The sequence below is a fragment of the Streptomyces sp. NPDC127106 genome (genome assembly GCF_042677605.1).
Classification (GTDB): Bacteria; Actinomycetota; Actinomycetes; order Streptomycetales; family Streptomycetaceae; genus Streptomyces.
In genome coordinates this window covers 29,237-78,256 of sequence record NZ_JBHXTC010000036.1, presented here as the reverse complement: position 1 = coordinate 78,256, position 49,020 = coordinate 29,237, and the positions used below count along the sequence as shown (strand labels likewise).

39 protein-coding genes and 1 pseudogene are annotated in these 49,020 nt (G+C 73.9%); 16 read left to right on the top strand and 24 right to left on the bottom strand.

What is annotated here, in order from left to right:
- Positions 1–154: 154 nt before the first annotated feature.
- The 6 genes from ACFVGY_RS26120 to ACFVGY_RS26095 all read right to left on the bottom strand — a co-directional run bounded on the left by ACFVGY_RS26120 (position 155) and on the right by ACFVGY_RS26095 (position 8,903).
- The gene (locus ACFVGY_RS26120) at positions 155–3,118 is read right to left on the bottom strand and encodes a M14 family zinc carboxypeptidase (RefSeq protein ID WP_385681312.1); all 2,964 of its coding nucleotides are present in this window, start codon (positions 3,116–3,118) and stop codon (positions 155–157) included.
- Positions 3,119–3,346: 228 nt separating this feature from the next.
- Complete coding sequence (gene whiA, locus ACFVGY_RS26115) at positions 3,347–4,336, bottom strand: DNA-binding protein WhiA (protein WP_114057080.1); 990 nt, start codon at positions 4,334–4,336, stop codon at positions 3,347–3,349.
- Positions 4,327–5,397, bottom strand: coding sequence for a uridine diphosphate-N-acetylglucosamine-binding protein YvcK (yvcK, locus tag ACFVGY_RS26110; protein ID WP_385681310.1), 1,071 nt, complete (start codon positions 5,395–5,397; stop codon positions 4,327–4,329). The genes whiA and yvcK overlap by 10 nt, the downstream gene beginning before the upstream one ends.
- Positions 5,394–6,341, bottom strand: coding sequence for an RNase adapter RapZ (gene rapZ, locus ACFVGY_RS26105; RefSeq protein WP_385428251.1), 948 nt, complete (start codon positions 6,339–6,341; stop codon positions 5,394–5,396). The genes yvcK and rapZ overlap by 4 nt, the downstream gene beginning before the upstream one ends.
- Positions 6,338–8,389 (bottom strand): excinuclease ABC subunit UvrC, encoded by a 2,052-nt coding sequence (gene uvrC / locus ACFVGY_RS26100; RefSeq protein WP_385681308.1) that lies wholly within the window; start codon positions 8,387–8,389, stop codon positions 6,338–6,340. The genes rapZ and uvrC overlap by 4 nt, the downstream gene beginning before the upstream one ends.
- 82 nt (positions 8,390–8,471) lie before the next feature.
- Entirely contained in the window at positions 8,472–8,903 is a 432-nt protein-coding gene (locus tag ACFVGY_RS26095; RefSeq protein WP_385681306.1) for a Rieske (2Fe-2S) protein, read from the bottom strand.
- A gap of 71 nt (positions 8,904–8,974) precedes the next feature.
- Between ACFVGY_RS26095 and ACFVGY_RS26090 the strand changes: the two genes are divergently transcribed.
- Positions 8,975–9,859, top strand: a complete 885-nt coding sequence (locus ACFVGY_RS26090) for a carbohydrate kinase (RefSeq protein WP_385681304.1) — start codon at positions 8,975–8,977, stop codon at positions 9,857–9,859.
- Positions 9,860–9,960: 101 nt separating this feature from the next.
- On the opposite strand, the gene uvrA is transcribed toward ACFVGY_RS26090, so the two are convergent.
- Positions 9,961–12,921: an excinuclease ABC subunit UvrA gene (gene uvrA / locus ACFVGY_RS26085; RefSeq protein WP_385681302.1), complete on the bottom strand. Its 2,961-nt coding sequence runs from the start codon at positions 12,919–12,921 to the stop codon at positions 9,961–9,963.
- Positions 12,922–13,118: 197 nt separating this feature from the next.
- On the opposite strand from uvrA, the gene ACFVGY_RS26080 reads away from it, so the two are divergent.
- From ACFVGY_RS26080 to ACFVGY_RS26070, 3 genes are all read left to right on the top strand, one after another.
- On the top strand, positions 13,119–13,808 hold the full coding sequence (locus tag ACFVGY_RS26080) for a maleylpyruvate isomerase family mycothiol-dependent enzyme (RefSeq protein WP_385681300.1): 690 nt from the start codon (positions 13,119–13,121) through the stop codon (positions 13,806–13,808).
- A 9-nt stretch (positions 13,809–13,817) separates the two neighbouring features.
- Entirely contained in the window at positions 13,818–14,474 is a 657-nt protein-coding gene (locus ACFVGY_RS26075; protein ID WP_385681298.1) for an MBL fold metallo-hydrolase, read from the top strand.
- A 93-nt stretch (positions 14,475–14,567) separates the two neighbouring features.
- Positions 14,568–15,917 (top strand): MFS transporter, encoded by a 1,350-nt coding sequence (locus ACFVGY_RS26070; RefSeq protein WP_385681296.1) that lies wholly within the window; start codon positions 14,568–14,570, stop codon positions 15,915–15,917.
- A gap of 33 nt (positions 15,918–15,950) precedes the next feature.
- Here ACFVGY_RS26070 and ACFVGY_RS26065 read toward each other — a convergent pair whose 3' ends face one another.
- The 4 genes from ACFVGY_RS26065 to uvrB all read right to left on the bottom strand — a co-directional run bounded on the left by ACFVGY_RS26065 (position 15,951) and on the right by uvrB (position 22,068).
- Positions 15,951–16,964, bottom strand: coding sequence for a TerC/Alx family metal homeostasis membrane protein (locus ACFVGY_RS26065; protein WP_385681294.1), 1,014 nt, complete (start codon positions 16,962–16,964; stop codon positions 15,951–15,953).
- A 221-nt stretch (positions 16,965–17,185) separates the two neighbouring features.
- Positions 17,186–19,207 carry a TerD family protein gene (locus ACFVGY_RS26060; protein WP_385681292.1) on the bottom strand — a complete coding sequence of 674 codons (2,022 nt, stop codon included), beginning with the start codon at positions 19,205–19,207 and terminating at the stop codon, positions 17,186–17,188.
- 50 nt (positions 19,208–19,257) lie between these two features.
- Complete coding sequence (locus ACFVGY_RS26055; RefSeq protein WP_385681290.1) at positions 19,258–19,836, bottom strand: TerD family protein; 579 nt, start codon at positions 19,834–19,836, stop codon at positions 19,258–19,260.
- 78 nt (positions 19,837–19,914) lie between these two features.
- Positions 19,915–22,068, bottom strand: coding sequence for an excinuclease ABC subunit UvrB (gene uvrB, locus ACFVGY_RS26050; RefSeq protein WP_385681288.1), 2,154 nt, complete (start codon positions 22,066–22,068; stop codon positions 19,915–19,917).
- A 258-nt stretch (positions 22,069–22,326) separates the two neighbouring features.
- Here uvrB and ACFVGY_RS26045 point away from each other — a divergent pair, with 258 nt between their 5' ends.
- The 3 genes from ACFVGY_RS26045 (at position 22,327) to ACFVGY_RS26035 (ending at position 25,382) form a co-directional block, all read left to right on the top strand.
- Complete coding sequence (locus ACFVGY_RS26045; protein WP_385681286.1) at positions 22,327–23,238, top strand: glycerophosphodiester phosphodiesterase; 912 nt, start codon at positions 22,327–22,329, stop codon at positions 23,236–23,238.
- A 111-nt stretch (positions 23,239–23,349) separates the two neighbouring features.
- Positions 23,350–23,913: a methylated-DNA--[protein]-cysteine S-methyltransferase gene (locus tag ACFVGY_RS26040; RefSeq protein WP_385681284.1), complete on the top strand. Its 564-nt coding sequence runs from the start codon at positions 23,350–23,352 to the stop codon at positions 23,911–23,913.
- A 167-nt stretch (positions 23,914–24,080) separates the two neighbouring features.
- The gene (locus tag ACFVGY_RS26035) at positions 24,081–25,382 is read left to right on the top strand and encodes an MFS transporter (protein WP_385681282.1); all 1,302 of its coding nucleotides are present in this window, start codon (positions 24,081–24,083) and stop codon (positions 25,380–25,382) included.
- Here the strand turns inward: ACFVGY_RS26035 and ACFVGY_RS26030 are convergent.
- Positions 25,372–25,767, bottom strand: a complete 396-nt coding sequence (locus tag ACFVGY_RS26030; protein WP_385681280.1) for a cupin domain-containing protein — start codon at positions 25,765–25,767, stop codon at positions 25,372–25,374. The two genes, ACFVGY_RS26035 and ACFVGY_RS26030, sit on opposite strands and share 11 nt — an antisense overlap.
- Positions 25,768–25,944: 177 nt before the next feature.
- On the opposite strand from ACFVGY_RS26030, the gene ACFVGY_RS26025 reads away from it, so the two are divergent.
- The gene (locus tag ACFVGY_RS26025) at positions 25,945–26,895 is read left to right on the top strand and encodes a pseudouridine-5'-phosphate glycosidase (RefSeq protein WP_385681278.1); all 951 of its coding nucleotides are present in this window, start codon (positions 25,945–25,947) and stop codon (positions 26,893–26,895) included.
- 146 nt (positions 26,896–27,041) lie between these two features.
- Positions 27,042–27,905: a carbohydrate kinase family protein gene (locus ACFVGY_RS26020; protein WP_385681276.1), complete on the top strand. Its 864-nt coding sequence runs from the start codon at positions 27,042–27,044 to the stop codon at positions 27,903–27,905.
- A 23-nt stretch (positions 27,906–27,928) separates the two neighbouring features.
- Here the strand turns inward: ACFVGY_RS26020 and ACFVGY_RS26015 are convergent, their stop codons facing one another.
- The gene (locus tag ACFVGY_RS26015; RefSeq protein WP_385681274.1) at positions 27,929–28,573 is read right to left on the bottom strand and encodes a uridine kinase; all 645 of its coding nucleotides are present in this window, start codon (positions 28,571–28,573) and stop codon (positions 27,929–27,931) included.
- Positions 28,574–28,666: 93 nt separating this feature from the next.
- Here ACFVGY_RS26015 and ACFVGY_RS26010 point away from each other — a divergent pair, with 93 nt between their 5' ends.
- Entirely contained in the window at positions 28,667–30,112 is a 1,446-nt protein-coding gene (locus ACFVGY_RS26010) for a WGR domain-containing protein (protein WP_385681272.1), read from the top strand.
- Here ACFVGY_RS26010 and ACFVGY_RS26005 read toward each other — a convergent pair.
- Positions 30,076–30,624 carry a cupin domain-containing protein gene (locus ACFVGY_RS26005; protein WP_385681270.1) on the bottom strand — a complete coding sequence of 183 codons (549 nt, stop codon included), beginning with the start codon at positions 30,622–30,624 and terminating at the stop codon, positions 30,076–30,078. The two genes, ACFVGY_RS26010 and ACFVGY_RS26005, sit on opposite strands and share 37 nt — an antisense overlap.
- A 165-nt stretch (positions 30,625–30,789) precedes the next feature.
- Here ACFVGY_RS26005 and ACFVGY_RS26000 point away from each other — a divergent pair.
- A pseudogene (locus tag ACFVGY_RS26000) lies at positions 30,790–31,434 on the top strand (DUF2293 domain-containing protein); the annotation flags it as partial.
- A 169-nt stretch (positions 31,435–31,603) separates the two neighbouring features.
- On the opposite strand, the gene ACFVGY_RS25995 reads toward ACFVGY_RS26000, so the two are convergent.
- Entirely contained in the window at positions 31,604–32,299 is a 696-nt protein-coding gene (locus ACFVGY_RS25995) for a chaplin (RefSeq protein ID WP_385681268.1), read from the bottom strand.
- A 134-nt stretch (positions 32,300–32,433) separates the two neighbouring features.
- Here ACFVGY_RS25995 and ACFVGY_RS25990 point away from each other — a divergent pair, with 134 nt between their 5' ends.
- Positions 32,434–32,985, top strand: a complete 552-nt coding sequence (locus tag ACFVGY_RS25990) for a hypothetical protein (protein WP_385681266.1) — start codon at positions 32,434–32,436, stop codon at positions 32,983–32,985.
- On the opposite strand, the gene ACFVGY_RS25985 is transcribed toward ACFVGY_RS25990, so the two are convergent.
- Both ACFVGY_RS25985 and ACFVGY_RS25980 read right to left on the bottom strand, forming a co-directional pair.
- Positions 32,966–34,180, bottom strand: a complete 1,215-nt coding sequence (locus ACFVGY_RS25985) for a hypothetical protein (protein ID WP_385681264.1) — start codon at positions 34,178–34,180, stop codon at positions 32,966–32,968. The genes ACFVGY_RS25990 and ACFVGY_RS25985 overlap by 20 nt on opposite strands.
- A complete protein-coding gene (locus ACFVGY_RS25980) occupies positions 34,177–37,143 on the bottom strand; it encodes a DEAD/DEAH box helicase (protein WP_385681262.1) in 2,967 nt (988 codons plus the stop codon). Before ACFVGY_RS25980 ends, ACFVGY_RS25985 begins: the two co-directional genes overlap by 4 nt.
- Before the next feature lie 167 nt (positions 37,144–37,310).
- Between ACFVGY_RS25980 and ACFVGY_RS25975 the strand changes: the two genes are divergently transcribed.
- Complete coding sequence (locus ACFVGY_RS25975) at positions 37,311–37,568, top strand: DUF6343 family protein (RefSeq protein ID WP_385681260.1); 258 nt, start codon at positions 37,311–37,313, stop codon at positions 37,566–37,568.
- Between the two features lie 76 nt (positions 37,569–37,644).
- Here ACFVGY_RS25975 and ACFVGY_RS25970 read toward each other — a convergent pair whose 3' ends face one another.
- The 4 genes from ACFVGY_RS25970 to rpsA form a co-directional block, all read right to left on the bottom strand.
- Entirely contained in the window at positions 37,645–38,055 is a 411-nt protein-coding gene (locus ACFVGY_RS25970; RefSeq protein WP_385681259.1) for a tetratricopeptide repeat protein, read from the bottom strand.
- Positions 38,056–38,103: 48 nt separating this feature from the next.
- On the bottom strand, positions 38,104–38,718 hold the full coding sequence (gene coaE / locus ACFVGY_RS25965; protein WP_385681257.1) for a dephospho-CoA kinase: 615 nt from the start codon (positions 38,716–38,718) through the stop codon (positions 38,104–38,106).
- Between the two features lie 107 nt (positions 38,719–38,825).
- On the bottom strand, positions 38,826–39,764 hold the full coding sequence (locus ACFVGY_RS25960) for a PAC2 family protein (RefSeq protein WP_385681256.1): 939 nt from the start codon (positions 39,762–39,764) through the stop codon (positions 38,826–38,828).
- A gap of 207 nt (positions 39,765–39,971) precedes the next feature.
- Complete coding sequence (gene rpsA / locus ACFVGY_RS25955) at positions 39,972–41,477, bottom strand: 30S ribosomal protein S1 (RefSeq protein ID WP_179176975.1); 1,506 nt, start codon at positions 41,475–41,477, stop codon at positions 39,972–39,974.
- A gap of 342 nt (positions 41,478–41,819) precedes the next feature.
- Between rpsA and ACFVGY_RS25950 the strand changes: the two genes are divergently transcribed.
- Positions 41,820–42,680, top strand: a complete 861-nt coding sequence (locus ACFVGY_RS25950; protein WP_385681254.1) for a class I SAM-dependent methyltransferase — start codon at positions 41,820–41,822, stop codon at positions 42,678–42,680.
- Positions 42,681–42,683: 3 nt separating this feature from the next.
- Positions 42,684–45,293 carry an ATP-dependent helicase HrpB gene (gene hrpB / locus ACFVGY_RS25945; RefSeq protein WP_385681252.1) on the top strand — a complete coding sequence of 870 codons (2,610 nt, stop codon included), beginning with the start codon at positions 42,684–42,686 and terminating at the stop codon, positions 45,291–45,293.
- Here hrpB and ACFVGY_RS25940 read toward each other — a convergent pair.
- From ACFVGY_RS25940 to ACFVGY_RS25930, 3 genes are all read right to left on the bottom strand, one after another.
- Positions 45,283–46,272 (bottom strand): DUF3068 domain-containing protein, encoded by a 990-nt coding sequence (locus ACFVGY_RS25940; RefSeq protein ID WP_385681251.1) that lies wholly within the window; start codon positions 46,270–46,272, stop codon positions 45,283–45,285. The two genes, hrpB and ACFVGY_RS25940, sit on opposite strands and share 11 nt — an antisense overlap.
- Before the next feature lie 11 nt (positions 46,273–46,283).
- A complete protein-coding gene (locus ACFVGY_RS25935) occupies positions 46,284–46,427 on the bottom strand; it encodes an SPW_0924 family protein (protein WP_385681249.1) in 144 nt (47 codons plus the stop codon).
- A 76-nt stretch (positions 46,428–46,503) separates the two neighbouring features.
- Positions 46,504–47,676: a lytic transglycosylase domain-containing protein gene (locus ACFVGY_RS25930; RefSeq protein ID WP_385681247.1), complete on the bottom strand. Its 1,173-nt coding sequence runs from the start codon at positions 47,674–47,676 to the stop codon at positions 46,504–46,506.
- A gap of 275 nt (positions 47,677–47,951) precedes the next feature.
- Here ACFVGY_RS25930 and ACFVGY_RS25925 point away from each other — a divergent pair, with 275 nt between their 5' ends.
- Positions 47,952–48,896 (top strand): DUF4184 family protein, encoded by a 945-nt coding sequence (locus ACFVGY_RS25925; protein ID WP_385681245.1) that lies wholly within the window; start codon positions 47,952–47,954, stop codon positions 48,894–48,896.
- The last annotated feature ends 124 nt before the right edge of the window (positions 48,897–49,020 follow it).

The following is a 49,020-nucleotide window of genomic DNA, read 5'->3' as shown; positions in this document are numbered from 1 at the left end:
GACCCCTCCCTCTCCCCCCCCTCCCTCCCCGTGCGTTGGCTCGTCACCTCGCCCCCGGGCTGCCACCCCGGGGGGACCCCCCCCGCACTGCGGGGGGGGGACCCTCGGCACCTCGGCCCCTGTGACGCAGGGTGAGCGGCGGCCGGGCCTTCGATCAGTGGTGCAACGAGCGGAGCGCCTTACCGATCAGTACGGCACGGTCCCGGGCCGTCGGCAGGTGCTCCAGACCGAATCCGAGCAGGACGGTGTTACGCGTGGTGACCGACGCGTACGACCTGAACAGCTCTCCGGAGAGGGACCAGTCGCCCGGAACCTCGGGGCTTCCGGCCGGTCCGGCGCGCACCGTCCAGGCTCCCAGGGAACCCTCGAAACCATCAGTGGTCTGGTCCACTGAACCGAGGGAGAGGCGCGCTGCGTCGAGGAAGACCCCCCGGCCGCCCTCGCTCCCGTCGGTGACGTACGAGAAGGAGAGCTCGACCGTCTTCCCCGCGTAGCCGCTCAGGTCGAAGGAGACCTGCTTCCAGCCGTCGGAGGAACCGGTGAAGCTGTGCCACGCGCCGCTGCTGCCCCGCGCGGTGCAGCCGTCGCCGCCGAGGGTCAGGTAGTGCCCCAGGAACGGGTGGCCGCCCAGGAAGAACCCGGCGGCGCAGTCCGTCGGGACCTGGGAGCGGGTCAGGCCGCCGGCTTCGGGCAGCGTGGTCCAGTCGTCCGCGCCGGCGGTGCGGGCCTCCAGGACCGCGTGGTCGTAGCCGGGTTCGGTGTTCCAGTGGAGGGCGGCCCGGAGCTGCGGCTTGTCGGCCGCGGTGACCTTGGTGAGGTCGACGGTGCGGGTCAGCCGCTTCCAGTCGTCGTCGGCGTGGGCGGCCGCGGCCATCCCGGCGCCGGCGTAGGGGGCGTACGGGTTCACGACCCCGGCGTAGCTGCCGCCCTGCGCGCTCTTGAACTGCGGGAACTGCGCCGGGGGCAGCGCCTCGGAGGTCACCGTGTACGCCCCGGGGGTGTCCAGCGGGTTGCCGGCCGCGTCGGCCATGGCGCCCTGGGCGCCGGCGAGGGCTCCGGCGCCGGTGAAGCCGGTCGCGCCGCGGGCTCCGGCGCGGCCGTACGCGCCGAGCCAGTACTGGCTGAAGTCGTCGGTCAGGGCGGGCCCGACCCGGGCGCTGCCGCCCGCCAGTTCGCCGGCCTCGATCAGCCGGCCGCCCTCGTTGAGGAAGTCGCGCACGGCGAGCTGGGTGGGACCGCCGGGGGCGGCGGCTCCGGTGTAGTGGACGGCGGTGCGGAAGTGGGAGAGGACGCCGAGGTGGTGCGGGGCGCCGCGCTCGGCCACGTCCCAGACGGCCGCGGACCGGCCGGCCGCGCGCAGGGCGTCGACGTAGGTCTGTGCGTGCCGGGCCGTGGCGCCCTCTTCGGCGATCACCAGGACGTCGGCGCGCGGCCGCTGGGCCACCGTGTACGTGAAGTGCTCGCTGGAGACCTGCCGGCCGGTCTCGTCGCGGCCGGTGAACCAGACCTCGACGCGGTCGCCGGGCCCGGCGCCGTCGACCTCCGCCCGGTACTGGTCGAACCAGTTGTTGTCCTCGCCGCCGTAGACCGAGCCGCCCTTCCAGGCGCGCAGTCCTTCGCTGTGCGTACGGCCGCCGTTGATGCGGTACGCGAGCCGCTTGTCCTTCAGTGCCTTGCGGGCCGTGACGGAGACCGCCTGGTCCTGGCCGCGGGCCGCGTAGGAGGTGGTGAAGGGGTCGAGGGTGAACTCGGCGGCGGTCAGGCCCACCGGGGACTTCGGGCGGTCGGGGCGGGCGGCGCTCTCGGCGACGGCGAGGGCGAAGGGGACGTTCTTGGCGAACTCGGCCTGGATCAGCTTCTCGTCGTCGGGGAAGGTGAAGCCGGAGCGGCAGTCCTCGGGCCGCCAGCGGTCGTTCGGATCGCTGGCGGAGGCCGTCTGGCAGGTCGTCATCTCCGGCGTGAACATCATGATGCCGTTGACGTTGGAGGCGTGGCCGTCGGCCTCGCCGTTGGTGGTGTAGAGCTCCGACGACAGCTGCGGGTGGTAGCCGGGGACGGCGGGGTTCTCCGGGGTGCCGGCCAGCGCCTTGTACGCCACGTCGTCCGGGGTGCCGGTGGCCACCTGCCAGCCCACGCCGTAGAGCAGCAGCTCGGCGGCGGAGTGGTAGTTGATTGCGTACCGGAAGCCGAGGCGCTTTTGGAACCGGTCGAGGGCGACGGTCTCGGGCTCGGAGGACGCCCGGGGTCCGCGGTAGGTTTCGCTCGACGGGACCGGCGAGGAACCCTCGTTGTCGTAGCCCCACTTGTAGGCGAAGTTCCGGTTGAGGTCGACGCCGTCGCCCGTGGTGATCTTTCCGTCACCGTTGTTGTCGTGCAGGTTCTTGCGCCACAGCCGCTTGCCGTCGGGGGCGTGGGTGTAGTCGTACCCGTCGGGGTTGGCGGAGAGCAGGAACCACAGCTCGGTGGAGTCCACCAGCGCGGTGATCCGCGGGTCCTTGCCGTAGCTGTCGAGGGTGTGGTGCATCAGCCGCCGGGTCATCTCCGGGGTGATCCACTCGCGGGCGTGTTGGTTGGACATGTACAGCACGGCCGGCTTCCGGCCGTCGCCGGTCCGGGCGGCGTCCTTGGTGACCTTCAGCGCGAGGATGTCCTTGCCCTGGACGGTCTTGCCGATGGAGACGACCTTGGTGAGGGCCGGGTGGTCCTGGGCCGTCTTGAGGATCTCCTCCTGGAGGCCGCCCTTGCCGCTGTACGGGCGGAACACCCCGTCGCCGGGGGCCAGGGCGCGGGCCGACTCCCCCGCCCGCCGCTCGGCGACGCGGATCCCGCGGGCGGAGAGCTGCGCGGCCTGGGCGGGGGTGAGGATCAGTTCGATGCGGGCGGTGCCCGTCTGCGGGACGCGTTCGGTGAGCTCGTGGGCGTCCTGGCCGGCGGCCAGGACGAGCGGGATCTGCTCCTTGGTGACGTCGGCCTCGTAGACCCGTACGTCATCGGTGTCGGTCTCGGCGCCGGGTGCGGCGTCCACCGCGGGGCGCGCGTGGGCCGCCGGGAGGGCGGCGAGGGTGGTCCCTAACAGCAGTGCGCCGGCGGCGAGGATCGATCTCGTGAGGTGCCTCATGTGCCCCCCTGGGCGTCGTCAGCCACGAAAGCGAAAGCATGTGCACGACAGGCTCACGAGAGCCCATGTTCATGTCAATGGGGCCTCGTGGGATTGAGCCGCCGCGCGGCGGGGGCCGGCACGTGACGCGGTCTGCGACGTGCGGGCCCCTACCGCGCGGCGTACCGGCAGCGGGGCGGCCGGGCGGTTCCTGGAGGAGGTGGTTCCGGGCCGGACGGTTCCAGGCTGCTAGCCGGCCAGGTTGTCGGCCAACTCCTCGCTGAGGTTCGACTCGGTGCCGGGGATCCCGAGGTCCTGGGCCCGCTTGTCGGCCATCGCCAGCAGGCGCCGGATCCGGCCGGCGACCGCGTCCTTGGTCAGCGGCGGGTCGGCGAGGGCGCCGAGCTCCTCCAGCGAGGCCTGCTTGTGCTCCATGCGCAGCCGGCCCGCGGCGGCGAGGTGCTCGGGAACCTCCTCGCCGAGGATCTCCAGGGCACGCTGGACGCGGGCCCCGGCGGCCACGGCGGCCCGCGCCGAACGGCGCAGGTTGGCGTCGTCGAAGTTGGCGAGGCGGTTCGCGGTGGCGCGGACCTCGCGGCGCATCCGCCGCTCCTCCCAGGCCAGCACCGACTCGTGGGCGCCGAGCCGGGTCAGCAGGGCGCCGATGGCGTCGCCGTCGCGGACCACGACGCGGTCCACGCCGCGCACCTCGCGCGCCTTGGCGGCGATGGAGAGCCGGCGGGCGGCGCCGACCAGCGCGAGGGCCGCCTCCGGACCGGGGCAGGTGACCTCCAGGGAGGAGGACCGGCCGGGCTCGGTGAGCGAGCCGTGGGCCAGGAAGGCACCGCGCCAGGCCGCCTCGGCGTCACAGGTGGCCCCGGAGACCACCTGCGGGGGCAGCCCCCGGATGGGACGGCCACGGCCGTCCACGAGCCCCGTCTGGCGGGCCAGCTGGTCACCGCCGGCCACGACCCGGACGACGTACCGGCTGCCGCGGCGCAGACCGCCGGGCGCCATGACCACCAGGTCCGACGAGTGACCGAAGATCTCCAGGATGTCCTTGCGCAGGCGCCGGGCGGCGATCCCGGTGTCCAGCTCCGCCTCGATGACGATCCGGCCGCTCACCAGGTGCAGCCCGCCCGCGAACCGAAGGATCGCCGAGACCTCCGCCTTCCTGCAGCAGGTCCGGGTGACGGGGAGCCGGGAGATCTCATCCTTCACCGCTGGCGTCATCGCCATGGGCCGATCCTTCCATGCATCCGAAAAATACGGTCGTACGCGGCGGCCAGCAGCTCCGGGTCGTGCTTCGGGGAGCCGTCCTCCCTGGCCACCGGCGCCAGCTCGACCGCGGCGCCGAAGCGCTGCGCGGCATCGGCGAGGGACTCGCGGTCGGGCACGGCGGCCTGGTCGGCCAGCACCACGTCCAGGGCGAGTTTAGGGGCGTGTCGGGCCAAAACCTCCAAATGACGCTGCGGAGAGAAGCCCTCTGTTTCGCCGGGCTGCGGAGCCAGGTTCAGCGAGAGGACCCGCCGCGCCTTGGTCTCCATCAGCGCGTCGAGCAGCTCCGGCACCAGCAGGTGCGGGATCACGGACGAGAACCAGGATCCGGGGCCCAGCACCACCCAGTCCGCGTCCAGGACCGCGGCGACGGCCTCGGGCACGGCCGGCGGGTCGCTCGGCACGACGTGCACGGACAGCACCTCGCCCGGCGTGGTGGCGACGGTGGCCTGCCCGCGGACGGTGTCGACGTCCGCGGGCCGGGCCGGGTCGTGGCCCCTGACCATGGCCTGGAGCTCCAGCGGCACGGCCGACATCGGCAGGACCCGGCCCTGCGCGCCGAGCAGCCTGCCGACCAGGTCCAGGGCCTGGACGGGGTCGCCGAGCTGCTCCCACAGGGCCACGATCAGCAGGTTGCCCACCGCGTGCTCGTGGAGGGCGCCGGCCGACTGGAAGCGGTGCTGGATGACGCGGGCCCAGGTCTGGCCCCAGTCGTCGTCGCCGCACAGGGCGGCCAGTGCCTTGCGCAGGTCGCCGGGCGGGAGCACGCCGAGCTCCTCGCGCAGCCGGCCGCTGGAGCCGCCGTCGTCGGCGACGGTGACGACGGCCGTGAGCTCGCCGGTGATCCGGCGCAGGGCGGCCAGGGAGGCCGACAGCCCCATGCCGCCGCCGAGGGCGACGACCTTGGGGGCGGCCCCCTTGGCGGCCGCGCCGCGGCGCGGCGCGGTGCGGCCGGCGATGTCCTCGCCCCGCCCCGAGGTGAGGCGGCGCAGGCGGCGCAGCCTCAGGGTACGTCCGGTCACTCGCGCCCCATGTCCCGGTGGACCACGACGGTCTCGACCCCTTCGGAGGCGAGGCGGGCGGCGAGCTTCTCGGACATGGCGACGCTGCGGTGCTTGCCGCCCGTACAGCCGACGGCGATGGTCACGTAGCGCTTGCCCTCGCGGCGGTAGCCCGCGGCGATGAGCTGGAGCAGCTCCGTGTAGCGGTCCAGGAATTCCTTGGAGCCGGGCTGGCTGAAGACGTAGCCCGACACCTCCGGGTTGAGGCCGGTGAAGGGGCGCAGCTCGGGCACCCAGTGCGGGTTGGGGATGAAACGGCAGTCGACGACGAGGTCGGCGTCGACGGGCAGGCCGTACTTGTAGCCGAAGGACATGACGGTGGCCCGCAGCTCGGGCTCCTCGTCCCCGGCGAACTGGGCGTCCATCTTGGCGCGCAGCTCGTGCACGTTCAGGCTGGAGGTGTCGATCACCAGGTCGGCGTCGCCGCGCAGCTCGCGCAGCAGGTCGCGCTCGGCGGCGATGCCGTCGACGATGCGGCCGTCGCCCTGGAGGGGGTGCGGGCGGCGGACCGACTCGAAACGGCGCACCAGGGCCTCGTCGGAGGACTCCAGGAACACGATGCGCCGGGTGACCCCGCGCAGTTCGAGGTCGGCGAGGGACTCGCGCAGGGCGTCGAAGAACTGGCGGCCTCGGACGTCGACGACGACGGCGATCCGCGCCACGTTGCCCTGCGAGCGGGCCCCGAGCTCCACCATCGTGGGGATGAGCGCCGGCGGGAGGTTGTCCACGACGAACCAGCCGAGGTCCTCCAGGCACTTCGCCGCGGTGCTGCGGCCGGCCCCGGACATCCCGGAGATGATCACCAGCTCGGGGATGGCGGCCTCGGCGCTCTCGCCGGGCTCTGGTGTCGTGCCCGTACTCACCTGTGCTCCGTCTCGGTCGTACTCGGTCTCGTGCTCGGTCATTGATCGGTCCCCCGTTCGGACGACGTCCCCCAGCCACCGCTGGGCGGTACCCCCACCGCGGGCGCCGCGGGGGTCTCATCCTCAATGATCTCTCCTGTCGCCGTGTTGACGGCAGGAGCGGTGGGGGCCGCCTGGGCGAGGGCCGCGGCGACGGTCTCGGCCGTCTTGCGTCCTATGCCCGGGACCTCGCAGATCTGGTCGATTGTCGCCTGCCGGAGCTTCTTCACCGAACCGAAGTGCTTGATCAGGGCGTGCTTGCGCGTGTCGCCGAGCCCGGGCACCTCGTCCAACGGCCCTGCCTTGAGCCGTTTGCCGCGCTTGTTGCGCTGGTACTGGATGGCGAACCGGTGGGCCTCGTCACGCACCCGCTGGAGCAGGTACAGGCCCTCGCTGGTGCGGGGCAGGACGACGGGGTCGTCCTCGCCGGGCAACCAGACCTCCTCCAGTCGCTTGGCCAGCCCGCACACGGCGACGTCGTCGATGCCGAGCTCCTCCAGGGCCCGCCGGGCGGCGGCCACCTGCGGCTGCCCGCCGTCGACCACGACGAGCTGCGGCGGGTAGGCGAAGCGCTTGGGACGCCCGTCGTCCGGCGCCTGCTCGTGCTCCCCGTCCCCGTCCCCGTCCTCGGGGGACCACTCGCCGGTCTTCAGCTTCTCCTGGAGGTAGCGGCGGAAGCGGCGGGAGACCACCTCGTGCATGGAGCGGACGTCGTCCTGGCCCGCGAAGGACTTGATCTGGAAGCGCCGGTACTCGCTCTTGCGGGCGAGCCCGTCCTCGAAGACGACCATGGACGCCACCACGTCGTCACCCTGGAGGTGCGAGATGTCGAAGCACTCGATGCGCAGCGGGGCGCTGTCGAGGTCGAGGGCCTCGGCGATCTCCTCCAGGGCCCGCGAACGGGTGGTCAGGTCGGCGGCGCGCTTGGTCTTGTGCAGGGCCAGGGCCTGCAGCGCGTTGCGGTGGACGGTCTCCATCAGGGCCTTCTTGTCCCCGCGCTGCGGCACGCGCAGGCTCACCTGGGAGCCGCGCCGCGCGGCGAGCCACTGGCCGAGGGCGGCCTCGTCCTCGGGCAGGACCGGGACCAGCACCTCCTTGGGGACGGCCTCACCGGTCTCCTCCCCGTACAGCTGCTGCAGGGCGTGCTCGACGAGCCCGGCCGTGTCGACGGCCTCGACCTTGTCCGTGACCCAGCCGCGCTGGCCGCGGACCCGGCCGCCGCGCACGTGGAAGATCTGGACGGCGGCTTCGAGCTCGTCCTCGGCGACCGCCATCAGATCGGCGTCGGTGGCGTCGGCGAGCACGACGGCGTTCTTCTCCATGGCGCGGCGCAGCGCCATGATGTCGTCGCGCAGCCGGGCCGCCTTCTCGTACTCCATCTCCTCGGCGGCCTCGTGCATCTGCGCTTCGAGGCGGGAGAGGTAGGCCCCCGTCCGTCCGGCCATGAAGTCGCAGAAGTCCTCGGCCAGTTCCCGGTGCTCCTCGGCGGTGACCCGGCCGACGCAGGGCGCGGAGCACTTCCCGATGTAGCCGAGCAGGCAGGGCCGGCCGATCTGCGCGGACCGCTTGAACACCCCGGCCGAGCAGGTCCGCACCGGGAACACCCGGAGCATCAGGTCGACGGTCTCGCGAATGGCCCAGGCGTGCGCGTACGGCCCGAAGTACCGCACGCCCTTCTTCTTGGGCCCGCGCATGACCTGGACCCGCGGGAACTCCTCGTTCATGGTCACGGCGAGGGACGGGTAGCTCTTGTCGTCCCGGTACTTCACGTTGAACCGCGGGTCGTACTCCTTGATCCAGGAGTACTCCAGCTGGAGCGCCTCGACCTCGGTGGACACCACGGTCCACTCGACGGAGGCGGCGGTGGTGACCATGGTGGCCGTACGGGGGTGCAGCCCGGCCACGTCCTGGAAGTAGTTCGCCAGGCGCTGGCGCAGGCTCTTGGCCTTCCCGACGTAGATCACCCGGCGGTGCTCGTCACGGAATCGGTAGACGCCCGGGGAGTCCGGGATCTGTCCCGGCTGGGGACGGTAGCTGGAAGGGTCGGCCATGCCGCCACCCTACTGGCGCCCACCGACAACCCGAACGCCCCGCGCCCCCACGCTCCGCGCCCCCGGGCGGGCTCGGCGGGGCTCAGCCCGCGATCAGCTTGCCGCCCTCGGCCCGGACCGGGACGGCGGGCAGCGGGTCGGTGGCCGGGCCGCGCAGCACCTTGCCGGTGGCCACGTCGAAGCGGCTGCCGTGGCAGGGGCAGTTGCCCTGCCCCTCGACGATCTTGTCCAGGACACAGCCGGCGTGCGTGCACTGGGCGCTGAACGCCTTGTACTGGCCCTCCGCCGGGCAGCTGACGACGAGTTTCCGCTCGCGGTACAGCTTCGCGCCGCCGACCGGCACGTCGGCCGCGGCGCCCAGTTCCACCGGGGCGGTGGGGACGGCCGGGGAGCCGGCGCCGCTGTTGGTCTCGGTGGAGCAGGCGGTGAGCGCGGCACCGGCCCCGGCGGCCCCGACGATCGCGGCGGCGCCCTTGAGCACGGTACGGCGGGCAGCGGGCGACGGCGCGGACATGCGGTTCTCCTGGCGTGAGGGTTCGGGGCCCGTCCGACGATACCGGCGGGGGATGGGATACCTTCCCCCGCGTGATCGTCGTCGGTGGAGAAGCCCTGATCGACCTCGTGCCCGGGGCGCAGCCGCCGGGTGCGCTGCTGCCGCGGCCCGGTGGGGGTCCGTACAACACCGCCGTGGCGCTGGGCCGGCTCGGCGCCGAGGTGGCCTTCTGCTCCCGGGTGTCGTCCGACGGGTTCGGCGAGAGCCTGCTGGCGGGGCTGCGGGCGGCCGGGGTGGACTGCTCGCTGGTGCAGCGCGGCCCGGAGCCCACCACGCTGGCCGTGCCCTCGCTGGGCCCGGACGGCTCGGCGGCGTACGGCTTCTACGTGGAGGGCACCGCGGACCGGCTGTTCCGGCTGCCCGGGACGCTGCCGCGCCGGACCCGGGCGCTGGCGCTCGGCACCTGCTCGCTGGTGCTGGAGCCGGGCGCGAGTGCGTACGAGGCCCTGCTGCGCCGGGAGGCCGGGCGCGGGCTGCTGACCCTGCTGGACCCGAACGTGCGCCCGGCGCTGATAGCGGATCCGGCGGCGTACCGGGCCCGGTTCCTGGGCTGGCTGCCGGCGGTGTCGGTGCTCAAGCTGTCGGAGGACGATGCCGACTGGCTGGGCGGGCGGGTGGCGGACTGGTTGGCGGCGGGGCCGTCGGCGGTGGTGCTCACCCGCGGGGCGCAGGGGATGAGCGTGTGGACGCGGGAGGGCGGCCGGTACGCGGTGCCCTCGCCTGCGGTGGCCGTGGCGGACACGATCGGCGCGGGCGACACGGTCAGCGCGGCCCTGCTGCACCGTCTGGCGGGGCCGGGCGGCGGCCCCGACGGCGCGGTGGACTGGCCGGAGGTGCTGGCCTACGCCTCCCGCGCGGCGGCGCTGACCTGCACCCGGACGGGGGCCGAGCCGCCGTACGCGGCCGAGCTCGACTGAGGGGGCCGGCCCGAAGGGTGTCGGGGCAGACGGCTGCCCCTGCCCGAAGGTGTCCCGGGCAGGGGCAGGGCCGGCACTGCGTTGCCCCGCAGCGGGCGCCGCTACGCCTTGCGGGCGCGGGCCGTGGTCCTCTTGGCCGCGGTCGTCTTCTTGGCCGCGGTGGTCTTCCTGGCGGTCGTCTTCTTCACCGGGGCGGCGGCCGGGGCCGCGTCGGAGATCCGCTCCGCGCCGAGGATGTCCCGCAGGAACTTGCCGGTGTGGCTGTCGCCCACGGACGCCACCTGCTCGGGGGTGCCCTCGGCGACGACGAGTCCGCCGCCGTAGCCGCCCTCCGGGCCCATGTCGATGACCCAGTCCGCGGTCTTGATGACGTCCAGGTTGTGCTCGATGACGATCACCGAGTTCCCCTTGTCGACCAGCCCCGACAGCACCTTGATCAGCTTCGAGATGTCCTCGAAGTGGAGGCCGGTCGTCGGCTCGTCCAGGACGTACACCGTCCGCCCCGTCGAGCGCTTCTGCAGCTCCGACGCCAGCTTCACGCGCTGCGCCTCACCGCCGGACAGCGTCGGCGCGGACTGGCCGAGCCGGACATACCCCAGGCCGACCTCGGTCAGCGTCTTCAGGTGCCGGGCGATCGTCGGGACCGCCTCGAAGAACCCCAGTGCCTCCTCGATCGGCATGTTGAGGACCTCGGCGATGGACTTGCCCTTGTAGTGGACCTCCAGCGTCTCCCGGTTGTACCGGTCGCCGTGGCAGACCTCGCACGGGACGTACACGTCCGGCAGGAAGTTCATCTCGATCTTGATGGTGCCGTCGCCGGAGCAGTTCTCGCACCGGCCGCCCTTGACGTTGAAGGAGAAGCGGCCCGGCAGGTAGCCGCGCACCTTCGCCTCCATCGTCTCCGCGAACAGCTTGCGGATGTTGTCGAAGACGCCGGTGTACGTGGCCGGGTTGGACCGCGGGGTGCGGCCGATCGGCGACTGGTCGACGTGCACGACCTTGTCGACGAGATCGTCTCCCTCGACCCGGGTGTGCCGGCCCGGCACCGAGCGGGCGCCGTTCAGCTCGCGCGCCAGGTGCGTGTACAGGATGTCGTTGACCAGCGTCGACTTGCCCGAGCCCGACACGCCCGTGACGGCCGTGAGCACGCCCAGCGGGAAGGAGACGTCGATGTCCCGCAGGTTGTTCTCCTTGGCGCCGTGGACCGTGAGCTTGCGGTCCCCGTTGACGGGCCGGCGCACGTCCGGCACGGCGATGGACCGCTTACCGGACAGGTACTGCCCGGTCATGGAGGCGTTGTTGTCCAGGAGCTCCTTGAGGGAGCCGCTGTGCACGACCTTGCCGCCGTGCTCACCGGCGCCCGGGCCGATGTCGACGACCCAGTCGGCGGTCTTGATCGTGTCCTCGTCGTGCTCGACGACGATCAGGGTGTTGCCCATGTCGCGGAGCCGGACGAGCGTCTCGATCAGCCGGTGGTTGTCGCGCTGGTGCAGGCCGATGGAGGGCTCGTCCAGCACGTACAGCACGCCGACCAGGCCGGAGCCGATCTGGGTGGCCAGTCGGATGCGCTGGGCCTCGCCGCCCGACAGGGTGCCTGCGGCACGGTTCAGCGACAGGTAGTCCAGGCCCACGTCGACGAGGAAGCGGAGCCGCTCGTTGACCTCCTTCAGGACCCGCTCGGCGATCTTCTTGTCGCGGGCGTCGAGCCGCAGCCGGCCCAGGAACTCCGCGCATTCGCTGATCGACATCGCGGCCACCTCGGCGATGGACCTCTCCATCACCGTCACCGCGAGCACGATCGGCTTGAGCCGGGTCCCCTCGCAGGTGGGGCAGGGCACCTCGCGCATGTAGCCCTCGAAGCGCTCGCGGCTGGCGTCGCTCTCGGACTCCGCGTGCCGGCGCCGGACGAACGGCACGGCGCCCTCGAAGGCCGTCGTATAGGCGCGCTCGCGCCCGTAGCGGTTGCGGTAGCGGACCTCGATCTGCGTCTTGTGCCCGTACAGCAGGGCCTTCCTGGCCCGCAACGGCAGTCCGGCCCACGGGATGTCCGTACGGAAGCCCAGCTCTCCGGCGAGGGCGCCGACGAGCCGCTGGAAGTAGTCCTTGGTGTGGCCGAGGGACCACGGCGAGACGGCGCCCTCGTCGAGGGACTTCTCCTCGTCCGGGACGATCAGCTCCGGGTCCACCTCCATGCGCGTGCCGATGCCGGTGCATTCGGGGCAGGCGCCGAAGGGCGAGTTGAAGGAGAAGGAGCGCGGCTCCAGCTCCTCGAACGACAGGTCGTCGTACGGGCAGTAGAGGTGCTCGGAGAACATCCGCTCGCGCTCGGGGTCGTCCTCGGCGAGGTCGACGAAGTCCAGGATCACCATGCCGCCGGAGAGGCCGAGGGCGGTCTCCACGGAGTCGGTGAGGCGGCGCTTGGCGCTGTCCTTGACGGTGAGGCGGTCGACGACCACCTCGATGGTGTGCTTCTCCTGCTTCTTCAGCTTCGGCGGCTCGGAGAGCTGGATGGTCTCCCCGTCCACCCGGGCCCGGCTGTAGCCCTTGGTCTGCAGGTCCGCGAAGAGGTCGACGAACTCGCCCTTGCGCTCGCGCACCAGCGGCGAGAGCACCTGGAAGCGGCTGCCCTCGGGCAGCGCGAGCACCTTGTCGACGATCGCCTGCGGCGACTGCCGCGAGATCGGGCGGCGGCACTCGGGGCAGTGGGGCTTGCCGATGCGCGCGAAGAGCAGGCGGAGGTAGTCGTAGACCTCGGTGATGGTGCCGACCGTCGAGCGCGGGTTGCGCGAGGTCGACTTCTGGTCGATCGAGACCGCCGGGGAGAGGCCCTCGATGAAGTCCACGTCGGGCTTGTCCATCTGGCCCAGGAACTGGCGGGCGTACGACGAGAGCGACTCGACGTAGCGGCGCTGCCCCTCGGCGAAGATCGTGTCGAAGGCCAGGGAGGACTTGCCGGACCCGGACAGACCGGTGAAGACGATGAGCGAATCGCGGGGCAGGTCGAGCGAGACGTTCTTGAGGTTGTGCTCGCGAGCGCCACGAACGATGAGTCGGTCGGTCACGCCGGTCCGCACCTTTCTTGAGAGAACGGGGCACGGGCCCCCGTCCCAGGGTATGGGGGGCGCCTCTGCATCGGGGTCGAGCTGACGGAGTCAGGCTGGACTTCCGAGCGTATAGCACGCGCATTCGATTTACGGCACTCCGCCGACCGCTTCACCCGTTCGTGTGGCCGCGGGTCCGGGCCACTAGGCTCGGCTCCATGACCGATCATGCGCACGACCTGCACGTTGTACGTGAAGCCACGGAGCGGCTGCTGACCGCGGTCGCACACCTGGACAACGCCGCCCTGGCCGAGGAGTCACACCTCCCGGGCTGGAGCCGCGGCCATGTGCTCGCCCACCTCTCGCGCAACGCCGACGCCCTCGTCAACGTCTTCGCCGGGCGGCCCATGTACGACAGCGCCGAGGCCCGCGACAAGGACATCGAGGAGGGCGCGGGCCGCCCGCTCCGGGAGCAGCTCGCCGACCTGCGCGCCAGCCACGACCGTTTCATGGCGCAGACCGAGGGCGACCAGGACTGGTCCCGCACCGTCGAGCTCCGGGGCGGCGTCACCGACCTCGCCTCGAACGTGCCGTTCCGCCGGCTCGTCGAGGTCGAGCTGCACCACGTCGACCTGAACGTCGGCTACGGGCTGGAGGACCTCCCGGAGGAGTTCACCGGCCGCGAGATCGACTTCCTCGCGGACCGCTGGTCCGCGCGGCCCGAGGTGCCGCCCACCGCCCTGGTCGCCGACGACGGCCGCACCTGGCGCACGGGGTCCGCCGGGGAGCCGGCCGTCACCGTGTCCGGCCCGGCCGCCGCGCTGCTGGCCTGGCTGGCCGGCCGCGGCGACAAGGGCGCATCCCTGACCACCTCGGGCGGCCCCCTCCCGACCCTCCCGCCGCTCTAGGATCAGAACATGACGTACACCGGAGCGGTCAAGGTCGGCGGTCCCGCCGACGTACACGAACTTGCGGACCTGATGATCTCCAAGGTCGCGGTGGGTCCCATGGACAACAACGCCTACCTGCTGCGCTGCCGGGCCACCGGCGAGCAGTTGCTGATCGACGCGGCCGCCGAGCCCCGGACGCTGCTGAACCTGATCGGTGACGACGGCATCGCGTCCGTCGTCACCACCCACCAGCACGGCGACCACTGGGGCGCCCTGAGGGAGGTGGTCGACGCGACCGGCGCGCGGACGTACGCCGGCGCCCTGGACGCCGAGGGCATCCCCGTGCCCACCGACGTGCCCGTCGAGGACGGGGACGTGATCAAGGTCGGCCGGGTCGAGCTGACCGCACGGCACCTGGTCGGGCACACTCCCGGCTCGATCGCCCTGGTCTACGACGACCCGCACGGGCACGCGCACGTGTTCACCGGGGACTGCCTCTTCCCCGGCGGCGTCGGCAACACCCACAACGACCCGAAGGCCTTCGCCAGCCTCATCGACGGCGTGGAGCAGAAACTCTTCGGCGAACTCCCGGACGAGACCTGGGTCTACCCGGGCCACGGCAACGACACCACGCTCGGGGCCGAGCGGCCGCATCTGGCCGAGTGGCGCGAGCGCGGCTGGTAGGTCTCGGTCACCCTTCGGGCTCCGTGCACTCGTTCCGGTCGAAGATGACCGAAGGCACGCCCCGGGGGTGCGGGGAGGGGTAACTGCTGCACCATGCAACAGGACCCTTCCCCGTCCCCGGTTCCCCGATCCCCCTCGATGCTGCGCCTCGCGTCGGCCGCGCTCGCCGGCACCGCCATCGAGTTCTACGACTTCTTCGTCTACGGCACGGCCGCGGCGCTGGTCCTCGGCCCGCTCTTCTTCCCCTCGTTCTCCCCGCTCGCCGGCACCCTGGCCGCCTTCGGCACGTTCGGGGTCGGCTTCCTCGCCCGCCCGCTGGGCTCGGCGCTCTTCGGGCACATCGGCGACCGGTACGGGCGCCGCCCGGTGCTGCTCGCCTCGCTGCTGCTGACCGGGTTGGCGACGGTGGCGGTCGGCTGCGTGCCCACGTACGCCTCCATCGGGCTGGCCGCGCCGGTGCTGCTGCTCGTGCTGCGCTTCCTCCAGGGCCTGGGCCTCGGCGGCGAGTGGGGCGGGGCGGTCCTGGTGACCGCCGAGCACGCTCCCGAGGGGCGGCGCGGGCTGTGGTCGAGCTTCCCGCAGGTGGGCCCGTCGGTGGGCTTCCTGCTGGCCAACGGCGTCACCCTCGCGCTGTCCGCGACGCTGACCGACGCCCAGTTCGCGTCCTGGGGCTGGCGGCTGCCGTTCTGGGCGGCGGGGCTGCTGGCCCTGGCCGGGCTGTGGCTGCGGCACTCGGTCGAGGAGACCCCGCAGTTCCGTGCACTCGCCGAGTCCGGGCAGCGGGCCGAGGCCCCGCTGTCGGAGGTGGTGCGCGGGCACTGGCGGCTGATCCTGCTGACCGGCGGGGCGCTGGCCGCGGCGTACGCCGTCTTCTACGGGGTGAGCACCTGGTCCCTGGCGTACGGCACCGAGCACCTCGGCGTGGACCGCTCCACGATGCTGGTCTGCATCATGACCGGTGTGGGGATCATGGCCCTGTGGACGCCGGTGGCGGCGGTCCTCGGCGACCGCTGGGGCCGGCGCCCGCTGTGCCTGGCCGGCTGCGCGGCCTGCGCGCTGTGGATGTTCCCGTTCGCGGCGCTGCTGGGGACGGCCGACGCGGTGCCGATGGCGGTGGGGGCGGTCGGCGCACTGCTGTGCATCGGGACGGTGCTGGCGGTGATCGGCGCGTACCTGCCGGAGCTGTACGCCCCGCGGATCCGCTGCACGGGTGCGGCCGTCGGCTACAACCTGGGCGGGGTGCTGGGCGGGGCGCTGACCCCGATCGTGGCCACGGCGCTGGCGGACGGCTCCGGTGCGCCGTGGGGCGTGGCGGCCTACCTGGCCGGGATCGGGGTGGTGAGCCTGGTCTGCTTCGCGCTGCTGCCGGAGACCAACCCGGAGCTGCTGCGGCGGGCCGCGCACACGGAAGCGGGGGCGGCCGAAGCGACCGCCCCCGTGTAGCCCCGGGCCGGGGCCTGCCGTACCGTGCCGGCGTCAGGCCTCGATGCTCTCCGGGGCCTGCTCGCCGTCCCGGCGGGCGGCGGGCACGGCCGCCGCCTCGGCAGCAGCCTGCTTCTTCGAGGCCAGCAGGCTGGTGATGGTGGTGACGACGAGGACGGCGCAGATGACCCCGAGGGAGACCAGGATGGAGATCTGCGGGACGTGGACCCCGCTCTCGTGCAGGGCGTGGAGGACCAGCTTGACGCCGATGAAGCCGAGGATGACGGACAGGCCGTAGCTGAGGTGGACCAGCTTCTTGAGCAGGCCCCCGATGAGGAAGTACAGCTGGCGCAGGCCCATTAGGGCGAAGGCGTTGGCGGTGAAGACGATGTACGGGTCCTGCGTGAGGCCGAAGATCGCGGGGATCGAGTCCAGGGCGAACAGCACGTCGGTGGTGCCGATGGCGAGCATGACCACCATCAGCGGGGTCAGGATGCGCTTGCCGTTGTTCGTGATGAAGAGCTTGGTGCCGTGGTACTTGTCGGCGACGCCGAACTTCTTCTCGATCGACTTCAGGAGGCGGTTGTCCTCGATCTCCTCCTCTTCCTCACCGGCGCGGGCCTCCTGGACGAGCTTCCAGGCGGTGTAGATCAGGAAGGCGCCGAAGAGGTAGAAGACCCAGGAGAAGGTGGTGATGATCGCGGCGCCGGCGGCGATGAAGATCGCGCGCAGGACCAGGGCGATCAGCACGCCGACGAGCAGCACGCGCTGCTGGAGGTGCGAGGGCACCGAGAACTTCGCCATGATCAGGACGAAGACGAAGAGGTTGTCGACGCTCAGGGACTTCTCGGTGATGAAGCCGGCGAAGAACTCCTGGGAGGCCTGGGCGTTGCCGAAGTACAGCAGGCCGAGGCCGAAGAGGGCGGCGAGGACGACCCAGACGACCGTCCAGGTGCCGGCTTCCTTGATCGACACGTCGTGCGGCTTGCGGCCGATGAAGAAATCGGCGCCGATGAGGATGCACAGACCGAGAATGGTCAGCACCCATACGTTCAACGAAACATCCACGGTTCAGGCCTCCGGCAGATGGCTTGGCACACAGGTCAGCGACATCGCTGCCGGAGGTCTCTTCCACCCTGGCGGCCTGGAGGCCGTGGGCCGGCGCCCCGGGACCGCCTATGGGTCCGTACTGACGGGCACGCCGTAGCAGGAAAGCAGGAATACTCCCCTCCGCGGGCACCAGGATACCCGCGGAGGACCGAAAAGGTAAAGGGAACACCAAGGACTGGTCACGGGCGGGCATGGCGGCGGGCCGTGGCGACCCGCTGCAGCGCCTCCTCCAGGACCAGGCTGCCGGGCGGCGGCAGGTCCGGCTCGAACGTCCAGTGGTGGCCGACCCACGGGTCGGCGAGGTGGTCGTCGGGCACCGGCGTCAGCCGCATCAGCGAACGCCACAGGGGGTCCAGCAGGGGCCCGTACGCCGAGGCCTCGTCGCGGTCGGCCACCAGCAGCAGGTGCACGCCGACCGCCGGGCCCTCGTCGGCGAGGTACCGCAGCTGCGTGACGGCCCGGTCGTCGAAGCCGTGCGGGAAGTCGTGCACGATCAGCAGCTGCTCGGCCGTGTCCACGTCGGGCGGCAGCTCCTCGGGCGCCCCGGCCCGCAGCGCCATCTGTACGAGGTCCACCCGCCGGGTCAGCAGCGCCAGGGTCGCGGAGACCCCGGCGGCGCCGGTGGCGGGCGGCGCGGCGAGCACCCCGGAGTGCACCAGCGGGCCCAGGGAGCCGGCTCCGGCCCCGGCCGCGTCGATGACGTGGACGGAGAGCCGGCCGGCGGGGTGGACGGCGAGCAGCCGAGCCGCGTGCGCGACGGCCATGTCCATGGCGGCCTTGCGGAGCCGGGCGGTGTCGGTGGCCATCGCGGCCTCGGAGCCGGTGCGGCCGTTGTCGATCCACAGGCCGCGCTCCAGCGGGACCCGTACGAGCATGGGGATCCGCAGACCGGGACGCTCCGGCAGGTGCAGGTCCCCGAGGCGCAGGGCCAGCGGGGCCTCCTCGGGCAGCGCGTGCCCGTGCCAGACGGGGTTGGACCAGCGGGCGTACGCGGCCGGCAGGGCCGGTTCGACCACCTCGGACTCGGCGGCCAGCTGGCCGAGGTCCCGGTCGAGGGAGGCCTTGGCCTGGGCGACGAGTTCCTCGCGGCGGGCCCGGGCCACCGCCTGCGCGGAGGCCCCGGCCGCGCGGTCACGCGGGTCGGACAGGGCCTGGTCGAGCTCGCGGTCGAGCCGGGAATCGGCGAACTCGCAGGCGCTGCGGTAGGCCGCGACCGTCCGGGCCAGGTCCTCGAACATGCCCCAGACCTGGTTGTAGAGCCGCTCGTCCAGGGACCAGCCGGAGGCGTCGCCCGCGACGGGGACGGGCGGCTCACCGGACCGGCCGGGCGCGGGGCCAGCGGGCGCCGGCTCGGGCGGCTCGCTGGTGGTGCGGCGGCGGCGCGGGTGCACGTAGTCGACGGTCGGCGGCCCGCCCGCGGTGTCCGCGGAGCCGGCGGCCGGGCCGGGGCCCGGCGTGCCCGGGTACGGGACGCCGGAGACGGGGACGGTGACCGGCTCCGGCCCGGCCGAACCAGTCGGCCCGGCCGAACCAGTCGGCCCGGCCGAACCAGTCGGCCCGGCCGAACCAGTCGGCCCGGTCGATCCGGGGACCGCCAGGCCCTGCGGCGGGGTGGGCGCCGCCGCGGCCTGCACGGGCGTGAGGGCACGGCCGTCCGCCGCGGCCGAGCCCGCCACCGCCGAAGCCAGCTCCGCGGCCGCCGGCGCGCCCAGCCCGGCATCGGCGAGCAGTGCGGCGAGCCCGCCGGCGTAGCCCTGGCCGACGGCACGGACCTTCCAGGCACCCTGGCGGCGGTACAGCTCCAGGGCGACGACGGCGGTCTCCGGGTCCAGGCCGGTCAGCGCGTACCCGGCGAGCGGGCCGCCCTCCGGGACGGCCACGGCCACGTACGGCGCCGGGAGCGCCCCGAACCGGGCCGGGCCCCCGGGCGGCAGCACGAGCACCACCTTGACCTGGTGCACCTCGGGCCCGACGGCGCCGAGGTCGACCGCGAGGCGGTGCTCGCCCGCCGCCTGACCGGGCACCTGCAGCCCGGGCGGCGCGGAGGAGCCGGGGCGGGCCAGCGCGCCGGGCCCCGTGAGCCGGCCCTCGCCGTCGCAGACGGCAGCCAGGGCGAACACCGGTGCGCCCGCCGTGACCCTGATCTCCACCCGGCTCTGGGACAGGGGGTGGTTCTGCCCCCGGACCAGTTCGGCCGTCATCGTGCAGCCCTCCCCCGTGGCCTTGTCTCTTCCGTTCCGCCGTGTACTGCTTACAGGTGCGGCACGATCGCCGGCATCAGGTCCTGGAACGTGCGGCCGTTGGCCGCCGCGCCCAGGGCCGTCATCTGCCAACCGGTGCCCGCGCGCGACACCTTGGCCATGATCTGCGCCGTGTACTGGCCGCCGCCGTCGAGGGTGTACCGGGCCAGCTCCTGGCCGTTGGTCTCGTCGACGAGGCGGCAGAACGCGTTCTGCACCTCCTGGAACGTCTGGCCGGTGAACGAGTTCACGGTGAAGACGATCTGGTCGATGTGGACCGGGACGCGCTGGAGGTCGACGAGGATCGACTCGTCGTCCCCGCCCTGTCCGGCGCCGCCGATCAGGTTGTCGCCGGTGTGCCGGACCGAGCCGTCGTCGCTCTGCAGGTGCCGGAAGAACACCACGTCCACCGGCTGCTTCTCGGCGAACAGCACCGCCGAGGCGTCGAGGTCGACCTCCCGGGTCCGCGAGCCGAACAGGCCGCGGCGCTTGGCCGCCTGCCAGCCGAGGCCCATGCGGACCGACGTCAGCGATCCGCCGTCACCCTTCGTCAGGCTGATGGCCTGACCCTTGGTCAAGTTGACCGTCACGCGCTGTCCCCTTTCCATAGCCACCCCCAGGCAGCGTGTACCTGCGGCTGCCGCCAACCCTACTGACCTCGGCGGGGGTCAGGCGAGGCCCGCTTCCTTCATCTGCCGCAGCTCCTTCTTCAGCTCGCTCACCTCGTCCCGGATCCGGGCCGCGACTTCGAACTGGAGCTCGGCCGCGGCGGCCCGCATCCGCTCGGTCATCTGCTCGATGAGCGAGGCCAGTTCCTCGGCCGGTCGGTCCGTCACCGCCACGCCGGCCTTGGCGCCCTTGGCGCCCTTGGCCGCCTTGCCGCCCGGCGCGGCCTTCGCGGCCCCAGACAGGGCGGGCACCGGGGCCTTGGCACCCTTGCCGTCCTTCGCCTGGCGGTAGCCGGTGCCGAGCAGCTGCTCGGTGTCCAGCTCCTCGCGGGCGAGGGTGGCGACGATGTCGTTGATCTTCTTGCGCAGTGGCTGCGGGTCGATCCCGTTGGCCTTGTTGTACGCGATCTGCTTCTCCCGGCGCCGGTTGGTCTCCTCGATGGCCTTCTCCATCGCCGGGGTCATCTTGTCCGCGTACATGTGGACCTGACCGGAGACGTTGCGCGCCGCGCGGCCGATGGTCTGGATCAGCGAGGTGCCCGAGCGCAGGAAGCCCTCCTTGTCGGCGTCGAGGATCGCCACCAGGGACACCTCGGGCAGGTCCAGGCCCTCGCGCAGCAGGTTGATGCCGACCAGCACGTCGTACTCGCCGGCCCGCAGCTCGCGCAGCAGTTCGACGCGGCGCAGCGTGTCGACGTCGCTGTGCAGGTAGCGCACCGCGATGCCGAGCTCCAGGAAGTAGTCCGTGAGGTCCTCGGCCATCTTCTTGGTGAGGGTGGTGACCAGGACGCGCTCGTCCCGCTCCACGCGCTGCCGGATCTCGTGCACCAGGTCGTCGATCTGCCCCTCGGTGGGCTTGACGACGACCTCGGGGTCGACGAGACCGGTGGGGCGGATGATCTGCTCGACGAAGCCGTCGCCGCGGGAGAGCTCGTACGGGCCGGGGGTCGCCGACAGGTAGACCGTCTGGCCGACCCGCTTCAGGAACTCCTCCCACTTCAGCGGCCGGTTGTCGAGCGCGGACGGCAGCCGGAAGCCGTGGTCGACGAGGGTCCGCTTGCGCGAGGCGTCACCCTCGTACATGGCCCCGATCTGCGGCACGGTGACGTGCGACTCGTCGATGACCAGGAGGAAGTCGTCCGGGAAGTAGTCGAGGAGGGTGTGCGGCGGGGAGCCGGGCTCGCGGCCGTCCATGTGCAGCGAGTAGTTCTCGATGCCGGAGCAGGAGCCGATCTGCTGCATCATCTCCAGGTCGTACGTGGTGCGCATGCGCAGCCGCTGGGCCTCCAGCAGCTTGCCCTGCTTCTCCAGCTCCCCCAGGCGCTGGGCGAGCTCCGTCTCGATGCCCCGGATCGCGTTCTGCATGCGCTCGGGGCCCGCGATGTAGTGGCTGGCGGGGAAGACGTACAGCTCGCGGTCCTCGCTGATCACCTCGCCGGTCAGCGGGTGCAGCGTGGACAGGGCCTCGATCTCGTCCCCGAACATCTCGATGCGGACGGCCAGTTCCTCGTAGACCGGGAAGATCTCGACGGTGTCGCCGCGCACCCGGAACGTGCCGCGGGTGAAGGCCATGTCGTTGCGGGTGTACTGGATGTCGACGAAGCGGCGCAGCAGCTGGTCCCGGTCGATCTCCTCGCCGACCTTGAGGGGGACCATCCGGTCGACGTACTCCTGCGGCGTTCCGAGGCCGTAGATGCAGGAGACGGACGCGACCACGACGACGTCCCGCCGGGTGAGCAGCGAGTTCGTCGCCGAGTGGCGCAGCCGCTCCACCTCCTCGTTGATCGAGGAGTCCTTCTCGATGTACGTGTCCGACTGCGGGACGTACGCCTCGGGCTGATAGTAGTCGTAGTACGAGACGAAGTACTCGACCGCGTTGTTCGGCAGGAGCTCGCGGAACTCGTTCGCCAGCTGGGCGGCGAGCGTCTTGTTCGGCGCCATGACCAGAGTGGGCCGCTGGAGCCTCTCGATCATCCAGGCGGTCGTCGCCGACTTGCCGGTGCCGGTCGCGCCCAGCAGGACGACATCCTTCTCACCTGCGCGAATGCGCTTCTCCAGCTCGGCGATGGCCGTCGGCTGGTCACCGCTCGGCTGATAGGAGCTGACGACCTCGAAAGGCGCCACCGTGCGTTCGATCTTCGATACGGGCCGCATGACTCCACCGTACGACCCGCCACCGACACTCACGCACCCGCACGGCCCGCGGGCGGACGGACGGACGACCCGGCCGGGCCCCGCACACCCCGGCGCGCTTCCCCCTTTCTGGTCCGTTTGTCGTAGTTCGGTGGCGGCCCGGTGATCTTCAAGCCCATGATCGCTTCAACGGACACCGCAGTCGCCGCCCCGCGCAACGGCTGCCGTTCTGCGCCCGTTTGACGCCGGAGCAGGGTTCACGACCCGAGGAGAACGCACATGTACGTCCGACCCTCCGCAGCGGCCGCCGCCGCATTCCTGGGCTTCACCCTCACCGCGCTGGGCGGGTCGGCCACGGCCACCGCCACCGACCCCGGGTCCCCCGCCGGCCGGCCGGGGGTGCTGGGCCCCGTCGTGTACGCCCACCGGGGGGCTTCGGCGTACGCCCCGGAGAACACGCTGGCCGCGGTCGACGCGGCGCTGCGGCTGGGCTTCGACTGGGTCGAGAACGACGTCCAGCGCACCCGGGACGGAGAGCTGGTCGTGATCCACGACGACACCCTGGCCCGCACCACGAACGCGGAGGAGGTGTTCCCGGACCGCGCGCCCTGGCGCGTGCGGGACTTCACGGCGGCGGAGATCGCGCGGCTCGACGCGGGCAGCTGGTTCGACCCGGCGTACGCGGGCGCCCGGGTGCCGACCCTGCGGGAGTACCTGGACCGGGTCGAGCGCAACCGGCAGCGGCTGCTGCTGGAGATCAAGAAGCCGGAGCTCTACCCCGGGGTCGAGGCGCAGACCCTGAAGGTGCTGGAGGAGGCCGGGTGGCTGGACCGGGGGCACGTGCAGCGCCGCCTGGTCGTGCAGAGCTTCAGCGCCGAGACCGTGCGCATCGTGCACGACCTGCGGCCGGACCTCGTCACGGCGTTCCTGGGCACGCCGAAGGTCGCCGACCTGCCGAAGTACGCCGAGTTCACCGACCGCATCAACCCCTGGCACACCACCATCACGGCGGAGTGGGTGGCGGCGGTGCACGGCCTGGCGGGGGCCCACGGCAAGACGATGGAGGTGGACACCTGGATCGTGGACGACGCGGTGACCGCCCGGAAGGTCCGGGGGATGGGGGTCGACGGGATCATCACGAACGCCCCGGACGTGGTGCGGCAGGCGGTGATCGGGGGATTCGCCGGCTGAGCCGCTGCGGACGGCCCGCGCCCACCGGGGGCGGGGGCTGTCGGCGCGGGGCCCGGCGGAGCGGGGGCCGTCGGGGCGGGGGCTGTCGGCGGCCGCCCGTACGGTGGAGGGGTGGACACCACCGAGCGGCCGCGCGGGCCGCACCTGGAATGGACCGTCGTCGCGAGCGACATCGGTCCGCTGCTGCTGGCCGCGACCCCGGAGGGCCTGGTCCGGGTCGAGTTCCATGCCGGGCCGGACCGGGTCGAACGGATGATCGGCGCGCTCATATCCCGGCTCGGCGCCGACGCGCGGCGGCCGGAACCGGGCGCGGAGGTCCTGCTCGCCGAGCCGGTGCGCCAGCTCTCCGCGTACTTCGCGGGGGCGCTGCGCCGCTTCGAGCTGCCACTGGACTGGCGGCTGAGCTCCGGCTTCAACCGGACGGTGCTCCAGGAGCTGGACCGCTCGGTGCCGTACGGGTCGGTCGTCGGGTACGGGGAGCTGGCCGCCCGCGTCGGGCAGCCGGGCGCGGCCCAGGCCGTGGGCCATGCCATGGGGTCCAATCCGCTGCCGCTGGTGGTGGCCTGCCACCGGGTCGTGGAGAACGACGGGGGGATCGGCGGCTTCGGCGGCGGGGTGGAGACCAAGCGGGCCCTGCTCGCCCTGGAGGGCGTGCTCCCGCAGCCGCTGTTCTGACGGCCTGGCGCCGGCCGTCAGGCCGGGGTCCGGACGGGGCGCCGAGCGGGTGTTCTTCCTGTTCCGCCGGGCGGTAAGGGGTGGGAAACTGCTGCGGTGACTACTCCTGCCGCACCAGGTTCCGCCGCTCCCGTCGCCCTCCCGACGCGCTGTCCGGGACGTCCGCAGTGAGCGCCGCACCCGGCACGGGAACGGGGACCGGCACCGGCCGGCCCGTCGTGACCGTGGACCCGGCCGAGCTGCCCCGGCTGCGCCGCCGCACCTCCTTCGTGCTGATCGCCTCCCAGATCCTGGGCGGCCTCGGCGTACCCGTCAGCATCGCCCTGACCCCGGCCCTGGCCACCGAGGTCAGCGGCACCGAGGCGCTGTCCGGGCTCGCCTCCACCGCCGCCGTGGTCGGCGCGGCGCTCGTCTCGCTGCCCCTCGCCGCCCTGATGACCGCGCGGGGCCGCAGGCCGGGGCTGGTCCTCGGGTACGCGATCGGAGCCGCGGGCGCGGCCCTCGTGGTGCTGGCCGCCGTCATCCGGAGCTTCCCGCTCCTGATGCTCGGCATGGCCGCGTTCGGAGCCGCCTCTTCCGCCAACCTCCAGGCCCGGTTCGCCGCCGCCGACCTGGCCGTCCCGGACCACCGGGCCCGGGCCATCTCCGTCGTGGTCTGGGCGTCCACCATCGGCGCGGTGCTCGGCCCCAACCTGTCCGCCCCCGCCAGCCGCACCTTCGCCGGGACCTCGATACCCGAGACGGCGGGCCCCTTCCTGTGGGCCGGCGCCGTCTTCGTCCTCACCGGCATCCTGATCGCCGTGCTCCTGCGTCCCGACCCGCTGCTGACGGCCCGGGCGCTGGCCGGGCCCGAGGAGCACGTGCACGGCGGCCACTCGGTGCGCGCCGGGTTCGCGGCCGTCAAGGCCTCCCCGCGGGCGCGGCTCGCGCTGATCACCGTCGCGGCCTCGCACACCACCATGGTCTCGATCATGGTGATGACCCCGGTCGACCTGGGCCACCACGGCGCCGGGATCCAGCTCATCGGCCTGGTGATCAGCGGGCACATCGCCGGCATGTTCGCCTTCTCGCCGGTCATGGGCTGGCTGTCGGACCGGCTCGGCCGGCTGTCCGTGATCGGCCTGGCGGCCGGCCTGCTGTCGCTGGCCGCCCTGCTCGCCGGCACCGCGGGCCCGCGCCACGGGCAGACCGCGCTCGGCCTGTTCCTGCTGGGCCTCGGCTGGTCCGCCGGCATGGTGTCCGGCTCGGCGCTGCTGACCGACTCGGTGCCCGCCCGCGCCCGGGCCGCCGTCCAGGGCCTGAGCGACCTGACGATGAACACCTGCGCGGGCGTCGGCGGCGCCCTCGCCGGCCTGGTCATGGCGGAGGCGGGCTACGGCTGGCTGAACGCGATCGGGGCCTCGCTGCTGCTGCCGATGGCCGTGCTCGCCCTGTTCACCGCACGCCGCCATCCGGCGGTCAAAAGCTGATGTGGTAGGCCTTGCGCAGCGTCTCGTGCACGGTCCAGGTGGTCCGGTCGCCCGCGCGGAGCAGACCGGCGGAGCCGGGTCCCACCTCCAGGGTCGCGCCGCCCTCGACCTCGATGGTGGCGCGGCCGCTGACGACGACGAACAGCTCGTTGGCCTCGACGTCCGTGACCACCCCCGGGGTGATCTGCCAGATGCCGCGCACCTGTGCGCCGTCCGGGGACTCCCACAGCACCTTGCCCGTCACGACGGGGCTGCCGGAGACGATCTGGCCGGGGTCCAGCTCCTCGGCCTCCAGTTCGGCGTCCGGAACGGCCTGGACGGAGACGGCGAAGGAGGCGGGGGCCGCCGCGGCGGCGGCCGCGGTGCCGTGGTCGTTGGTGCTCATGGCGCGCCAGCGTAGTGCGGCCGGGCCCGGCCACGGAGCGGCCACTGTGTCCAGCGCGGCCCGGCCGGGCGAGGCACCCTGTCGGGGACGGCGACAGGACGGCGACAGGACGGCGACAACCGGCCACTGCGCGGGCCCCGCGTTTGGCGGTGCTGATCGCGTGCCAGGGATGGGGGCATGTCACAGCACACAGCATCCGCATCGCTGCCCCCGCCCGGCACGCCCGTCCTGTCCGAGGAAGTCCGCGAGGCACTGGAGCAGGGGCAGCCGGTCGTGGCCCTGGAGTCCACGATCATCACGCACGGCATGCCGCGCCCGCGCAATCTGGCGGTGGCCGCCGAGCTGGAGGCGATCGTCCGCGCCGAGGGGGCCGTTCCGGCCACCGTCGCCGTCGTGGACGGGGTTCCCCACGTGGGCCTGGACAAGGAGCAGCTGGAGCGGATCGCGGGCGGCGAGGGGGTGCGCAAGCTCGGCCACCGGGACCTGGCCCCCGCCGTCGCGGCGGGGGCGACGGGTGCGACGACGGTGTCGGCGACAGCGTTCCTGGCCGCGCGGGCCGGGCTGCGGGTCTTCGCCACGGGCGGGCTGGGCGGCGTGCACCGGGAGTGGGTGCAGACCCAGGACGAGTCGGCGGACCTGCAGCTTCTGGCGCGGACACGGATCACGGTGGTGTGCGCCGGGGTGAAGTCGATCCTGGACGTGCCGGCCACGCTGCAGCGGCTGGAGACGCTGGGGGTGACCGTACTGGGGTACGGGACGGAACGTTTCCCCGGCTTCTACCTGGCCAGTTCCGGAGAGCCGGTGGACTGGACCGTGCACCGGCCGGAGGAGGTCGCGGAGGTGATGGCCGCTCAGGACCTGCTGGGCGGCCCGGAGTCCGCGCTCCTGGTGGCCAACCCGGTGGACAAGGCGGAACAGCTGGATCCGGGACTGCACGACCGGGTGCTCGCGGAGGCCCTCGACGAATGCCGCGGGCGGGGGATCACGAGGCAGGAGGTGTCCCCCTTCCTGCTGGACTTCCTGGTGCGGGCCACGGGCGGGGCCTCGTTGGAGGCCAATCTGGCGGCGGTGCGGGGCAACGTGGCCCTCGGGGCCAGGATCGCCGGGGCCTGGGCGGCACGGCAGTGACGGCGGCCGGCCCGGAGCCGGAACCGGACGGGGGGCCGGGTGCGGGGCCGGCTCCGGATCCGGGGCCGGAGACCGGTTCCGGTTCCGGCTCCGGTCCCCGGACCGGTTCGGGGACCGGTCCGGGGGCGCTGCTGGTCGTCGGGGACGTGGTCACGGACGTGGTGGCGGTGCACCCGGAGCCGCTGGTTCCGGCCACCGACACGGCGGCCCGGATCCGGACCCTCCCCGGTGGCGCCGGGGCCAACGCGGCCTGCTGGGCGGCCTGTGCCGGGCTCGCCGACGTACGCCTCCTCGCGCGGGTGGGCGCGGAGTCGGCCCAGTGGCACGAGCGGGCCCTGCTGGCCTGCGGGGTGCGGCCGCGCCTGGTGGTCGACCCGGACGCGCCGACGGGGACCGTGGTGGCCCTGGTCGGCAAGGACACGGAGCGGACCTTCCTGACCGACAGCGGGGCCGCGCTGCGGCTCTCCCCCGCCGACTGGTCGGCCGGGCTGCTGGACGGGGTCGCCCACCTGCACCTCTCCGGCTACCTGTACTTCGCCGACAGCAGCCGCGAACTGGCCCTGGTCGCGCTGCGGGACGCCCGCGCCCGCGGGGTGCCGGTGAGCGTGGACCCGGCCTCGGCAGGGTTCCTGCTCACGCTGGGGCCGCAGCCCTTCCTCGATGCCGTGGCGGGGGCGGGCGTACTGCTGCCCAACGAGGACGAGGCCCTGCTGCTGGCCGGGCTGCCGCGGACCGCCGGGGCGGCCCGGGCGGCGGCGGAGCTGAGCCGGCTGGTGCCGCTGGTGGTGGTCACCCGGGGCGCGGCGGGGGCGCTGGTCGCCCAGGGGGGCCGGGTCACGGCGGAGGTGGCCGCGGAGCCGGTGCGGGCGGTGGACTCGACGGGTGCGGGGGACGCGTTCACCGGCGGGTTCCTGGCGGCCCGGCTCGCCGGTGCCGACCCGGTGGGGGCGGCCCGGGCCGGCTGCCGGTCGGCGGCCCGCGCGGTCACCCGGCTGGGCGGGCGACCTTGACGGCTGCCGGGCGGGGGGCCGGCTCAGCGGCTGAGGCCCGTCCAGGCGGGGTGGCGCGGGTCGTCCGCCCGGACCACCGCGTCGGCCAGCGAGGCGGGGTCGGTCTCGGCCTCGTAGCGGGCGAAGGCGGGCAAGGTCCAGCGGGCGGCCTCCTCGGTACGGCGGGCCAGCGCGCCCGGGGAGAGCCGGATGTGCACGCTGAGGTCGAAGGGGAACCAGCGGCCCAGCAGCAGCGGGCCGTGCACGATCACGACGGCGCCCGGCGGCAGCTCGGTGTACGGGCTGCGGGTGGCCCGGTCGGTGGCCGGGTCCCACAGGTCGGGCAGCACCCGCCCGGTGCCGCCCGGGTCGGTCGGGCCGAACACCTCCCGCCACAGGGCGGCCGTGTCGTACCAGCCGCCGAGGTAGGACTCGACGTCCTCGCGGCCGTACTCGAACCGCAGCGAGGCCGGCCGCAGGAAACCCGCGGCCGGAACGACGAGGGCCGTGCGGCCGCGCCCGCGCAGCGCCTCGGCGAGCAGTTCGGCGAGCCCACCGGTGTCGGCGGCGGGCGCGCCGTCGATACCGGCGCGCTGCCAACTCACCTCCCCCGCCTCCGGTTCGTGGTCGTCCAGATGGGCGGCGAGCTGCTCGGCCATCCGCTGCCAGGTGATCGCTTCCAGGTGCACGGGCCCATTGTCAGTGCCGGCCCCTAGCTTTTTGCCACGAGGGAACACCGGCGGGGAAGAGCCGTCGGGCCCGGCCTTGGGGAGGGGTCTGTCATGGCTCGCGAGACGACGTACCTGGAGCTGTCTCAGGACGGTGGCGGCGCGCACAAGTTCTACGAGGTGACGGTGGACGGCACCGCGGTCACCGTGCGGTACGGGCGCATCGGTGCGAGCGGCCAGGTGCAGAACTCGACCTTCCCCACCGCCGAGAAGGCCCGGGCGGCGGCCGCCAAGAAGGTCGGGGAGAAGGTCCGCAAGGGCTACGCGCCGGCGGTTCAGGGACAGCGGGCGGCCCGGCCGGTGACGCGCCGGCAGGTGGTGTCCGCGCCGTCGACGGCGCGCGCGGTCGCCCCGGTGCTGTGGCGGTTCCGCACGGGCGCCTCGGCGTTCGGGATCCACGTGGACGAGGACCGCTGCTGGGTCGGCAACCAGGCCGGCGACGTGTACACGCTCAGCCACGGCGGGGAGGTACTGGCCCGGTACTCGCTGCCGGACGGGGTGAAGTGCCTGGTGGCGGACGATTTCTGGATCTACGCGGGCTGCGACGACGGCGGCGTGTACGACCTGTCGTCGAAGGTTCCGTTCAAGGCGTACGCCATCGCCGAGGACGTGGACATCTTCTGGCTGGACATCCGCGAGGGCGTGCTCAACGTCTCCGACGCGAACGGCGGCCTGACGGTCATCGACCACGAGGACGAGTTCCAGTGGTCGCGCCGGTCCGCCGGCGCCCACGCCTGGATGGTGCGGGCGGACGAGCACGCCGTCTACCACGGCCACACGAACGGCGTGACGGCGTACGCCCCGGACGGCAGCGGCGAGTTGTGGCACACCCGGACCGCGGGCGGGGTGCTCTTCGGCTGGCAGGAGGAGCACGCGGTCTTCGCCGGCACGGGCCGCCACACCGTGCAGCGGCTGGCGAAGGACACGGGCGCGATCGAGGCCTCGTACCGCTGTGATGCGGCGGTGTACTCCTGCGCGACCTCTCCCGACGGCCGCCACGTGTTCGCCGGCGACTCCGCCTCGTCCGTCTACTGCTTCGACGCGGCCGGGAACAGGCTGTGGAAGCTCGGCACGGGCAGTGGCTCGGCCCTGTCCATGCAGTACCTGGACGAACGGCTGTACCTGGTCACCACGGACGGCTCGCTGGTCTGCGTGGACGCGAGCGAGGCGGCGATCAGCGCGGCCCAGCAGGGCACGGTGCCGACGGCCCGGGACGTGAAGTCCGCCGCCGCCCTGCCGGTGTTCACCCCGGCGGCTTCGGCCGCCGCCGTGGCGAGCGTGTCGGTGGCCGCGGCCCCGGCCGACGGCGTGGTGGTGGAGTGCGTGCAGCAGGGCAACCGGGTGCGGGTGCAGGTGGTGTCGAGCGGGTTCGAGCGCTCGTGGAACGTGCAGTTCCCGCGCGGGATCCGGGAGCCGGGAGCCCGCTACGTGGTGGACGGGCTGCATGCGGCCTCGGGCGGCTTCTACCGGGTGCGCGGGGAGATACGCCGCCTGGTGTGAGCGGGAGTCGCCCCCGCGGGTCCGGTCACCAGGCGTGGCGCTGGCAGGCGCACGGGGTGGCCGGGAGCGGGCGCGTCGGCGGGGATCGACAACGGCTCGCCCTCGGCGAGGGCGCTGGTCACGTACAGCACGACGGGCGTGGTGCCGAGGTTGCGGCCGAGGTGGAGGTGCTCGGGGCCGGCGGGTTCGATGAAGCTGGTCCCGGCCCGGTGCACCACGGTGGTGTCGTCGTGCAGGATCCGGGTGAGCGTCCCGGACTTGACGAGGACGATCAGCGGGACCCGGTGGTAGTGCCAGCCGGTGCAGGCGCCGGGCGCGATGACCACTTCCCGCCCGGCGAGGTCCGGTGCGCCGGTCCCGGCATCCGCCGCTGTCGCGGCCCTGCCCACACCTGCCGGTCTGCCGGTGCCCCGTATCGCCGGGACCGGTATGCCGGGGACCGGTATGCCGGGGACCGGTATGCCCGGGCCCGGTATCGCAGGGCGCTCCGTGGTCACCTGACGTCCGCTCATGCCTTCCCCCTCGGTCTTGGGCGGCGCCCCGGGCGTCACAGCCGCACCGCAGGTCACCGGCGCCCAACGGTAGGCGACTTCCCGAAATCGAGGGAGAGTTGGCGATTCCCGGACCGTCGTCCCACGCGAGGTGATAAAGGGGCCGAACGGCGGTATCACACGGTCATGAGCTTGGTCGTGTTCGAGTCGGCGAAGCCGATCCACTGCGCGCGGTGCCGTCGGGGACCGCTGCGGCATCTGGTGCGCGAGGCGGGCGTGCCGCGCTGCCTGGACTGCGTGGACCTCGGGCACCTGGTCTACCTGCCGCGCGGCGATGCCGCGCTCACCCGCCGGGCGCGCGAGGCCAGTTCACTGTCCGCCGTCGTCGTCCGCTTCAACAAGCGCCGTCGCCGCTACGAACGCCAGGGCATCCTCGTCGAGGATCCCGCCCTCGCGCGGGCCGAGCGGGCGTGTCTCGCGGACGCGGAGGCACGGGCCCGCCGCCGGGAGCGCGCTCGGCTGCGCCGTGCGGCCGAGGACACCCGGTTCACGGCGGCGTTCGCGGCGGAGATACGGCGGCTGTTCCCGGGCTGCCCGTCGGACCGGGCGGCGGAGATCGCCGCCCACGCCTCGGTGCGCGGCAGCGGCCGGGTCGGGCGCACCTCGGCCGGCCGGGCGCTGGACGAGCTCGCCGTCACGGTAGCGGTGCGGGCGGCGGTGCGGCACGTCGACACCGAGTACGACGCGCTGCTGGTGGCGGGCGTGCCGCGGTTCGCGGCCCGGGCCCGGCTGGCGCCGCAGATCGACGCGGTCCTGGACGCCTGGCGGATCCCGCCGGCCGCTGCGGACACCGGGCCCGGCCCCGAGGGCCGGGACGTGGATCGGGACGTGGATCGGGACGAGGAGCACGGCCGGGACCGCGCGGGAGGGGGCGCCGGGTACGAGGAGGCCCCCCGGGCCGCCGCCGTGGCGGGTCCCGAGGGGCAGTGACGCCGCGGCCCTACTGGTGGCGGTAGCGCCGGTACAGCAGCATCCCGCCGAGGAGCAGGGCGCCGGTGCCGGGCAGCAGGTAGCCGAGGCCGTCGGACCCGGTGTGGGCGAGCGCCCCCGGCGTCCGCTCCACCTCCTGTTCCGGCGCGGGCGGGGTCGGGCGCGGCGGCGTCGGCTTCTCCACGGGCTTGGTCGGCTGCGCGGGCTCGACGGGCTTGGTGGGCTCGGTGGGCTGCGGCGGCTTGGCCCCGCTGGGCACCTCCGCGTTGACGGAGCTGTTGCCCGTGGAGGGGTTGCCGACGCCGACGAGGTTCACCGAGTTGCCGCTGATGTTGACGGGGAGCTTGACGGGCAACTGGATCGCGTTTCCGGTCACCACCCCGGGGGAGTCCTTCGCGGTTCCGTCGGCGTGGGCACCGCCGCTGGTGGCGGACCCGGATCCCGCCGACGGGGCGGGGTCGGCGTTCGTACAGCGGTTGCCCGCGGCCGGGTTGAGCAGGCCGACGATGCTGACCGTGTTCCCGCACACGTTGACGGGCGAGTGAATGGGCAGCTGTACCAGGTTTCCGGCCAGCAGCCCCGGCGAGCGCTCGGTCTTCCCGCTCGCGTCCGCGTCGGCGTAGGCGAAGCCGCCCACACCCGCGACCGCGAGTCCGCCTCCCGCGACGACCGTCGCGATCAGGCCGTTCCGGCGACTGTGACGCATCAGTTTTCCTGCCTTCCGGAAAAGTTCACGGGTGCTGCACTGCACCCGCATAGGGAGACAACGCGTCAAAACCCGTTCGGGTTATAGAGCCGATAGGCATTTCACTCCATCGTGTAGCGGGTAGTGGCTGGTTCATGACCACCGATCGCCCGCTGCTCCTGCTCGACGTGGACGGCCCCCTCAACCCCTTCCGGTCCCGTCTGGCGGGCCTGCGCGGCTACACCAGCCACCGGATGCGGCCCACGGTCTGGATGTCGTACCGGAGCCCGGACTCGCGCCGGGCGCGGCGGGGCCTGAAGGTCCGCCTGCACCCGTCGCACGGCGCCCGACTGCTCGCCCTGCCGTTCGACCTGGCCTGGGCCACGACCTGGATGGACGAGGCCAACACCATGGTCGCCCCGCACATCGGGCTCCCCGGAGACCTGCCGTTCATCGAGTGGCCCGAGCTGTTCGCCCGCGACCCCGACGGGCTCTCGTGGAAGACCCGGTCGCTGGTCGCGTGGGCGGCCGGCCGCCCCTTCGCCTGGGTCGACGACATGATCAACGCGCGGGACCGGGCCTGGGTCGCCGCCCACCACCCGGCGCCCGCCCTGCTGCTGCGCATCCGCCCCCGCCACGGCCTGCGCGACCGGGACTTCACCGCCCTCGGCCGCTGGGCCGCCGGGATCAGTACGGGAGCGCGCTGACCGGGTCCGCGGACGGGCGGCCCGTGGGCCACCAGTCCTCTCCGCCCGGCCGGGTCTCGTACGCGTACCAGAGGCCGTCGCGGCCGAGCCGCAGCTGCCGGGTGCCCTCGGTCAACCGGTTCCGCTCGGGCCGGAACGATCCGCGGGAGGCCGCCAGGAGCGCCGGGCGGGCCCGGTCGAACGGGCCGGCCGGCGGATCCCAGGGCTCTTCCAGGGCGACGAGCGCGGGGAGGCCGCCCTGGCGCCAGGCCGCCGCGGCCCGGGCGAGGTCGGTCGTGGTGCGGCCGGTGGCCCGGGCCAGGTCCCGGTAGAGGGTCCGGGCGGCGCCGGTCAGGCCCGCGGTGTGGTGCGCCGACGCCAGGCGGACGGCGTCCTGCCACAGGGTGAGCCCGCCGATCGGGTCCTCGCCGGTGCGCAGGAGCGCGAGCGCGCGGGCGGCCGCATCCGTGGCGAGCTGGTCCAGCGCCAACGGGTCCGGCGCGCCCGGCACACCCGACTCGTCCGGGCAGGCGGGCGGCAGCCCCGGCACGGCGGGCGGGGCCGGCGGGGCCGGCAGCGGGGGCAGGGTGGTGCGGGCCAGCGCGGCGCGCGCCGGGACGCCGGGGAAGTCCGGTGCCGCGGCGGGCTGTTCACGCGCGGCGTGGGCGGCGTTGCGGCGGCCTAGCTCGTCGAGGAGCTCCCGCTCGCCCCGGCCGCGCAGGAGCAGCAGCAGGAACGGGTCCGCGTCGAGGAGGCGGGCGGCGCGGTAGCACAGGGCCGCGGCGTGCTTGCAGGGCGGACGGGCCGGGTCCGGGCAGGAGCAGCGCGGCAGGAGCTCGCCCGCCCCGGGCAGGATCCGCTCGGCCAGGGACTGCGGAACCTCCCGCTCCAGCAGGTCGGCCAGGGCCACCGGGTCCGCGGCGGCCGCCTCCAGCAGCTCGTCCCACCCGGCGGCGTCGAACGGGGTCAACGCCAGCTCCGTGCGGTACGGGCGGGCCCGGGTGCCCCGTACGTAGGCGACGATCCGGCCGGGCGTGACCGTGACCGCCTCGACGTGCCCCTCCGCCGCGTACGCACGGCCCCGGGCCAGGCGGGCCGGGTCCCGGGCCGCGAGCTCCAGGGCCGACACCCACGCCCGGCCCCACCAGCTGGCGGCGTCCCCGCCGGCGGGCACGGTCTCGAAGGTGCGGCGGCGGTCCTCCCGCGTGGTGATCATGCAGGCCTCCTCAGGGAGACGAGGTCGGCGAGCTCACGGTCGGTCAGCTCGGTCAGGGCCGCCTCCCCCGAACCGAGGACGGCGTCGGCCAGTGCCCGCTTCGACTCCAGCAGTTCGGCGATCCGGTCCTCCACGGTGCCCTCGGCGATGATCCGGTGGACCTGGACGGGCTGCACCTGGCCGATGCGGTAGGCCCGGTCGGTGGCCTGCTCCTCGACGGCCGGGTTCCACCAGCGGTCGAAGTGGACGACGTGTCCGGCGCGGGTGAGGTTGAGCCCGGTGCCGGCCGCCTTCAGCGACAGCACGAAGACCGGGACCTCCCCGGACTGGAAGCGGTCGACGAGCTCCTCGCGCTGCGCGACCGGGATCCCGCCGTGCAGGAACTGGTGGGAGATCCCGCGCGCCGACAGGTGCCGCTCGATGATCCGGCCCATCGTCACGTACTGGGTGAAGACCAGCACCGAGCCGTTCTCCGCGAGGATCGTGTCCAGCAGCTCGTCCAGGAGGGCCAACTTGCCGGAGCGGTGCGGGATCCGGGGCCGCTCCTCCTTCAGGTACTGCGCGGGGTGGTTGCATATCTGCTTCAGGGAAGCCAGCAGCTTCATGATCATGCCGCGCCGCTCGATCCCCTCGCTGGCCCCGATCACGGCCATCGCCTCGTCCACCGCGGCCTGGTACAGCGAGACCTGCTCGCGGGTGAGGGAGACCGGATGGTCGGTCTCCGTCTTCGGGGGCAGCTCGGGGGCGATGCCCGGATCGCACTTCCGGCGCCGCAGCAGGAACGGCCGGACGAGCGCCGCCAGCCGGGCCACCGCCGCCTCGTTGCCCCCGTCCTCCTCCTGCTGGTGCTCCACCGGCCGGGCGTGGCGCGCCCGGAAGGTCGTCAGCGGTCCCAGCAGGCCGGGGGTGGTCCAGTCGAGCAGCGCCCACAGCTCGGAGAGGTTGTTCTCCACCGGGGTGCCGGTGAGCGCCACCCGGGCCGGGGCGGGGATCGTGCGCAGCGCCTTCGCGGTCGCCGAGAGCGGGTTCTTCACGTGCTGCGCCTCGTCGGCGACGACCATGCCCCAGGCCTGTCCGGCGAGCCGGGCCGCGCTGGCGCGCATCGTCCCGTACGTGGTGAGGACGAATCCCCCGGCCAGCCCGTCGAGGCTGCGGCCGCCGCCGTGGAAGCGGCGCACCGGGACCCCGGGCGCGAACTTCTCGATCTCCCGCTGCCAGTTGCCCAGCAGCGAGGCCGGGCACACGACGAGGGTGGGCTCGGGGCGGTCCCGGTGCAGGTGGAGCGCGATCAGCGTGACGGTCTTGCCCAGGCCCATGTCGTCGGCGAGGCACCCGCCGAGGCCGAGCGAGGTCATCAGGTCCAGCCAGGCCAGGCCGCGCGCCTGGTAGTCGCGCAGGGTGGCCTTCAGCCCGGCGGGCTGCGGCAGCGGGGCGAGGTCGCCGGTCAGCCGCTCGCGCAGGGCGGCCAGGGCCCCGACCGGCACCGCCGCCACCTGCTGCCCGTCGACCTCGGCCGTGCCCGTCAGTACGGTCGCCAGCGCGTCCACCGGGTCCAGCAGGCCCAGGTCCCGCTTGCGGGCCTTGCGGACCAGCTCGGGGTCGACGCGCACCCACTGGTCACGCAGCCGCACCACCGGCCGGTGCGCGTCGGCGAGGGCCTCCATCTCGGACGGGGTGAGCCGGTCGCCGCCCAGGGCGAGTTCCCAGGAGAACGCGAAGAGGTGCTCGGCGTCGAAGAACGGGGTGCCGTCGATGGCGGAGCCGGGCGCGGTGGAACGGACGACGGCGGTCGCGGAGAGCGTACGGGCCAGCTCGCGCGGCCAGTGGACGGGGACCCCGGCGGCCGCCAGCCGGGTCGCGGCGGTGCCGAGGAGGTCTTCGAGCTCCGGGTCGGACAGCGGCAGCAGGTCGGGGACGGGCCGGTCCAGCAGGCGCAGCAGCGGCGGCCAGACGCGGGCGGCCCGGCGCAGTGCGAGGACGGCGTCGATGCGGGCGCGCGGCCCGAAGCCGGCGGGGGCGGCGCCGGCCCACAGCTGGGCGGCGTCGGTGACGAGCGTGGGGTCGGCCAGGCTGTGCACCTGGACGACGGCGGCGCCCGCCCGGCGCAGCTCCACCCGCCCGGCACCGTCCGCGCCGGGCCCCGCCTCCGCCCCGGCGCCCTGGTCCGCGCCGGCGCCCTCGTCCGCGCCGGCGCCCTCGTCCGCGCCGGCGCCCTCGCCGACACCGCCGTCCCCTGCGGTGTGTGCGTCGGCCCCGGTGCCCTGGTCGAAGAGGCTGAAGGAGGACAGGTCCAGCAGCAGCGAGATCCCCACGCCGGCGTCGGCGCCGGCCGCGACCTGCGCCGCCCAGTCCCGTATCCCGGGCACCCGCTGCGGCTCCTGGGCGGCGAACGGCAGCCCGGCGGCCACGGCCGCGGCGGGGGTGCGGGGCAGGCAGTCGGTGACGGCGTCGAGGAACGCCCGGACCAGGGCCTCCGGCTCGGGCAGCTGGAGCGGCCGGCGGCCGGGCAGGGGGGTGGCGTACCCCTCGTACGGGAGCGCGGCGGCGACCGCGCGGAGGTGGCCGATGTCCTCGGCGTCGAGCGGACCGGCCCGCCAGGCGTCGACGTCGTCGGGGGTGAGCCCCGGCAGCAGCCGGCCGCGGGCGGCGAGCGTGAGCGCATGGGTGGCGGCGGTGCCCCAGGCCCGGGTGGCCGGATGGGTGACGGCGGCGCGCGGGGCGTGGACCAGCAGGGGCAGTGCCTCGGCGACGGCCAGGATCACGGCGGGCACGGTCCGCGTGCGCGCCCCGGTGCCGTGCGGGCGCACCACCTCGATCCGGGTCTGCGCCCCCTCCGGAATGTCGGGCAGGGGGTCGCCGTCCGGCGCCCAGAACGCGATGCGGCCCTGGCGCGGGACGGGGGCGGGCAGGAAGACGGCGGCGTGGCGCAGCAGTGCCTGCTGCGGCGGTTGCGGTGTCACCATGCCCCCTTTCCTGCCGTTGCGTCGGTCGGACCACGTCTTCCGCCGAGTTTAGGCGCGCACGCTGACAATCCCCGCTGACCTGCGCGTTCCCCGGGGCGCGGAAGGCCGGTGGCACCATGGGACGTAGGCCCTGTACGACCGTTGCAACGCGACGAGGCGATGTGCCCATGCGTACCGGAAACGAGCCGGTGACCGCCCGCAGTCCGCTGCGGCTGCGGTTCTGGCTGAGCGTGTGGGGGCTGGTCTGGGCCACCGCGGGAACGGTTCTGTTCTCCCTGGCCGGCCGCCCCGGGTGGGCGGCGGCGTGCGGAGCGGTCGCGGTGCTGGCGACGGTGGACATGGCCGTGGTGGTCCACCACATCCACCAGGGTCCGCACTACCAGCCCGGCCGGAACATCCCCCCGTACGAGCCCCCGCGCCGGTAGCCGGTGGCCGACCGTCCCGTGCACAGGGCCTGACCGGCCCGCGCGCAAGGTGGCGCGGGCGTCGCGCAGGACCCGGTCAGGAGGGGCTCGGGCCGTCGAAGCCGGCGGCCGCCAGGTAGTCCGGCTGGGGGTCGAGGGCGGCGGCGAGCCGGAAGTGCCTGCGGGCCTGATCGGGCCGGCCCGCGCGTTCATGGGTGCGGGCCAGCGCGAAGTGCGCGAACGCGTTGTCCGGTTCCCGCTCCACGATCAGCTCGAACTCCCGGGTCGCGCGCCGTAGTTGGGCGGACGCGAAGTACGCCCGGGCACGCAGCAGCCGGGCCGCGCCGCTCTCCGGGTGCGCGGCGATGACCGAGTCGAGCAGCTTCACCGCGCCGTGCGGGTCGCGGGCGGCGAGCAGCCGCTCGGCGGCCCGGAAGTCGATGACGTGCGTCTCCGGGGACGAGGGCGGTGAGCCGGGCGGGGGAACCTGCGGCACGCTGTCGGTCACGGTCTGCTCCTTCCCCTTCCTCGCGCGTTCCACGCGATCGGGCGCCGGTCAGCCTTCGGCGGCCGCTGCCTTCGCCCGGGTGGTCAGCTCGTCCCACACGGCGCGCACCTGCGGTTCCAGCGCTTCCAGCGGCCCGTCGTTGTCGATCACGAGGGTCGCCACGGCGAGCCGCTGTTCCCGGGTGGCCTGTGCGGCCATCCGGGCCCGGGCCTCGTCCTCGGCCATCCCGCGCAGGGCGGTCAGCCGGGCGAGCTGCGTCTGCGGGGCCGCGTCGACGACCACCACGAGGTCGTACAGCGGGGCGAGGCCGTTCTCCGTGAGCAGTGGTACGTCGTGCACCACGATCGCGTCGGGGCCCGCGGCGGCCTCCAGCTCGGCCGACCTGGCCCGGACCAGCGGGTGGACGATGCCGTTGAGGGTCCGGAGCTTCTCCTGGTCGGCGAAGACGATGGACCCCAGACCGGGGCGGTCGAGCGTCCCCTCGGGGGTCAGTACGGACTCCCCGAAGGCCGCGACGACCGCCGCCAGGCCGGGCGTGCCGGGTTCGACGACCTCCCGCGCGATGCGGTCGGAGTCGACGAGGACCGCCCCGTACCCCGCGAGCAGCCGCGAGACCTCGCTCTTGCCGGCACCGATGCCGCCGGTGAGTCCTACCCTGAGCACGCCTGTGCCTCCACCCCTCGTCCCCGTCTGCTCCCCGCCCGTGCGGGAAAGCCGCCACCGGCGCCCGCGAGCGCCCAGGCTAGCGGATCGTCGACGGGCGGGAGCGGTCAGCCCTCGCCCTCGCGTTCCGCGAGGAACCGCTCGAACTCACGGCCGATCTCGTCGGCGGACGGGATCTCCACCGGCTCGGCGATCATGTTGCCGCGGGTCTCGGCGCCGGCCGCCGCGTCGTACTGGTGCTCCAGGCCCTGGACCAGGGAGACGAGTTCCTCGTCTCCCTCCCGGATCTGCCGGTCGATCTCGGTCTGGGTGCGGTGGGCCTCGGTGCGCAGCGCGTGGGCCACGGCCGGCAGGACCAGCCCGGTGGCGGCGGTGATCGTCTCCAGCACGGTCAGCGCGGCGTCCGGGTACGGGGACCGGGCGATGTAGTGCGGTACGTGCGCCGCGACGCCCAGCACGTCGTGCCCGGCCTGGCCGAGGCGGAACTCGAGGAGCGATTCGGCGCTCCCGGGCACCTGGGCCTCGTCGAAGGGGCTGCGGTGGCCCGGCGTCAGGTCGGTCCGGTTGCCGTGCGGGGTGATGCCGACGGGCCGGGTGTGCGGGACGCCCATGGGGATGCCGTGGAAGTTGACCGAGAGCCGGACACCGAGGCGCTCGACGATCTGCCGCACGGCGACGGCGAAGCGCTCCCACTCCACGTCCGGCTCGGGGCCGGACAGCAGCAGGAACGGCGCGCCGGTGGCGTCCTGGACGAGGCGGACCTCCAGGCGGGGCTCCTCGAACTCCGTCCAGTGGTCGCGCCGGAAGGTCAGCAGCGGGCGCCGTGCCCGGTAGTCGACCAGCCGGTCGGCGTCGAACCGGGCGACGACCTGGTGGGGCAGGCTGTCGAGCAGCCGCTCGACGATCTGCTGCCCGGTCTCGCCCGCGTCGATGTACCCCTCGAAGTGGTAGAGCATGACCAGTCCGGCCGAGTCCTGGGCAAGCGCCACGTCGGCCACCGCCAGGCCCTTCGCGTCCCACTCGTACAAACCCTTTGGATCAAGCACCGTCACCGCTCCTCCTCGCCGCGTTCTCTGCCCTGAACGTCCAAGGGGGGCCGCACCATTCCCCGTTCGGGGCGATTCACGGGAACGCACCGCGGGACGGCGGCAGAACAGCGGCAAGGCCCGCCCCCCGAAGGGGACGGGCCTTGCTTTCAGCTCAGCTCACTCCCGGATCGCTCCGGGTGTGCGCGGTGTGCTGCGATCCTGCGATCAGCTCTGGCCGCCGGCCAGCTTCTCGCGGAGCGCGGCCAGGGCCTCGTCGGAGGCCAGGGCGCCCGAGGTCTCGTCCGACTCCGAGGAGTAGGAGCCACCCGAGATGCCCGCACCGGCGTTGCCGGCGGCCGGGGCGGCAGCACCCTCGGCAGCGGCGGCCTCGTCGGCCTCGCGGCTCTTGATGACCTGGGCCTGGTGCTGCTCGAAGCGAGCCTGCGCCTCGGCGTACTGGCGCTCCCAGGCCTCGCGCTGCGCCTCGTAGCCCTCGAGCCAGTCGTTGGTCTCGGGGTCGAAGCCCTCGGGGTAGATGTAGTTGCCCTGGTCGTCGTAGGACGCGGCCATGCCGTACAGGGTCGGGTCGAACTCGACCGACGCCGGGTCGGCACCGAAGGACTCGTTGGCCTGCTTCAGGGACAGCGAGATCCGGCGACGCTCCAGGTCGATGTCGATGACCTTGACGAAGATCTCGTCGTTGACCTGGACGACCTGCTCCGGGATCTCCACGTGGCGCTCGGCCAGCTCGGAGATGTGGACCAGGCCCTCGATGCCCTCGTCCACGCGGACGAACGCACCGAACGGAACCAGCTTGGTGACCTTACCCGGGACGACCTGACCGATCTGGTGGGTCCGGGCGAACTGCTGCCACGGGTCCTCCTGGGTCGCCTTCAGCGACAGGGAGACGCGCTCGCGGTCCATGTCGACGTCGAGGACCTCGACGGTGACCTCCTGGCCGACCTCGACGACCTCGGACGGGTGGTCGATGTGCTTCCAGGACAGCTCGGAGACGTGGACCAGACCGTCGACGCCACCCAGGTCCACGAAGGCACCGAAGTTGACGATCGAGGAGACGACGCCGGAGCGGACCTGACCCTTCTGCAGGGTGGTGAGGAACGTCTGGCGGACCTCGGACTGGGTCTGCTCCAGCCAGGCGCGGCGGGACAGGACCACGTTGTTGCGGTTCTTGTCCAGCTCGATGATCTTCGCCTCGAGCTCCTTGCCCACGTAGGGCTGGAGGTCGCGGACACGGCGCATCTCGACCAGGGAGGCCGGGAGGAAGCCGCGGAGGCCGATGTCGAGGATGAGACCACCCTTGACGACCTCGATGACGGTACCGGTGACGATGCCGTCCTCTTCCTTGATCTTCTCGATGGTGCCCCAGGCACGCTCGTACTGGGCGCGCTTCTTCGAGAGGATCAGGCGGCCTTCCTTGTCCTCCTTCTGGAGAACCAGGGCCTCGATCTCGTCGCCGACCTTGACGACCTCGTTCGGGTCGACGTCGTGCTTGATCGAGAGCTCGCGGCTCGGGATGACGCCTTCGGTCTTGTAGCCGATGTCGAGCAGGACCTCGTCCCGGTCGACCTTCACGATGACGCCGTCGACGATGTCGCCGTCGTTGAAGTACTTGATCGTCTCGTCGATCGCGGCGAGGAAGGCTTCCTCGTTACCGATGTCGTTGACCGCAACCTGCGGAGTGGTGGCGGTGGTCTCGGTGCTGCTCGTCATGTGGGAAAGGGCTCCGGTACGGACATGAAGTCGTAGGTACTGCTACGCCGGGAGCCCTTATCGGCATCTGCCGAAGAAGCCGGACAGCCAAGGAAGCCCAAGTCCGCCAAAGGCGGCACGGGCCTCGAGAACCGAGGGGACATCAACAGATGCAAGCGCAGCCTGCTAGGTCTGAGGAGCACAGGCTCGCAGCGCAACTTGTAGCATACGGGGACGGCCGGACAGGGTCAATGCGCGAAGGCGCACAGCCCGGGCGGATCACCGCACAACCGGCACAATTCATGGGCGGGCAGGCGCGAAACGCCTCCCCGACCTCTTTCGCAGACTACGACGACGGGCCCCATGAACCAAGAGGACTACGCCCCCGAACACGTGCCCGGCGCCCCTGGCGAGACCGGGGACGACGCCGTCGCCACGCGGCGTGACACCGACGACGCGGAGAGCAGCCGGGCGAGCCGCTCCTGGTGGGACCGCAACGCGGACGACTACCAGCGCGAGCACGGAGCCTTCCTCGGCGACGACCGCTTCGTGTGGGGCCCCGAGGGCCTGGACGAGGCCGACGCCGCCCTCCTCGGCCCCACGGACTCCCTCAAGGGCAAGGTCGTCCTGGAGATCGGCGCCGGCGCCGCCCAGTGCTCCCGCTGGCTCGCCGCCCAGGGGGCCCTCCCGGTGGCCCTCGACCTCTCCCACCGCCAGCTCCAGCACGCCCTGCGCATCGACGGCGGCACGGTCCCCCTGGTGGAGGCGGACGCCGGGCGGCTGCCCTTCCGCGACGGCTCCTTCGACCTGGCCTGCTCCGCGTACGGGGCCGTGCCCTTCGTCGCCGACCCGGTGAACGTCATGCGGGAGGTGCACCGCGTCCTGCGCCCCGGCGGCCGCTGGGTCTTCTCCGTCACCCACCCCGTCCGGTGGGCCTTCCCGGACGAGCCCGGCCCCGAGGGGCTGTCCGTGGCGGCCTCGTACTTCGACCGGACCCCGTACGTGGAGCAGGACGCGCAGGGGAACGCCGTGTACGTCGAGCACCACCGCACCCTCGGCGACCGGGTCCGGGACGTGGTGGCGGGCGGCTTCCGCCTGCTCGACCTGGTGGAGCCGGAGTGGCCCGCCTGGAACAGCCAGGAGTGGGGCGGCTGGTCCCCGCTGCGCGGCAACCTGATCCCCGGAACCGCGATCTTCGTGTGCGAGCGGGCGGACGGAGCCTGAGCCGTGCCCGTACGCACCTCCGCCCTCGACACCCTCCCCGTACGGGAGGCACTGCCCGCGCTCGCCTCGGCCCTGGACGGCCACGGTGCGGCGGTGCTGTGCGCCCCGCCCGGCACCGGCAAGACCACGCTGGTGCCGCTGGCCCTGGCCGGGCTGGTCGGCGACGGGCCGCGGCGCCGGGTGATCGTCGCCGAGCCCCGGCGGATCGCCGCCCGGGCCGCGGCGCGGCGGATGGCCTGGCTGCTGGGCGGGGACAGCGTGGGCGGCGCGGTCGGCTACACCGTGCGCGGGGAGCGGGCCGTGGGCCCCGACACGGTGGTGGAGGTGGTCACCACCGGTGTCCTGCTGCAGCGCCTGCAACGGGACCAGGAGCTGTCCGGGGTGGACGTGGTCGTCCTGGACGAGTGTCACGAGCGGCACCTGGACGCCGACACCGCCGCCGCGTTCCTGCTGGACGTACGGGAGACCCTGCGCCCGGAGCTGCGGCTGGTCGCGGCGTCGGCGACGACCGACGCGGAAGGCTGGGCGCGGCTGCTCGGCGGTGCTCCGGTGGTGCGGGCGGACGGGGTCTCGTACCCGGTGGAGACGGTCTGGGCCCCGCCGGCCCGGCCGGTGCGGCCGCCGCACGGGATGCGGGTGGACCCAGCGCAGCTGGCGCACGTGGCTGCGGTGGTGCGGCGGGCGCTGGCCGAGCGCGCCGGGGACGTGCTGTGCTTCCTGCCCGGCACCGGCGAGATCGGCCGGGTGGCCGGGCTGCTGGCCGGGGTCGGGGCGGAGGTGCTGCAGGTCCACGGCCGGGCTCCGGCGGCGGTCCAGGACGCGGCGCTGACACCGGCCGGGCACCGCAGGGTGATCCTCTCCACGGCGGTGGCGGAGTCGAGCCTGACCGTGCCCGGGGTGCGGGTGGTGGTGGACTCCGGGCTGGCCCGCGAGCCGCGGACGGACCACGCGCGGGGCCTGGGCGCGCTGACGACCGTACGGGCCTCCCGCGCGGCGGCCCGGCAGCGGGCGGGGCGTGCGGGCCGCGAGGCGCCGGGGACGGTGTACCGGTGCTGGGCGGAGGCGGAGCACGGGCGGCTGCCGGCGTTTCCGGCCCCGGAGATACGGCTGGCGGACCTGACCGCGTTCGCGCTGCACGCCGCCTGCTGGGGGGATCCCGACGCATCGGGACTGGCCCTGCTGGACCCGCCGCCGGCGGGGGCGATGGCGGCGGCGCGGTCCGTGCTGTCCGCGGTGGGCGCGCTGGACGCGGCCGGGCGGGTCACGCCGCGGGGTGCGGCCATGTCCCGGGTCGGCCTGCACCCGCGGTTGGCCCGCGCCCTGCTGGACGGGGCGACGGCGCTGGGCGGCGGACGGCGGGTGGCCGAGGTGGTGGCACTGCTGAGCGAGGAGCCGCCGCGGGAGTACGGGGACGACCTCGTCGCGGCCTGGCGCACCGCGCGGGCCGGGGGCGCGCGGGGCGCCGCAGCCGCTGGGGGCGCGCGGGGCGGGGGCGACGGCTATGCGGGGCGTTGGCGCGCCGAGGCCGGGCGGCTGGCCGCGGCGTTGGCCGCCACGGAGACCTCCCCCACCCCGCCCCTTCCCGCCGTATCCGATGCCCGCTGCGCGGCGGGCGGGGGCGTTCCGACGGCGGACGACCACGTCGCCGGGCTCGTCGTCGCGCTCGCGTTCCCCGAGCGCGTGGCCCGCGCCCGCGGCCGGGGCCAGTACCTCATGGCTTCCGGCACCGGAGCCGCCCTCCCGGACGGCTCCCGGCTCGCCACCGCCGGCGAGTGGCTCGCCGTCGCCGTCGCCGACCGCAGCACCGGCTCGGCCGACGCCCGCGTCCGACTGGCCGCCGTCCTCGACGAGGCCACGGCCCGGGCCGCGGCCGAACACCTGTTCTCCGCCTGCGAGGAGGTGCGCTGGGAAGCCGGAGACGTGGTCGCCCGCGCAGTGCAACGCCTCGGCGCGATCGAGCTCACCGCCCGCCCCCTGCGCGACCCGGACCCCGCCCTGGTGCGCCGCGCCCTGCTGGAGGGGCTCGCGGCCGAGGGTCCGGGCGTGCTGCTGCGCTGGTCCGCGGAGGCCCTGGCCCTGCGCGAGCGCCTCGCGTTCCTGCACCGCACCCTGGGCGCCCCCTGGCCGGACGTGTCCCACGCCGCCCTGCTGGCCCGCCCGGCGGAGGACTGGCTGGAGCCCGAGCTGTCCTCGGCCCGCCGCCGCGCGGACCTGGCGCGGGTCGACGCCGGCCAGGCCCTGACCCGGCTGCTGCCCTGGGCCACGGGCGAGGCCGCCCGCCTGGACGAGCTGGCCCCGGAGCGGATCGAGGTGCCCAGCGGCTCCCGGATCCGGGTGGACTACTCGGCCGAGCAACCCGTGCTGGCGGTCAAGCTGCAGGAGTTGTTCGGGCTGGCGCAGACGCCCCGGGTGGCGGGGGTGCCCGTACTCGTGCACCTGCTGTCGCCGGCCGGGCGGCCCGCGGCGGTCACCGCGGACCTGGCCTCGTTCTGGCAGGGCGGCTACCGCGCCGTGCGCGCCGAGCTCCGCGGCCGCTACCCCAAGCACCCCTGGCCGGAGGATCCGGCGACGGCCGAGCCGACCCGGCACACCAACGCCCGCCTCAGGCGCTGACCTCCGCCCCGGCCCCGGCGGCGGGGGCGGTGCGGCGGCCGCGGGCCTCCAGCCACAGGGCCGCGCCGAGCAGCGCGAGCCCGGCGGCGGCCAGGCCGGCGGGGGCGTACGTGTGGAGGGCGAGGACCTTGGCCCGGTTCGACCGGACCAGGTCGACGGTGTACCGGCTGTAGTCCTCGCGCATCTTGACGTGCCCGGCGAAGACGGTGAGCCGGCCCTCCGGCGCCCCGGCGGCGATCCCGCCGCGCATCTCCTGCTCGACGACCTGCTCGGCGTTGACGGGCGCCCCGGTGACCGGGTCGACCCAGAACATCGCCTTGGCCTGGTACCAGAGGCTGGTGCCGGTGCTCTGTTCGAAGGTCGCCGGGTCGATGCCCTCGATCGGCATCTTCTTGGGCAGGGGGACCTTCGTCCAGGGCACGTGCTGCTCGTAGTAGTACACGTCCATGCCGCGGAACGTGCGCGGGCCGACGTAGTGGATGGGAGTGGAGGTGCGGGTCTGGGCGTCGAAGTAGAGGTAGTCGCGCGGCTCGGCGAAGAACGGCCACTTGAACTCGATGCCCTCGCGCTTGACGGGGTCGCCGTCGACGGCCTCGCCGGCGGCGTGCACGGGTTCCTGGGTGTGGGCGTCGAAGACGTAGCGCTCGGGGATCTGGGAGACCGTCTTCCCGTCGGGGCCGGCGATGTGGGACAGGGTGTCCCAGACGACGACGTCCCTGCCCGTGCTCGCCTCGATCTCCCGCGACGCCTCGACGTTGCCCTTGAGGGTCTGGACGATCGTGACCTTGTCGACCTTCTTCGGCTGCATGCCGCCGGTGTAGTCGAGGAGGGTGGCGTCCTTCGCCTCCAGGACCATCTCCTGGTACTGGTTCGGCGGGATCTTGGCCAGCCGGGGGTAGGCGTACCAGCGCAGCAGGGGTGCGAGGGCGGTGCAGAACACCGCGAGGGCGATGAGGACGAGGCTCGCTCGGCGTCGCACGTCCTGCCTCCTCACCGCTGTCCGGGCGCGGCGGGCGCGGTGGTGAGCAGCGGTCTGGGCGAGGTCTCGCCTTCCTGCGACCCGAGCGCCGTGAGGGCGAACGCGAGGGCCAGCGCGGCGGCAAGGCCGATGGCGGCGGCGGCGAGTGCGCGCATACCGGGCCTCCGGATCTGATGGAGCGTCAGGGCGGAGGCACGGTAGCAACGCGCGTGCGAGATGAGAACCGTTCGGCTACGGGGTGTGCGTGCCGCTCCGCGTCGCGGTCGGGGAGGGGGACGCGGACGGCGTTCCGGACGGCTTGGCGGCGGAGGGCGTGGGCCGGACGCTCGCGGTGGGGCTGGGCGTGGGCCGGGGGGTGGCCGTGGGCTTCGGCGTGGGAGTGGGAGTGGGCGTCGGCTTGGGAGTGGGCGTCGGCTTGGGCGTCGGCGTCGGCGTGGGCAACGGAGTCGGCGGCGCGGGCGGGGTCGGCGTGGGCGTGGGGCTCGGGGTGGGCTTCGGACTCGGCGTGGGGGTCGGCGTCGGCCTGGGGCTCGGCGTCGGGGACGGCGTGGGCGTGGGCTTCGGCTGCGGCTTCGCCGGTGTGCTCGCGCCGCCTCCTGCGTTCGGGACCTCGTGCGCCCCCTTGAGGTAGTAGGCGAACCAGGACCGCACCGTCCGCAGGTACTCCGAGGAGTGGTTGTAGGAGAGCACCGCCCGGTCCAGGTCCGCGCCCACGCGCAGGTCGCGGCTGCCCGCGCACAGGTAGCGCCCGGCGGCGAGGGCCGCGTCGTACACGTTGCCGGGGTTGCGCAGGCCGTCGCCGTCGGCGTCCTGGCCCCAGGCGGCCCAGGTGGACGGGATGAACTGCATGGGCCCGACCGCGCGGTCGTAGGCGCTGTCGCCGTCGTAACGGCCGCCGTCCGTGTCCCGGATCGTCGCGAAGCCGTTGCCGTTCAGGACCGGCCCGAGGACCGGGCGCAGGGTGGTGCCGGCGGCGTCGACGCGCCCGCCGCCCGCGTGCCCGGACTCGACCTTGCCGATCGCCGCGAGGAGTTGCCAGCGCAGCCCGCAGCCCGGATCGGTGCGGCCGATCCGGTCCTCGGCCTGCTGGTACGCGGCCAGCAGGGTCGCCGGTATCCCCTGCGCCCCCGGCGCACCGCCCATGGCGACGGGCTGGTGGGGCGATCCGGCCGTCCCTCCGGGGGCGGCCGGCGGGGTCTGCGCGCCCTCCGGCGCCGGGGCGGTCGGCGGCTCCGGGCTGGTGAGGGGCGGGAGTTCGGTGAGGTACGCGCCGTCGCCGCCGTCCGCTCCGACGGCCGCCGGGGGCGCCGCGGCCTGCGCGGCGCTCTCCCCGGCGGGGGCCGCACGGTAACCGGGCGGGGCCTGCGAGGCGGTCACCGCGGCCGCCACCAGAGCGCACGCCACGGCGGCGGTCCCTCCCCTGCGCAGCCTGCCACCAGCCGTCCAACGAGCCGACATGAGCCGGTCCCCTCCCCCTCGACGTCGGCGTGACCCTACGTCAGCTCCCTTCACACCGCACCGATCAGTGCCCGGGCTTCACCACTTCCCCACGTCATGTGCAGGTCACGCATACTGTCCGGACCCGGTTCGAGACGCATTGGGTCGAAGTAAAGCCGCCGTCACGCGGCGTGACCCGGTGCCCGCCCGAGCCGACAACCGCCGAACCACCAAGAGGTGCCGTGCCGTTCACCCTCAGCCATGCCGCCGCCGTCCTGCCCGCCGTCCGCCGCACCGGCCGTGCGCGCGGCCCGCTCGTCGCCTCCGCGCTCGTCCTTGGCTCGTTCGCACCCGACACGTTCTACTTCGCGGACGCGGTCGTCGGCGGCGTCATGCAGTACGGGGCGTTCACGCACTCGCTGCCCGGCGTGCTGACCGCGGACGCCGCCTTGACCACCGTTCTCGCGGCGTGCTGGCTGCTGTTGCGCGAACCGCTGGTCGCGCTGCTGCCGCGGACCCGTCGGGGCCGGGTCCACGCCCTGCTCCGGGGTGAGGACTGGCGGGGCGGGCCGGGCGGCCGGGGCGCGCGGCGGCCGGCGGTGCTCGCGCTGTGGTTCTACCTCTCGGCGGTGCTGGGCTCGCTCACGCACGTGGTGTGGGACAGCTTCACGCACCTGGACCGGTGGGGGACGAACGCCCTGCCCTGGCTCGGCGAGCCGATCGCGTACGGGTACCCGCTCTACACCTACCTGCAGTACGGCTCGTCGGCGGTCGCGGCCGGCGGGCTGCTCTGGTTCGCGGCGACGGCCCTGCGCCGGATGCCCGACCGGCCCGTGCCCGCGGCGGTGCCGGTCCTGAGCCGGGCCGAGGTACTGGGCTCGGCCCTCCTCGTCGCCGGGTGCGTGGCCGCCGGGGTGACGACGCGGGTGATGCGCTTCTTCACGTTCTACGACCGGGTCCGCTCGCCCCTCGACATCGTCCCGACCGTCTGCTTCGGCGCGGGCGCCGGCCTCGCGGTGGGCCTGCTGCTGTACGGGGTGCTGGTGCGGCTGCGGCACCGCCGCCCGGGCCGTGGCGGGGACGACCGGGACCACCGGGACCACCGGGACGACCGGAACGACGGCAACGGCCCGGGCTCCCGGCACCCGGCGGGCTCGGAGTCACCCGAGCCCCTCCGCGCCAGGTAGCCCGTACACCTGCACGCGGGGGCGGCCCCCCCCCCCCGGGGCGGGGGGGCCCCCGCGCGCGCCGCCCCGGGGCCGGTGGGCCCCCCACCCTGGCCCCCCGCCCCCGCCCCCGCGCACCCCCCCG

What these genes read in the sequence shown, in the direction of transcription:
- whiA (WP_114057080.1), bottom strand. Translation starts at nt 4,336, where the DNA reads ATGGCGATGACGCCAGCGGTGAAGGATGAGATCTCCCGGCTCCCCGTC.
- uvrB (WP_385681288.1), bottom strand. Translation starts at nt 22,068, where the DNA reads ATGCGGCCCGTATCGAAGATCGAACGCACGGTGGCGCCTTTCGAGGTC.
- ACFVGY_RS26095 (WP_385681306.1), bottom strand. Translation starts at nt 8,903, where the DNA reads ATGTCCGCGCCGTCGCCCGCTGCCCGCCGTACCGTGCTCAAGGGCGCC.
- ACFVGY_RS25935 (WP_385681249.1), bottom strand. Translation starts at nt 46,427, where the DNA reads ATGCGCGCACTCGCCGCCGCCGCCATCGGCCTTGCCGCCGCGCTGGCC.
- ACFVGY_RS26070 (WP_385681296.1), top strand. Translation starts at nt 14,568, where the DNA reads ATGCAACAGGACCCTTCCCCGTCCCCGGTTCCCCGATCCCCCTCGATG.
- ACFVGY_RS25950 (WP_385681254.1), top strand. Translation starts at nt 41,820, where the DNA reads ATGAACCAAGAGGACTACGCCCCCGAACACGTGCCCGGCGCCCCTGGC.
- ACFVGY_RS25995 (WP_385681268.1), bottom strand. Translation starts at nt 32,299, where the DNA reads ATGCGTCACAGTCGCCGGAACGGCCTGATCGCGACGGTCGTCGCGGGA.
- uvrC (WP_385681308.1), bottom strand. Translation starts at nt 8,389, where the DNA reads ATGGCCGACCCTTCCAGCTACCGTCCCCAGCCGGGACAGATCCCGGAC.
- ACFVGY_RS25985 (WP_385681264.1), bottom strand. Translation starts at nt 34,180, where the DNA reads ATGATCACCACGCGGGAGGACCGCCGCCGCACCTTCGAGACCGTGCCC.
- ACFVGY_RS26010 (WP_385681272.1), top strand. Translation starts at nt 28,667, where the DNA reads ATGGCTCGCGAGACGACGTACCTGGAGCTGTCTCAGGACGGTGGCGGC.
- ACFVGY_RS26005 (WP_385681270.1), bottom strand. Translation starts at nt 30,624, where the DNA reads ATGAGCGGACGTCAGGTGACCACGGAGCGCCCTGCGATACCGGGCCCG.
- ACFVGY_RS26045 (WP_385681286.1), top strand. Translation starts at nt 22,327, where the DNA reads ATGTACGTCCGACCCTCCGCAGCGGCCGCCGCCGCATTCCTGGGCTTC.
- ACFVGY_RS26120 (WP_385681312.1), bottom strand. Translation starts at nt 3,118, where the DNA reads ATGAGGCACCTCACGAGATCGATCCTCGCCGCCGGCGCACTGCTGTTA.
- ACFVGY_RS25980 (WP_385681262.1), bottom strand. Translation starts at nt 37,143, where the DNA reads ATGGTGACACCGCAACCGCCGCAGCAGGCACTGCTGCGCCACGCCGCC.
- ACFVGY_RS26030 (WP_385681280.1), bottom strand. Translation starts at nt 25,767, where the DNA reads ATGAGCACCAACGACCACGGCACCGCGGCCGCCGCCGCGGCGGCCCCC.
- ACFVGY_RS26080 (WP_385681300.1), top strand. Translation starts at nt 13,119, where the DNA reads ATGACCGATCATGCGCACGACCTGCACGTTGTACGTGAAGCCACGGAG.
- ACFVGY_RS26060 (WP_385681292.1), bottom strand. Translation starts at nt 19,207, where the DNA reads ATGACGGCCGAACTGGTCCGGGGGCAGAACCACCCCCTGTCCCAGAGC.
- ACFVGY_RS25990 (WP_385681266.1), top strand. Translation starts at nt 32,434, where the DNA reads ATGACCACCGATCGCCCGCTGCTCCTGCTCGACGTGGACGGCCCCCTC.
- ACFVGY_RS25975 (WP_385681260.1), top strand. Translation starts at nt 37,311, where the DNA reads ATGCGTACCGGAAACGAGCCGGTGACCGCCCGCAGTCCGCTGCGGCTG.
- rapZ (WP_385428251.1), bottom strand. Translation starts at nt 6,341, where the DNA reads ATGACCGAGCACGAGACCGAGTACGACCGAGACGGAGCACAGGTGAGT.
- ACFVGY_RS26025 (WP_385681278.1), top strand. Translation starts at nt 25,945, where the DNA reads ATGTCACAGCACACAGCATCCGCATCGCTGCCCCCGCCCGGCACGCCC.
- ACFVGY_RS26075 (WP_385681298.1), top strand. Translation starts at nt 13,818, where the DNA reads ATGACGTACACCGGAGCGGTCAAGGTCGGCGGTCCCGCCGACGTACAC.
- rpsA (WP_179176975.1), bottom strand. Translation starts at nt 41,477, where the DNA reads ATGACGAGCAGCACCGAGACCACCGCCACCACTCCGCAGGTTGCGGTC.